The 55,108-nt window shown below is 74.6% G+C and carries 52 protein-coding genes and 1 pseudogene (2 of these 53 only partly in view); 16 read left to right on the top strand and 37 right to left on the bottom strand.

Features of this window, described 5'->3' with window-relative positions; genetic code table 11:
- Positions 1-269 carry the final stretch of a phosphodiester glycosidase family protein gene (locus VFG42_RS15250; protein ID WP_324909596.1) on the top strand. 478 nt of this gene lie to the left of the window's left edge, so only the last 269 of its 747 coding nucleotides appear in the window; the start codon falls outside the window, past its left edge; it ends in the stop codon at positions 267-269.
- A gap of 39 nt (positions 270-308) precedes the next feature.
- On the opposite strand, the gene VFG42_RS15245 is transcribed toward VFG42_RS15250, so the two are convergent.
- Positions 309-2,159 carry a methyl-accepting chemotaxis protein gene (locus tag VFG42_RS15245; protein ID WP_324909595.1) on the bottom strand — a complete coding sequence of 617 codons (1,851 nt, stop codon included), beginning with the start codon at positions 2,157-2,159 and terminating at the stop codon, positions 309-311.
- A gap of 109 nt (positions 2,160-2,268) precedes the next feature.
- A complete protein-coding gene (locus tag VFG42_RS15240) occupies positions 2,269-4,041 on the bottom strand; it encodes a hypothetical protein (protein ID WP_324909594.1) in 1,773 nt (590 codons plus the stop codon).
- 131 nt (positions 4,042-4,172) lie between these two features.
- Between VFG42_RS15240 and VFG42_RS15235 the strand changes: the two genes are divergently transcribed.
- A complete protein-coding gene (locus tag VFG42_RS15235) occupies positions 4,173-4,847 on the top strand; it encodes a class II aldolase/adducin family protein (RefSeq protein WP_324909593.1) in 675 nt (224 codons plus the stop codon).
- Here VFG42_RS15235 and VFG42_RS15230 read toward each other — a convergent pair.
- The 9 genes from VFG42_RS15230 to VFG42_RS15190 form a co-directional block, all read right to left on the bottom strand.
- Positions 4,817-5,647, bottom strand: coding sequence for an SDR family oxidoreductase (locus tag VFG42_RS15230; RefSeq protein WP_324909592.1), 831 nt, complete (start codon positions 5,645-5,647; stop codon positions 4,817-4,819). The two genes, VFG42_RS15235 and VFG42_RS15230, sit on opposite strands and share 31 nt — an antisense overlap.
- 4 nt (positions 5,648-5,651) lie before the next feature.
- Positions 5,652-6,272, bottom strand: coding sequence for a carboxymuconolactone decarboxylase family protein (locus tag VFG42_RS15225; RefSeq protein WP_324909591.1), 621 nt, complete (start codon positions 6,270-6,272; stop codon positions 5,652-5,654).
- Positions 6,269-7,234: an LLM class F420-dependent oxidoreductase gene (locus tag VFG42_RS15220; protein ID WP_324909590.1), complete on the bottom strand. Its 966-nt coding sequence runs from the start codon at positions 7,232-7,234 to the stop codon at positions 6,269-6,271. Before VFG42_RS15220 ends, VFG42_RS15225 begins: the two co-directional genes overlap by 4 nt.
- A 20-nt stretch (positions 7,235-7,254) precedes the next feature.
- On the bottom strand, positions 7,255-8,448 hold the full coding sequence (locus VFG42_RS15215) for an ABC transporter permease (RefSeq protein ID WP_324909589.1): 1,194 nt from the start codon (positions 8,446-8,448) through the stop codon (positions 7,255-7,257).
- Positions 8,445-9,107: an ABC transporter ATP-binding protein gene (locus VFG42_RS15210; RefSeq protein WP_324909588.1), complete on the bottom strand. Its 663-nt coding sequence runs from the start codon at positions 9,105-9,107 to the stop codon at positions 8,445-8,447. Before VFG42_RS15210 ends, VFG42_RS15215 begins: the two co-directional genes overlap by 4 nt.
- Positions 9,104-10,150: an efflux RND transporter periplasmic adaptor subunit gene (locus VFG42_RS15205; RefSeq protein ID WP_324909587.1), complete on the bottom strand. Its 1,047-nt coding sequence runs from the start codon at positions 10,148-10,150 to the stop codon at positions 9,104-9,106. Before VFG42_RS15205 ends, VFG42_RS15210 begins: the two co-directional genes overlap by 4 nt.
- Positions 10,147-10,722: a hypothetical protein gene (locus VFG42_RS15200; protein WP_324909586.1), complete on the bottom strand. Its 576-nt coding sequence runs from the start codon at positions 10,720-10,722 to the stop codon at positions 10,147-10,149. Before VFG42_RS15200 ends, VFG42_RS15205 begins: the two co-directional genes overlap by 4 nt.
- A gap of 69 nt (positions 10,723-10,791) precedes the next feature.
- A complete protein-coding gene (locus VFG42_RS15195; protein ID WP_324909585.1) occupies positions 10,792-12,138 on the bottom strand; it encodes a HAMP domain-containing sensor histidine kinase in 1,347 nt (448 codons plus the stop codon).
- Positions 12,135-12,815 carry a response regulator transcription factor gene (locus VFG42_RS15190; RefSeq protein WP_324909584.1) on the bottom strand — a complete coding sequence of 227 codons (681 nt, stop codon included), beginning with the start codon at positions 12,813-12,815 and terminating at the stop codon, positions 12,135-12,137. The genes VFG42_RS15195 and VFG42_RS15190 overlap by 4 nt, the downstream gene beginning before the upstream one ends.
- Before the next feature lie 68 nt (positions 12,816-12,883).
- On the opposite strand from VFG42_RS15190, the gene VFG42_RS15185 reads away from it, so the two are divergent.
- A complete protein-coding gene (locus VFG42_RS15185; protein WP_324909583.1) occupies positions 12,884-13,735 on the top strand; it encodes a DUF5069 domain-containing protein in 852 nt (283 codons plus the stop codon).
- On the opposite strand, the gene VFG42_RS15180 is transcribed toward VFG42_RS15185, so the two are convergent.
- From VFG42_RS15180 to VFG42_RS15165, 4 genes are all read right to left on the bottom strand, one after another.
- A complete protein-coding gene (locus VFG42_RS15180; RefSeq protein ID WP_324909582.1) occupies positions 13,716-14,453 on the bottom strand; it encodes an acylphosphatase in 738 nt (245 codons plus the stop codon). The genes VFG42_RS15185 and VFG42_RS15180 overlap by 20 nt on opposite strands.
- Positions 14,450-14,938 (bottom strand): SRPBCC family protein, encoded by a 489-nt coding sequence (locus tag VFG42_RS15175; protein WP_324909581.1) that lies wholly within the window; start codon positions 14,936-14,938, stop codon positions 14,450-14,452. The genes VFG42_RS15180 and VFG42_RS15175 overlap by 4 nt, the downstream gene beginning before the upstream one ends.
- Positions 14,922-15,272 (bottom strand): metalloregulator ArsR/SmtB family transcription factor, encoded by a 351-nt coding sequence (locus tag VFG42_RS15170; RefSeq protein WP_349260426.1) that lies wholly within the window; start codon positions 15,270-15,272, stop codon positions 14,922-14,924. Before VFG42_RS15170 ends, VFG42_RS15175 begins: the two co-directional genes overlap by 17 nt.
- A gap of 121 nt (positions 15,273-15,393) precedes the next feature.
- The gene (locus tag VFG42_RS15165) at positions 15,394-16,905 is read right to left on the bottom strand and encodes an NAD(P)/FAD-dependent oxidoreductase (protein WP_324909579.1); all 1,512 of its coding nucleotides are present in this window, start codon (positions 16,903-16,905) and stop codon (positions 15,394-15,396) included.
- Between the two features lie 110 nt (positions 16,906-17,015).
- On the opposite strand from VFG42_RS15165, the gene VFG42_RS15160 reads away from it, so the two are divergent.
- Together VFG42_RS15160 and VFG42_RS15155 are read left to right on the top strand one after the other, a co-directional pair.
- Complete coding sequence (locus tag VFG42_RS15160; RefSeq protein WP_324909578.1) at positions 17,016-18,239, top strand: PucR family transcriptional regulator; 1,224 nt, start codon at positions 17,016-17,018, stop codon at positions 18,237-18,239.
- Complete coding sequence (locus VFG42_RS15155) at positions 18,236-19,000, top strand: polysaccharide deacetylase family protein (protein ID WP_324909577.1); 765 nt, start codon at positions 18,236-18,238, stop codon at positions 18,998-19,000. The genes VFG42_RS15160 and VFG42_RS15155 overlap by 4 nt, the downstream gene beginning before the upstream one ends.
- 8 nt (positions 19,001-19,008) lie before the next feature.
- Here the strand turns inward: VFG42_RS15155 and VFG42_RS15150 are convergent, their stop codons facing one another.
- On the bottom strand, positions 19,009-19,341 hold the full coding sequence (locus VFG42_RS15150) for a dihydrofolate reductase family protein (RefSeq protein ID WP_324909576.1): 333 nt from the start codon (positions 19,339-19,341) through the stop codon (positions 19,009-19,011).
- Between VFG42_RS15150 and VFG42_RS15145 the strand changes: the two are divergent.
- Positions 19,294-19,770, top strand: a pseudogene (locus tag VFG42_RS15145) (ABC transporter ATP-binding protein); the annotation flags it as partial. The gene VFG42_RS15150 and the pseudogene VFG42_RS15145 overlap by 48 nt on opposite strands.
- A 105-nt stretch (positions 19,771-19,875) precedes the next feature.
- On the opposite strand, the gene VFG42_RS15140 reads toward VFG42_RS15145, so the two are convergent.
- Positions 19,876-21,246: an NAD-dependent succinate-semialdehyde dehydrogenase gene (locus VFG42_RS15140; protein WP_324909575.1), complete on the bottom strand. Its 1,371-nt coding sequence runs from the start codon at positions 21,244-21,246 to the stop codon at positions 19,876-19,878.
- Positions 21,247-21,454: 208 nt separating this feature from the next.
- Between VFG42_RS15140 and VFG42_RS15135 the strand changes: the two genes are divergently transcribed.
- From VFG42_RS15135 to VFG42_RS15125, 3 genes are all read left to right on the top strand, one after another.
- Complete coding sequence (locus tag VFG42_RS15135) at positions 21,455-22,594, top strand: hypothetical protein (protein ID WP_324909574.1); 1,140 nt, start codon at positions 21,455-21,457, stop codon at positions 22,592-22,594.
- The gene (locus VFG42_RS15130) at positions 22,591-23,214 is read left to right on the top strand and encodes a response regulator transcription factor (protein ID WP_324909573.1); all 624 of its coding nucleotides are present in this window, start codon (positions 22,591-22,593) and stop codon (positions 23,212-23,214) included. The genes VFG42_RS15135 and VFG42_RS15130 overlap by 4 nt, the downstream gene beginning before the upstream one ends.
- Before the next feature lie 85 nt (positions 23,215-23,299).
- Positions 23,300-24,355 carry an SDR family oxidoreductase gene (locus VFG42_RS15125; RefSeq protein ID WP_324909572.1) on the top strand — a complete coding sequence of 352 codons (1,056 nt, stop codon included), beginning with the start codon at positions 23,300-23,302 and terminating at the stop codon, positions 24,353-24,355.
- On the opposite strand, the gene pcaG is transcribed toward VFG42_RS15125, so the two are convergent.
- Both pcaG and pcaH read right to left on the bottom strand, forming a co-directional pair.
- Complete coding sequence (pcaG, locus tag VFG42_RS15120; protein WP_324909571.1) at positions 24,352-24,948, bottom strand: protocatechuate 3,4-dioxygenase subunit alpha; 597 nt, start codon at positions 24,946-24,948, stop codon at positions 24,352-24,354. The two genes, VFG42_RS15125 and pcaG, sit on opposite strands and share 4 nt — an antisense overlap.
- 3 nt (positions 24,949-24,951) lie before the next feature.
- The gene (pcaH, locus tag VFG42_RS15115; RefSeq protein ID WP_324909570.1) at positions 24,952-25,728 is read right to left on the bottom strand and encodes a protocatechuate 3,4-dioxygenase subunit beta; all 777 of its coding nucleotides are present in this window, start codon (positions 25,726-25,728) and stop codon (positions 24,952-24,954) included.
- Between the two features lie 43 nt (positions 25,729-25,771).
- Between pcaH and VFG42_RS15110 the strand changes: the two genes are divergently transcribed.
- Positions 25,772-26,740 (top strand): LysR substrate-binding domain-containing protein, encoded by a 969-nt coding sequence (locus VFG42_RS15110; RefSeq protein ID WP_324909569.1) that lies wholly within the window; start codon positions 25,772-25,774, stop codon positions 26,738-26,740.
- A 17-nt stretch (positions 26,741-26,757) separates the two neighbouring features.
- On the opposite strand, the gene VFG42_RS15105 is transcribed toward VFG42_RS15110, so the two are convergent.
- From VFG42_RS15105 to VFG42_RS15090, 4 genes are read right to left on the bottom strand one after another with little or no spacing between them, the layout of a single operon-like run.
- Positions 26,758-28,275, bottom strand: coding sequence for a carboxyl transferase domain-containing protein (locus VFG42_RS15105; protein ID WP_324909568.1), 1,518 nt, complete (start codon positions 28,273-28,275; stop codon positions 26,758-26,760).
- A complete protein-coding gene (locus VFG42_RS15100; RefSeq protein WP_324909567.1) occupies positions 28,272-30,125 on the bottom strand; it encodes an acetyl/propionyl/methylcrotonyl-CoA carboxylase subunit alpha in 1,854 nt (617 codons plus the stop codon). The genes VFG42_RS15105 and VFG42_RS15100 overlap by 4 nt, the downstream gene beginning before the upstream one ends.
- The gene (locus VFG42_RS15095) at positions 30,122-31,036 is read right to left on the bottom strand and encodes a hydroxymethylglutaryl-CoA lyase (RefSeq protein ID WP_324909566.1); all 915 of its coding nucleotides are present in this window, start codon (positions 31,034-31,036) and stop codon (positions 30,122-30,124) included. Before VFG42_RS15095 ends, VFG42_RS15100 begins: the two co-directional genes overlap by 4 nt.
- 3 nt (positions 31,037-31,039) lie before the next feature.
- Positions 31,040-32,173 carry an acyl-CoA dehydrogenase family protein gene (locus VFG42_RS15090; protein WP_324909565.1) on the bottom strand — a complete coding sequence of 378 codons (1,134 nt, stop codon included), beginning with the start codon at positions 32,171-32,173 and terminating at the stop codon, positions 31,040-31,042.
- Positions 32,174-32,237: 64 nt separating this feature from the next.
- Here VFG42_RS15090 and VFG42_RS15085 point away from each other — a divergent pair, with 64 nt between their 5' ends.
- Positions 32,238-32,840, top strand: coding sequence for a TetR/AcrR family transcriptional regulator (locus tag VFG42_RS15085; RefSeq protein WP_324909564.1), 603 nt, complete (start codon positions 32,238-32,240; stop codon positions 32,838-32,840).
- A gap of 15 nt (positions 32,841-32,855) precedes the next feature.
- Here the strand turns inward: VFG42_RS15085 and VFG42_RS15080 are convergent, their stop codons facing one another.
- On the bottom strand, positions 32,856-34,892 hold the full coding sequence (locus VFG42_RS15080; RefSeq protein ID WP_324909563.1) for an NAD(+) synthase: 2,037 nt from the start codon (positions 34,890-34,892) through the stop codon (positions 32,856-32,858).
- Positions 34,893-34,979: 87 nt separating this feature from the next.
- On the opposite strand from VFG42_RS15080, the gene VFG42_RS15075 reads away from it, so the two are divergent.
- Both VFG42_RS15075 and VFG42_RS15070 read left to right on the top strand, forming a co-directional pair.
- Positions 34,980-35,222, top strand: a complete 243-nt coding sequence (locus tag VFG42_RS15075; protein WP_324909562.1) for a hypothetical protein — start codon at positions 34,980-34,982, stop codon at positions 35,220-35,222.
- Positions 35,223-35,495: 273 nt separating this feature from the next.
- Positions 35,496-36,257: a response regulator transcription factor gene (locus VFG42_RS15070; RefSeq protein ID WP_324909561.1), complete on the top strand. Its 762-nt coding sequence runs from the start codon at positions 35,496-35,498 to the stop codon at positions 36,255-36,257.
- Here the strand turns inward: VFG42_RS15070 and VFG42_RS15065 are convergent.
- The 4 genes from VFG42_RS15065 to VFG42_RS15050 form a co-directional block, all read right to left on the bottom strand.
- Entirely contained in the window at positions 36,140-37,858 is a 1,719-nt protein-coding gene (locus VFG42_RS15065; protein ID WP_324909560.1) for a GAF domain-containing sensor histidine kinase, read from the bottom strand. The genes VFG42_RS15070 and VFG42_RS15065 overlap by 118 nt on opposite strands.
- Before the next feature lie 32 nt (positions 37,859-37,890).
- The gene (locus tag VFG42_RS15060) at positions 37,891-38,934 is read right to left on the bottom strand and encodes an FAD/NAD(P)-binding oxidoreductase (RefSeq protein WP_324909559.1); all 1,044 of its coding nucleotides are present in this window, start codon (positions 38,932-38,934) and stop codon (positions 37,891-37,893) included.
- Between the two features lie 93 nt (positions 38,935-39,027).
- A complete protein-coding gene (locus tag VFG42_RS15055; RefSeq protein WP_324909558.1) occupies positions 39,028-40,620 on the bottom strand; it encodes an ABC transporter permease in 1,593 nt (530 codons plus the stop codon).
- Positions 40,617-41,504, bottom strand: coding sequence for an ABC transporter ATP-binding protein (locus VFG42_RS15050; RefSeq protein ID WP_324909557.1), 888 nt, complete (start codon positions 41,502-41,504; stop codon positions 40,617-40,619). The genes VFG42_RS15055 and VFG42_RS15050 overlap by 4 nt, the downstream gene beginning before the upstream one ends.
- A gap of 219 nt (positions 41,505-41,723) precedes the next feature.
- Here VFG42_RS15050 and pdxY point away from each other — a divergent pair, with 219 nt between their 5' ends.
- Positions 41,724-42,590, top strand: a complete 867-nt coding sequence (gene pdxY, locus VFG42_RS15045) for a pyridoxal kinase PdxY (RefSeq protein ID WP_324909556.1) — start codon at positions 41,724-41,726, stop codon at positions 42,588-42,590.
- Here pdxY and VFG42_RS15040 read toward each other — a convergent pair.
- The 7 genes from VFG42_RS15040 to VFG42_RS15010 all read right to left on the bottom strand — a co-directional run bounded on the left by VFG42_RS15040 (position 42,587) and on the right by VFG42_RS15010 (position 52,274).
- The gene (locus VFG42_RS15040; protein WP_324909555.1) at positions 42,587-43,636 is read right to left on the bottom strand and encodes a Dyp-type peroxidase; all 1,050 of its coding nucleotides are present in this window, start codon (positions 43,634-43,636) and stop codon (positions 42,587-42,589) included. The two genes, pdxY and VFG42_RS15040, sit on opposite strands and share 4 nt — an antisense overlap.
- Positions 43,637-43,641: 5 nt before the next feature.
- The gene (locus VFG42_RS15035) at positions 43,642-44,805 is read right to left on the bottom strand and encodes an FAD-dependent oxidoreductase (RefSeq protein ID WP_324909554.1); all 1,164 of its coding nucleotides are present in this window, start codon (positions 44,803-44,805) and stop codon (positions 43,642-43,644) included.
- 81 nt (positions 44,806-44,886) lie between these two features.
- Entirely contained in the window at positions 44,887-45,666 is a 780-nt protein-coding gene (locus VFG42_RS15030; RefSeq protein ID WP_324909553.1) for a cyclase family protein, read from the bottom strand.
- A gap of 33 nt (positions 45,667-45,699) precedes the next feature.
- Positions 45,700-47,340 (bottom strand): thiamine pyrophosphate-binding protein, encoded by a 1,641-nt coding sequence (locus VFG42_RS15025; protein ID WP_324909552.1) that lies wholly within the window; start codon positions 47,338-47,340, stop codon positions 45,700-45,702.
- A 21-nt stretch (positions 47,341-47,361) separates the two neighbouring features.
- Positions 47,362-49,716 (bottom strand): HAD-IC family P-type ATPase, encoded by a 2,355-nt coding sequence (locus VFG42_RS15020; protein ID WP_324909551.1) that lies wholly within the window; start codon positions 49,714-49,716, stop codon positions 47,362-47,364.
- A 9-nt stretch (positions 49,717-49,725) separates the two neighbouring features.
- A complete protein-coding gene (locus tag VFG42_RS15015) occupies positions 49,726-51,072 on the bottom strand; it encodes a M20/M25/M40 family metallo-hydrolase (protein ID WP_324909550.1) in 1,347 nt (448 codons plus the stop codon).
- 32 nt (positions 51,073-51,104) lie between these two features.
- A complete protein-coding gene (locus VFG42_RS15010; protein ID WP_324909549.1) occupies positions 51,105-52,274 on the bottom strand; it encodes a Xaa-Pro peptidase family protein in 1,170 nt (389 codons plus the stop codon).
- Positions 52,275-52,333: 59 nt separating this feature from the next.
- On the opposite strand from VFG42_RS15010, the gene VFG42_RS15005 reads away from it, so the two are divergent.
- Complete coding sequence (locus VFG42_RS15005) at positions 52,334-52,729, top strand: Rid family hydrolase (protein WP_324909548.1); 396 nt, start codon at positions 52,334-52,336, stop codon at positions 52,727-52,729.
- Positions 52,726-53,901: a cysteine desulfurase-like protein gene (locus VFG42_RS15000; RefSeq protein ID WP_324909547.1), complete on the top strand. Its 1,176-nt coding sequence runs from the start codon at positions 52,726-52,728 to the stop codon at positions 53,899-53,901. The genes VFG42_RS15005 and VFG42_RS15000 overlap by 4 nt, the downstream gene beginning before the upstream one ends.
- Here VFG42_RS15000 and VFG42_RS14995 read toward each other — a convergent pair.
- Entirely contained in the window at positions 53,898-54,920 is a 1,023-nt protein-coding gene (locus VFG42_RS14995) for an ABC transporter ATP-binding protein (protein WP_324909546.1), read from the bottom strand. The two genes, VFG42_RS15000 and VFG42_RS14995, sit on opposite strands and share 4 nt — an antisense overlap.
- A protein-coding gene (locus VFG42_RS14990; RefSeq protein WP_324909545.1) for an ABC transporter ATP-binding protein crosses the window boundary here: on the bottom strand, positions 54,917-55,108 show its final stretch. 795 nt of this gene lie beyond the right edge of the window; only the last 192 of its 987 coding nucleotides appear in the window; its start codon lies off the right edge, out of view; the stop codon is at positions 54,917-54,919. The genes VFG42_RS14995 and VFG42_RS14990 overlap by 4 nt, the downstream gene beginning before the upstream one ends.

The raw sequence follows: 55,108 nt of genomic DNA, 5'->3' as shown, positions 1-55,108 counted from the left end.
CGCGCGCGGCGCTGGGCCTGAGCGACGACCACGTCATCGCGGTCGCCTGCGACGGCCGCCGGTCCGGCGTCGACGCCGGCCTGACCATGGGCGAGCTGGCCGAGGTCCTGCGCGACCTCGGCGCGACCGACGCCATCAACCTGGACGGCGGCGGCTCGACCACGTTGGTGCACCAGGGGCACCTGCTGAACCGGCCCTACTCCGAGCAGGACCAGCCGGCGCCGAAGTCGCGCCCGATCGTCAGCGCGCTGCTGCTGCACGCGGTCTGAGGGCGGGCCGCGGGCCCGCCCTCAGCCATCGCGAGGGTGCTACTCGGCCGCGACCAGCGAGAACCGGCCGACGAGCGTGCGCAGCTCGGTGGCGGTCGCCGCCAGCGTCTGGGCGCTGGCCGCGATCTGCTCGGTCGAGGCGCTGGTCTCCTCCGTGGAGGCCGAGACCTGCTGCGTGGCGGCCGACGTCTGCTCGGCTACCGCGGCCACCGAGGCGACCTCCTCGCCGACCTGCGAGGACGTCGCCGAGAGCTGCTGGGCGGCGGCCGCGATCTGCGACACCCGGCCCGACATCTCCTGGACGTGCTCGTTGATGACGTCGAACGCCTCGCGGGCCTGCTCGACGACGGCGGCGCCCTCGTCGGTGCGCGATCCGCCCAGCTCGACGACCTCGACCGCGTGCTTGGTCTGGTGCTGGATCTCGCCGATCAGCGTCGAGATCGAGGCGGCCGCCTGCTGGGACTCCTCGGCCAGCTTGCGGACCTCCTCGGCGACCACGGCGAAGCCGCGGCCCTGCTCGCCGGCGCGGGCGGCCTCGATCGCCGCGTTCAATGCCAACAGGTTGGTCTGCTCGGCGATCGTCGTGATCGTGTCGACGATCCCGCCGATCTGCTCGCTCTTGGAGCCCAGGTCGCGGATCGCGTCGGTGGCCTCCGAGGACGCCTCGCGGACCTGCGCCATCGCCTGCGTGGCGGACGCGACCGACGCCGCGCCGGTCACGGCGACCTCACGGGCCGCCTCGGCGGCGCGCGCGGTCTCGGCGGCGGACTCGGCCGACGAGCGCGTGGCCTCGGCCATCTCGTCGGTCAGGCGACGCGCGCCCTCGACCGTGTTGACCTGCTTCTCGGCGCCGTGGGCGACCTCGCCGATCGCGTTGGCGATCTCGCCGACCGCGCGGCCGGCCTCGCCGGACGTGGCGGCCATCTGCTGCGAGGCGGACGACAGGACCGACGCGGACTCGCCGACGCGGCCGATCATCGAGGCCAAGGAGTCGAGCGACGTGTTGTAGGAGTCGATCGACGCGGCGGTGTCGGCGGTGATCTCGTCGACCATCACCGCGATGTCGCCGATCTCGTCGTTGGAGACGCGGCCACGCGGCTTGGTCACGACGGCGGCCCGGCGGGTCAGGTCGCCCTCGGCGATGCCCTCGATGCCGTGGCGCAGCGACGCCGTGTCGTTCTCGCGCAGCGCCTTCAGCTGCGAGCGGATGCGCGTCACGCCGCGCTTGATCTGGCCGGAGATGACCAACGCCGCGGCGAGGCCGATGACGATCGACAGGCCCAGCGCGCCGAGGAGCAGCGCGCGGCCCGACGCGAAGGCGTGGTCGATCGAGTGGCTGGCGGCCTTGGCCGTGTCGTTGCTCGTGCCGGCCATGGCGATCGCCGTGTCGTCGATGTTCTTGACCGCGGAGAGCAGCTGCTTCTCGAGCTTGGCGCTCTCGGCGGGCGCGATGCCCGGCTTGAGGATCGCCGTCAGCGTCGCGTTGTAGAGCTTGACGTTCTCGATGACCTTGTTGGCCTGCGGGCGGACCGAGGCCGGGGCCTGGGCCAGCGCCGGCAGCACGACGGTCTCCAGGGCCTTCTGGTCCTTCTTGATGTTCGGCAGGACCGACTTCTGGCGCGGATCGGCGTTGATCTTCTTCTGATCGCCGCCGGCCTGGGCGACCACGAGGTCGTAGGTCAGGCTCTGGTTGGACAGGTCCTTGGCCAGCGCGCTGCCGTAGAGGGCGGCGGTCGTCGGCGTGTAGGTGTTCTTGTAGAGGTTGTTGCCCTGGTCCTTGACGTCGGCCAGCCGGTTGATGGCCAGGAACGAGACGACGGCGGTCAGGACGACCAGCAGCAGGGAGCTCGCGAGGAGCTTGGTGCGAATGGAGAGACGCAGTGCGCCCATAAGTACGGACCTCGTTGGGGAAGAAGGTGCGACGGCCCCCACCGTGATCGACGGTCCCCACGAGCTTCTGAAGCGCCTCGACGGATGGCTTAGCGGTCGAGACGCCCCGTCAAGGTGACCGGCGCTCGCCCTTCTTGGCCTTGCCGAGCCGCACCGTCAGCGTCCGGCGAGACAGGGTCTTGGTCCGGCCGCCGTCGAGCTTCTGGCTGACGACGAAGTCGACCTTGAGCGCGTGCTTTCGCTTGAGGATGCGCTGCCCGAGCTTGTTGAGCTTGATCGTGATCCTGCGGGTCTCGCCGCCCTTGAGCGTCACGGCCTTGGTCGCCAGCGTGCGCGGCTTGGGCTTCTTCTTGGCCCCGCGCACCGACGACGGGAAGCCGGTGACGTACTCGCGCTCCCTGACGAGGTAGACCACCGAGCACCGGGACTCCGGCGGCCCGACGCAGATCTGGTTGGTGTTGATCTCGCCGTTGCCGGTCTGCGGCGGCTCGACGCGCGCGGTGCCCGTGCTCGTGGGCTTGAGGACGATCGGCGGGCCGACGGGCGTCGCGGGCGGCGTGGGCGGCACGATGGGCGGCGGCGAGCTGTCGGTCGTGGTGCCGCCTCCGCCGGGGTTCTCCCCGCCGCCGGGGTTCCCGCCGCCGTCGTCGCCGCCGCCGTCGCCGGGCGACCCCGCGCCGATCACGCCGGCCAGCCGGCCGACCATCTGCGTCGCGCCCTGGCCGATCGTCGAGAACCACAGGTCGCTGCCGCGAGCGGCCAGGCCGAGCGCGGTCGTCCCGGGCGTCGGGTAGATCTTGGCCACCGGCGGCTGCGCCGGGTCGGCGGACGGGACGATCTGCACGAGCGCGCTGCTCGTGCCGCCGTTGAACTGGTAGCTGGTCATCCAGATCGTGCCGTCGGGCGCCGCGGTCATCTGGCGCGGGTCGCCGCTCCCGAGCCCGATCGACGCCATCGTGTACTGCACCATCTGATGCGTGGCGGGGTCGAAGCGCCCGAACTTGCGGTTGATGACGTTGGTGAACCAGATCCCGCCGTCGGGCGCGATCGCCAGGTCGGTCAGCCCGGTGCCGGTGTAGGAGCCCGAGCACGGGGACACGGCCTCGCACGGCGCGACCGAGAACTCCTCGTAGCTGCTGCCGGTCCCGCCGTAGGTGCCGATCCGGTAGCCGGGGTTGCCCGGGTCCTCCTCGACGAACCACGGCTTGCCGGTCGCGTCGACCACGATCCCCGACGGCTTGGCGTCGTAGCGGAGGCTGTTGATCGCGGTGTTGCCGTTCTGGATGGCGATGTTGGGGCCCTCGGTCGGCGCGCCGCCGGACGAGAACGCGATGCGGCTGCCGTAGTAGCTCGGCGCCACGTTGGAGGCGCTCTTCTCGGTGAACCAGACGCCGGGCCCGTTCGGGACGGCCGCGACGTCCCACAGGTCCTGGTTGCCGGGCAGCCGATAGGTCGACATCCCGGTCGTGCTCCCGGCCACGAAGGCCGTCGGATCGCCCACGCCGAGGTGCCCGTCGCTGCGCACCCAGTAGAGCTTGCGCTCGAACGTGTTGTAGGCCAGCGACCGCAGCTGGTTGGCGCAGCAGTTGACGTCGATGTCGTCGGGCGTCGGGTAGAAGGTCAGCCCGTCGCTCGTGCCCGCGTGTGCCTGCGCCGGCACCAGCCGCGCGAGCGTCGGCGTCGGCTGCTGGCCTGCCGTCGTCGGGTTGGTGTGGTTGGGACCGGACGCGCCGAACCAGACGTTGCCCTGGGCGTCGACGGCGACGCCGAAGTTCGAGACGCCGTAGCCCGACGGGAACGGGAAGTACTCGGGGGCGGCGCCGGCCGCGGTGGGCAGCGCGGCCGCCAGCAGCAGGCCGAGGAGCGTCGCCGTTCGTCGCATGCCGGGCATCACTATCAGCCGCCCGCGCGGGTCGCCCTACCCAGAGGTTGAGCCCTACGCAGTTCTGCGTAGGTTTCACCCAGGGCCCCGGGACCACGGGCGACCGCCGGGTCGTGGCAGGATCCACCCCGATGGATCCGTTCACGCTTCAGGACCGCGTCGCGCTGTGCGACGCCGCGCGGGAGGTCTCGACGTCCGGGCTGGTGGTCGGCTCGGCGGGGAACGTCAGCGTGCGCTCCGGGGAGCACCTGCTGGTCACGCCGATGGGGTCGCGGCTGCCCGCGATCGAGCCGCGGGACTGCGTGTGCGTCGCGCTGGCCGACGGCGCCGTCGACCCCGGCCACGCGCGCCCCACGCGCCCGTCGTCGGAGACGCCGCTGCACCGCCTCGTGTACGCGGCCGCGCCGGACGCGGTCGCCATCGTCCACACGCACTCGCACTTCGCGACCGCGCTGTCGGCCCTCGTCGACGAGCTGCCCGCCGTCCACTACGTCGCCTCCGCCTTCGGCGGGCCGGTGCGCGTCGCGCCCTACGCGACCTACGGCTCCGACGCGCTGGCCGAGGCCGTCGCCGCGGCGCTGGACGGCCGCACCGCCGCGCTGATGGCCAACCACGGCGCGGTCGCGCTCGGCCGGAGCGCCGCGCACGCGGTCGAGCAGGCCCAGCAGCTGGAGTGGTGGGCGTCGGTCTACTGGCACGCGCGCGTCTTCGGCGAGCCGGCGATCCTCAGCGACGCCCAGCTCGACGAGGTCTCCGCGCAGCACCGCGCGCTGCGCTACTCCGAGGCGGCGACCGACACCAGGTAGTCGTTCAGCTTGCGCATCGCCCGCTCGTAGGGCCACGGGCACACGCGCTGGAAGAACGCCCCGACCGCGATGTCGGGGCTCGTGTAGACCATGTACGTGTCTCGCTCGACCGCCTTGAGGATGCGGGCGGCCACGTGCTCGGGCGACTTGGCGTGGCGCTCGAAGCGGCCGATGAGCTTGCGGACCCGCGGGCTGTCGCGGTCGACGCCGACGATCACCGCGCTGCCGACCAGCGGCGTGCGCACCGCGCCCGGGCAGACGAGGCTCACGCCGATCCCGTGGCGCGCGAGGTCGAAGCGCAGCACCTCCGAGACGCCGCGCAGCCCGAACTTCGACGCGCTGTAGGCCGCGTGCCACGGCAGCCCGAAGAGCGCGGCCGCCGACGCGACGTTGACGACGTGCCCGCCGCGGCCCGCCTCGATCATCGGCGGCACGAACGCCGACAGCACGTGGATCGGCCCCATCAGGTTGACCTCGACCTGCGCGCGCCAGTGCTCGCGCTCCAGCCGCTCGATCGCGCCCCAGGTCGAGATGCCCGCGACGTTCATGACGACGTCCACCGGCCCGTGCGCCTCGTGGACGTCGGCGGCCAGCGCGTCGACGTCGTCGGCGTCGCGGACGTCGGCGGGCGCGGCGTGCAGGACCGCGTCGCCCAGCTCGCGCGCCACCGCGTGCAGGCCGTCGGCGGCGACGTCGGTCAGGACCAGGCGGGCGCCGCGCGCGGCGGCGGCGTGGGCGGTCGCGCGGCCGATCCCGGAAGCGGCGCCGGTGATCAGGACGGCGCGGTGGCGGATCTCCATCCGCCTATCTTCTCCGAGCGGCGACCCGTTGCAAGAGCCGCGTGGCGCGAGAGGCCGGCGCGCCGGGCGTCGGCTCGGGCTCGACCTGCACCCCGAGCGAGTTGAGGGTCATGGCCAGCATGATGTAGTGGCCGGCCAGCAGGCAGATCTCGATCAGCTCGTGCTCGCGGTACTCGCGCGCCAGCTCGGACCACAGCGCGTCGCCGATCCGGTCGTGGTCGTGCAGCTCGTCCACGGCGCGCAGCAGCAGCGCCTGCCTGACGGTCCAGCCGGGCGCCTCGCCGCCCAGCCGGACGCGCTCGATCTCCGCGTCGCTCAGCCCGGCCTGACGGCCGAGCCTGACGTGCTGGGCCCACTCGTAGTCGCTGCCGGTCACGCGCGCGACGCGCAGGATCACCAGCTCGCTCTCGGCGCGCGGCAGCGTTCCGCCGGGCATCAGCCGCCCGGCGAAGCGCAGCCACGGCCGAAAGATCCGGCGATGCCGGGCCAGCGTGGTGAAGACGTGCGGCGGCGGGCCGCCGGTGGCGACCCCGAGGACGCGCGCGATCGTCCAGTTGACGGCGCCGATGTCGTCCTTGCCGCCCGGCGGGATCCGTGGCCCGCCGCCCGCGTCGCCGCCGCTCACGCCATCGCCGCGGACAGCGTCTTGCCCGCCAGCTCGACCTTCTCCAGGTCGCCGACCTGCGGCATGTTGACGATGATCCCGTCCAGCCCGGCCTCGCGGTGCGCGGCGCACTGCTCGGCGATGCCGTCGGGGTCGCCGAAGAGCACGACCTGCTCGAAGCGCTCGCCCATCGGCCCGCGCAGCGGCTCGGCGGCGGCCGCCGCCTCCTCGTGCGTGGCGCCGACGATCAGCGTCGCCAGCTTCGTGCGCGTGATCTCGCCCGGGTCGCGCCCGACGGTCTCGCAGTGGCCGTCGATGACCGACATGAGGTGCTTGATCCGCTCGACGTCGCCGAAGACGTTGGAGGCGTCGGCGTACTGGGCGACCATGCGCAGCGTCTTCTTCTCGCCGCTGCCGCCGATCAGGATCGGGATGTTCCCGCGCAGCGGCTGCGGGTTGTTGTAGGCGTCCTTGACGTGGTGGCGCTCGCCGTCGACCGTCGCGGTGCCGGGGCCGCTGGTGAACATCGCGCGGCAGATCCGCAGGCCGTCCTCGAGCATCTCGAAGCGCACGCCCAGCGGCGGGAACTCGTAGCCGTAGGCCAGGGACTCGACGTCGTTCCAGGCCGCGCCGATGCCGAGGATCGCGCGGCCGCCGCTGAGCACGTCGATCGTCGTGGTGGCCTTGGCCATCAGCGCCGGGTTGCGGTAGTGGATGCCGCCGACCATCAGCCCCAGCTGCGCCTTCTCGGTCACGGCCGCCAGCGCCCCGAGCGCGGTGTTGCCCTCCAGCATCCAGTTCTCCTGCGGGCCGACGCCGCGGATCTGGTGCAGGTGGTCCATCACGTAGATCGAGTCGAACCCGGCGTCCTCGGCCGTGGTGGCGACGGCGGCCAGACGACCCATCAGGTCGCCCGGCTCGCTCGCCACGCGGTTGAAGTCGGGGATCTGCAGCCCGGCGCGGATGATCGGAGCGGAAGCCATAGGCCCCACTCTGCCCGATCTCACGCCGAGCGCAACGCCTCCGTCGGCGACAGCCTCGCCGCCCGCGTCGCCGGGTAGAGGCCCGCGAGGGCGCCGATCAGCAGCGCCGCGCCGAAGCCGCCGGCGATCGCCTCGGGCGGGACGACCGACGTCCAACCGCGCACCCGCGCGTAGCCGCCGGTCACCAGCGCCCCGCCGAGGACCCCGGCCGCGCCGCCCGCGACGGCCAGCAGCAGCGACTCCACCAGGAACTGCGCGCGCACGTGGCCGCGCGTGGCGCCGAGCGCGCGACGCAGCCCGATCTCCGACCGGCGCTCCAGCACCGAGATCACCATCGTGTTGGCGATCCCGATCCCGCCGACCAGCAGCGCGACCGCGCCGAGGCCGAGGAACAGCCCGGTCAGCGCGGAGTCCGCGGCGGCGCGCGCGGCCAGCGCGTCGGACGGGCGCGACACCGTGACCTCCTCGGGGTTCCGCGGGTTGGCCGCGCTGGGGAGCAGGCCGCGGACGTGCGCGACGCGCTCCTCGTCGGCGCGCAGGTAGACGGTCGAGGCCGAGCGCTCGGCGCCCAGCCACCTCACGGCCGCCGCGTAGCCGACCAGCGCCGAGCGGTCGAGGTCGGGGGCCAGCGCGAACGGCCGCATGATCCCGAGGACGGTCCACCAGCGGCCGTTGATGTACACCTTGGTGCCCGGGCGGTCGATGCCCAGCGTCCGCGCCGCCTCGGCGCCGAGGACGACCGCCGGCGTCCGCGCGCTGCCCGCGTTGAGGAAGCGCCCGCGCGAGAGCGAGCCGCCGAGCGTCGCCAGCAGCCCCGGGTCGGCCGCGGCGACGGCGATCCCGCCGGTCTCGTTGGGGTCGATCCTGTCGGTGCGGCGCACGGTCGCGTCGGTGCCGCGGACGGTCGCGACCTGCTCCACGCCGCCCAGCCGCGACAGCGAGCGGCGCGCCGCGCGCGGCAGCGTCGCCTCGTCGCCGCCGAGGGTCTGGCCGGGCGCGACCGTGAGCAGGTTGGTGCCCAGGGCGTCGAGCTGGTCGAGCAGGCCCTGGCGCGAGGACGCCGACAGCCCGAGCACCGCGACCATCGACGCGATGCCGATCGCGATCCCCAGCGCCGACAGCGCGGCGCGCAGGCGCCGCGTGCGCAGGCCGACCGCGCCGACGCGCAGCAGGTCGGCGGGCAGCAGGCGCGAGCCGTCCACGTCGGCGCTCACGCGTCCTCCTCGATGCGGCCGTCGCGCAGCCGCACGCGCCGCGGCAGCTGCGCCGCGATGCCCGCGTCGTGCGTGATGACCACGAGCGTCGTGCCGTCGCGGTGCAGCTCGCCGAGCAGGTCCAGGATCCCGGCGCCCGCGCGCGAGTCGAGGTTGCCGGTCGGCTCGTCGGCGAAGACGATCGCCGGGCGGGCGACGACCGCGCGCGCGATCGCGACCCGCTGGCGCTCCCCGCCCGACAGCTGGTCGGGCCGGTGGTCGAGGCGGTGGCCGAGGCCGACGCGCCGAAGCGCCGCGCGCGCGGCGTCGGCGCGACGCGCCGCCGGCACCGCGCCGTAGAGCATGCCCTGCGCGACGTTCTCCACCGCGGTCAGCCCGTCCATCAGGAAGAACCGCTGGAAGACGAAGCCGATCCGGCGCGCGCGCAGGCCGGCCAGCGCGCGATCGTCGAGCGCGTCGACGTCGGCGCCCGCGATCGCCACGCGCCCGCTCGACGGCCGGTCCAGCGTGCCCATCACGTGCAGCAACGTGGACTTGCCCGAGCCCGACGGGCCGATCACGCCGACCAGCTCGCCGTCGGCGATGCGCAGGTCGACGCCGTCCAGCGCGCGCACGCCGCCCGCGTACTCCTTGGTGACGCGCTCCAGCACGAGGCTCATGCGGGCACCACCACGCGGTCGCCCTCGTGGAGCGCGTCCGCGTCGATCTGGACCCAGCCGTCGGCGAACGCGCCGAGCGTCACCGGCACCAGCCGCCGCGAGCCGCTGAGCTGGACGGCGTACTGCGCGGTCCCGGTCGCCACCAGCGCGGTCACCGGCACGGCGAGCGCGTCCTTGGTCGCGCCGGTCGCCAGCGAGACCGTGACCGGCGCGCCGTCCAGGCGCAGGCGCCGCTTGGCGCGCAGCCGGACCGAGACCGACACCTTGGGGCCCTCGCCCTGCCCGCCGGGCGTGGCGACCGCCCCGATCGCGCCGATCGCGCCTTTGACCTCGCGGCCGTCGGGCAGCGTGACCGTCACCGCGGCGCCCCGGCGCAGCGTCGCGGCGACCCCGGCGTCGGTGGACGCGGTGACGCGCGGCGTGCGCTCGGTCAGCTTCGTCACCGGCGTGCCCGGGCGGACCGCGTCGCCGACCTGCGCCGCGTGGGCGCCGATCCGCGCGGGGCCGTCGCTGACGATCAAGGTGGTGGCCTTGAGCGTGCCGGTCTCGTCGAGGTCGCGGTCGGCCTGGAAGGCCTTGACCGCCGCGGTCGTCGACGAGGTCCACGCGGTGTCGATCGTGCCGGGGTCGTAGCCCAAGGCCTTCAGGTTGCGCTCGAGCTGGCGGACGTCGGAGCCGTCGTCCATCCCCGGCGTCAGATCGCGGTAGAACGGGCGCTTGCCGTAGAGCACCCAGCCGGTGGCCCGCGCGTCGATCGACAGCATCGACCAGCCGCGCCGGACGGTCGTGCCCTCGGCGCGCAGCCGCGTGATCGTGCCCGGCACGGGCGCGGCGACGACCCGCGTGGTCGCGAAGCCGAGCGTGCCGTCGACGTCCTGGCGGTCGACGAGGTCCCGACGCCGCACGCTCGCGCTGCCGAGCGGGACGCGGTCGTTGACCTGCGACGGCGCGGTCTGCCCGTCGTCGGGCAGCAGCAGCCAGACGCCGCCGGCCGCCGCGGCGCCGACGATCGCCGCGGCCGCCGTGATCCGCACGGCGCTCACTTGCCCACCTGCTGGGGCGGGCCGGCATCCCCGGCCTGGGCGAGGTTGGGCTGGCAGGCCTTCTCGGCCGTCTTGAACGTCGTGCTCTGCGGGTCGATCCGCGGGCCGCCGTCCCCGGAGCCGCCGCCGATCGACATCTGGACCTTGTTGCCCGAGAACTTGGGGTCCTTCATCGGGACGCCGTGCGACCGCATGCACTTCGCGTAGGCCAGCAGCGCGTCGCGGTGCGCGGCCTCGGCCTGCGGGTCGCCGCCACCGACGTCCCCGCCGCCCGCGTCCATGAAGTGCTGGCACGTCTTCTGGGCGGCCTCCACCTTGGCCTGGTCCAGGCGCTCGCCCGGGCCGCCCATCTTCTGGATGATCCCCCCGTCGGGCTGCTTCTGCGGGTCGGGCATGTCGACGCCCTCGTCGCGCATGCACTTGGCGAACTTCAGCGCCCCCTCGAAGGCCTTGTCCTGTCCGCCCTGGCCGGACGCTCTGCCGCCGGAGCCGCCGGAGCCGCCGGAGCCGCAGGCGCCCAGGGCCAGGGCGGTCGCCGCCAGCGCCGCGATCATCATCGGGTTCTTGGTCATGGACGACATCAAGCCGTCGGGACCTGAGAGCCCGCTGAACGTTTCAGAGGAGCCGGCTAATGAACGCCGCTACGCCGGCAGCGCGAGGCGCAGCAGCGTGCCGCCGCCGGGCGCGCGCTCGGCGGCGACCGTGCCGCGGTGGTCGTCGGCGACGTGCTTGACGATCGCCAGGCCGAGGCCGGATCCGGGCAGCCCGCGGGCCGACGGCGCGCGGTAGAAGCGGTCGAAGACGTGCGGCAGGTCCCGCGGCGCGATGCCCGGCCCGTGGTCGCGGACCGTGACCTCGCCGTCGCGGACGGCGACCTCGATCGGCGCGTCGGGCGGGCTCCACTTCACCGCGTTGTCCAACAGGTTCCCGACCGCGCGCGCCAGGCCCGGCCGGCGGCCGCGCACGACGCACGGCTCGGCCGCCAGCTCGAACGACGTGCCGGGCGCGTGGCGGCGCGCGCGTCGCACGGCCGCGGCGACCAGCTCGTCCAGCCGCAGGTCCTCGGGCGGCTCCAGCGCCCGCTCGCCGCCGGGGCGGGCGAGGTCCACGAGGTCGCCGACGAGCACGGTCAGGTCCTCCAACTGCCCGCGCGCGGACCCGAGCGCCGCCGAGCGCTCGGCGTCCGGCAGCTCGGGCGCGCGCTCCAGCAGCTCGATGTTGGCGCGGATCGCGGTCAGCGGCGTGCGCAGCTCGTGCGAGGCGTCGGCGACGAGCTGTCGCTGCTGGTCGCGCGAGGACTCCAGCGCGGCGAGCATCGCGTTGAACGACGCGGCCAGGCGACCGGGCTCGTCGTCTGCGCGCCCGCCGCGCGTCGGCAGGCGGTGGTGGAGGTCGCCGGTCGCGGTCACGCGCTCGGCGGTCGCGGTCAGCCGGGCCAGCGGGCGCGTGGCGATCCGCGAGACGCCGAAGCCCAGCGCGGCGGCCAGGCCGAAGCCGCCGAGCGTGACGGCGGCGAGGATCAGGCGCAGCCGGCCGAGCGTGGAGTCGATCTCGTCCAGCGGGCGCGCGACCTGGAGCGCGAAGCCGTCGGGCCCGGACCGCGTGAGCACGCGCAGGCGGTGGCCCGCGACGGTCACGTCGCGCAGGAACGGGCCGCGCCGGCCCGCCGCCACCTCGAGGACGGCGTCGTCGACCGGCAGCGTCGTGTCCGGCTCGGCCGACGGGATCGTCTTGCCGTCGTCGAACGTGGCCTGGGCGACGCCGGTCGTGCCGCCGAACTGGTCCTGGCGGATCAGGACGCGGACGTCGGTGGCGCCGCCCTCGGCGCCCGGCTGCGGCGCGAGCTCCGGATGGGTCTGCGCGAGCCGGCCGTCGAGCTCGTCGCGCAGGTCGCCGCGGACCAACACGTAGGTCAACACGGCGCCCAGCGCGATCGCGGCCGCGACGGCCGCGGCGCTGACCAGGACGATGCGGCGGCGGAACGTCACGGCTTGGGCGCCCGCAGGACGTAGCCGAAGCCGCGCACGGTGTGCAGCAGGCGCGGCTCGCCGCCCGCCTCGGTCTTGCGGCGCAGGTAGCCGACGTAGACCTCCAGCGAGTTGGACGCCGGGCCGAAGTCGTAGCCCCAGACGCCGTCGAAGATCTGCTCGCGCGTGAGCACCTGGCGCGGGTGCTTCAGGAACAGCTCCAACAACAGGAACTCGGTCCGCGTCAGCTCGATCGCGCGTCCGCCGCGATGGACCTCGTGGCCGACCGGGTCCAGCTCGAGGTCGTCGAAGCGCAGCGTGGCGCGGTCGTCCTCCCAGCCGCTGCGGCGCAGCAGCGCGCGCAGGCGGGCCAGCAGCTCCTCCAGCGCGAACGGCTTGGGCAGGTAGTCGTCGGCGCCCGCCTCCAGCCCGGCGACGCGGTCGCCGACGCCCTCGCGCGCGGTGAGCATCAGCACCGGCGTGCGGTCGCCGACGTCGCGCAGCCGGCGGCAGACCTCCAGGCCGTCGAGGCCGGGCATCAGCACGTCGAGCAGCACCGCGTCGGCGGGCGTCCGCGCCTGGCTGCGCACGGCGGCGTGGCCGTCCTCGGCGAGCGCGACGTCGAAGCCCTCCACGCGCAGGATGCGCTCCAGGACCTCGCGCACCGCGGGCTCGTCGTCGACCACCAGCACCTTCATGGCGGCGGATTCTCTGGGAGGAACCTGAAGGTCAGGTGAGGAGCGCGCCACGCGCTAGGTTCGCTCCCATGGCCCTCTCCTCCCCGTTGCGCCCGATGGACGCCACGCTGGACGGCTACGTCTGGCTGCCGCGGATGATCGACAAGGCCCGCGCGAAGCGAGCGGGGACGCTGGGCGACGCGGTGCATCCGTGTCCGGTCGACCGGCGCACGTTGAAGCACTTGGGCGTGAAGTACGAGGACTTCGCGGCGATCGTCGCGCGGACGAAGGCCGACGAGGAGGTGCTCGTCGAGCTGCGCGCGCTCGGGATCCCGTCGGCCCAGGAGGCGTGGTTCGACGTGCTCGCCTGGGAGGACGCGCTGCGGGAGATGGTGTGGCGGTCGGGCGGCGAGACGATCAGCGACCGCGCCGAGCGCAACGTGATGATCTTGAGCGCGACCGACGAGCTGACCGTGACGTGGTCGCGGTACGCGACGGGCCAGCGCGGGCCCGACCTGCACCTGCACCACGAGCACGCCGACGCGTTCTACATCTTGACCGGGTCGATGCGCTACGAGCGCGGCGCGCACGGCGAGCACGTGCTCGACGCGCCGGCCGGGACGCTCGTGGTCGTGCCGGCGCTGGTCGGCCACTCGTTCGCCAACGTCGAGGCCGAGGACGTGACGTGGCTGAACTTCCACGCGCCGGACGCGGGCTTCGCGCGCTTCCTGCGCACCGACGAGCCGTTCGACAGCGACGACGTGCCGCTGCAGGGCGACGGCGGGCGCGGGCTGGGCGCCGCGCTCGTGTCGGTCGTCGCGGGCGAGGCGTTCGCGTTCGCGGGCGCGGGCCTGCGCTTCCGCACCGACGGCTTCCGCGCCGAGGTGCGCGCCGCGGGGGCGGCGGGCGACGGCGCGCCGGTCAGCTACTGCCTGGTGTAGGCAGGGGCTTCCCGGTCATCACCGACTCGGGCCGCTCGACGACCACGTCGCTGCCGGGGCGCGCGTCGTCGTCCTTGCGCTTGACCAGCAGCCACTGCGGCTTCTTGGCGTCGCCGCGCCCGGTGCGCTGCAGCGCGAAGCCGCCGTTGAGCTTCTCGCCGTGCAGGACGAAGACCGCGTGGCCGCGCTCGTCGATGGCCTTCGGCCACGGCACGCGGCCGCCCTGCTCGTAGGTGCCGCGATCCCAGACGATGACGGTGTCGCCCTCGTAGGCGTTGTGCGACATGTCGTGGTCCTCGACCTGGACCGCGAGCCGCTTGACGGCCGGATCGAGCGACGGGCCCTTGGGCACCGCCCACGAGCGCATGACGCCGTCGACCTCCAGGCGGAAGTCCCAGTGGTGGGCGGTCGCCCGGTGCTCCTGGACGACGAAGACGCCGGCGGGCACGCCGCGCGGCGCGAACTGCTCGTGGCCCTCGCGCTTGGCGGCGTCGAGCGCGACCGCGTCGGGGCCGACCCGCTCGCCGAGGAACGCGGTCAGCCGCGCGAGCGCGTCCGGGTCGCCCTCCGCGTGCACGCGCACGACGCCGTCGTCGTCGGCGCGCGCCCAGCCGAGCAGCTCCAGCGCGCGGGCGCGCGCGATGACGGCGTCGCGCAGCGCGGCCGGATCGGGCGATCCGGCCGCCGCGGCTCGGAAGGCGCTGCCGCTGGGGCTCACGCCAGGGACTTTGCCACGTCCTCCAGCGCGTCGAAGGACTCCTGCAGGCCGCCCTCCATGCCCGAGTCGACGTGGCCGTCGCGGTGCTCCTTGGACGAGTGCTGGACGAGCGTGCGCAGCGTCGTGCGGCCGTCGCGCTCGACCAAGGTCATGGTGTTGACCGACGCCGCGTCCGGGAAGCCCTCGAAGACCTCGGTCGAGACGATCCTCTCGCCCGGCACGATCTCGCGGTACTCGCCGTGGAAGGCGACCTCGAACGCGCCGCCGTGCGCCGACATCACGTAGCGCCACGCGCCGCCGACGCGCAGGTCGATCTCGACGCTCGTCACCTCGCCGCGCCGGCCCGCCCACCAGCGCTTGACCAGCTCCGGCTCGGTCAGCGCGCGCCACACCAGCGCCGCGGGCGCGTCGAACTCGCGCTCGATCAGGATCTGGTCGTCCGCGGGCAGCGTCACGACCGCCTTGCCACTATTGGTCACCGGCATCTCCTGTCTCCTTCTTGAGGTCCTCCAACACGGCGTCCAGCGCCTCGTACCGCTCGGCCCACAGCGCCGCGAAGCCCGCGACCCAGTCGTGGATCGGCTTCAGCGCCGGGCCGTGGAGCGAGTAGAGCCGCCGTCGCCCTTCCTCCCGCACACCGACCACCCCAACTTCCCGCAGCACCCGCAGGTGCTTGGACACCTGCGGCTGCGCGAGCCCCGTCGCCTCGACGAGGTCGTTCACCGACCGCTCCCCGTCCGCCAGCAGATCGACGATCTGCCGGCGCCGGGGCTCGGCCAACGCTCCGAACACGTCCGCGGTGGTCGCCGTGGGAGCCATGGCGAACATCATATACCGATATCAGCATATGTCAAGGCGAACGAAGACGCGGGTCACTCCGAACGCCTATACGACGCTCGGAGTGACCCGGACCTCGAGCCGGGCCCGCGGCGGCGAGCCGCTAGGCGGCGGCGACGGCGAGCGCGGCGTCGTCGGACGCGGCGCCCGCGCGGCGCTCGAAGCGCAGCTCGGGGTCCTGGATCGGGCCCTTGCGGAGGTTCTTGACGTCGGTCGCGTAGCTCATCGCGAGCTTCCACGGGCCGGTGGTGCCCTGGCGCGGGAAGAGGTGCACCGAGCGCTGGACGTAGCCGGCGCCGAAGTCCAGCAGCGGCCGCGACTCCATCGCCGGGTCGCTGGGGTGCGCGACGCAGGTGTCGGCCTGGGTGCGGTCCATCTCGCCGAGCAGGCGGCCGAGGAACTCGCAGACGATGTCGACCTTCAGCGTCCACGACGAGTTGGTGTAGCCGATGGCGAACGCGTAGTTGGGGACGTCGCTCAACATCATGGCCTTGTAGACCAGCTTGTCGGGCAGGCTGACCGGCGTGCCGTCGACGGTCAGCTCGATGCCACCGAAGGCCAGCAGGTCCAGGCCCGTGGCGGTGACGACGACGTCGGCCTCCAGCACGGCGCCGGACCGCAGGCGGATGCCGGTCGGCGTGAACGACTCGACCTGGTCGGTGACGATCGAGGCGTCGCCCTTCTTGATGGCCTTGAAGAGGTCGCCGTTGGGCACCGCGCAGAGGCGCTGGTCCCACGGGTCGTAGCTCGGGTTGAAGTGGACGTCGACCGGATAGCCCTCGGGCAGCTGCTTCTTGACGCCGAGCGTCAGCAGCTTGCGCAGCGCCTTGGGGTAGCGGCGGCTGATCGCGTAGACCGCGCGCTGCTGGAAGATGTTCTTGCGCCGCGTCAGCTTGTAGGCCAACTGCGGCGACAGGCGCCGCTTGAGCAGCATGCCGATCGGGTCCTTCTTGGGCACCGAGGCGATGTAGGACGGCGAGCGCTGGAGCATCGTGACGTGCGCGGCGTCGGGCGCCATCGCGGGGACGAGCGTCACGGCCGTCGCGCCCGAGCCGATGACCACGACGCGCTTGCCCGCGTAGTCGAGGTCCTCGGGCCAGTGCTGCGGGTGGATGACGTCGCCCGCGAAGTCGGCGATGCCGGGGAAGTCCGGCGTGAAGCCCGCCTCGTAGTTGTAGTAGCCGCTGGCCGAGAACAGCCAGCCGCAGGTGATCGTCAGCGGCTCGCCGTCGGCCTCGGCGCTGACCGTCCAGCGCGCGGTCGCGCTGTCCCACGCGGCGCCCAGCACGCGGTGGCCGAGGCGGATGTGGCGGTCGATGCCGTTCTCGCCGGCCGTCTCGCGGATGTACTCGAGGATCGCGGGGCCGTCGGCGATCGACTCGTCGGCGCGCCAGGGCTTGAACTCGTAGCCGAACGTGTGCAGGTCCGAGTCCGAGCGGATGCCCGGGTAGCGGAACAGGTCCCAGGTGCCGCCGGTGGCCTCGCGCGCCTCGAAGATCGCGTAGGTCTTGCCGGGCTGCTCGGTCTGCAGGTGGTAGGCGCAGCCGATGCCGGAGACGCCGGCGCCGACGATCAGGACGTCGACGTGCTCGACAGCGGGGACGGTGGCGGTCATGGTCCTGGAGGATGCTCGACGGTACACCTTTGTACCAGGGCATAACGCACCGGATTGCGCGCACGAGGTGGGCAGATCGCCCACGGTCCGGTACCGTCGGCGCGACGCCCATGTCGACGACCGCCATTTGGCCCGCGCCCTCCCCCACCGTCGCCGCGCTGATCCGCACCGGCGCGACCGCGTTCCTGGAGGACCCGGGCGGCCTGTTCGAGGAGGTCGACGCCGCCGTGCTGGCCGCCACGCCGAGCCGGCTCAGCGGCGACCCGGCGATCACCGCCGCGACGGTCGCGACCAACCACGCCAACATCGTCCACTGGGCCAACGCCAACGTGCGCCGCCCCGGCGAGCCGGTGCCCGCGAACCTCAGCCCCGCGGTCGTCGACATCGCGCGCGACATCGTCCGCCGCGGCCTCGACGACGCGACGTCGCTCAACACGTACAGGATCGGCCAGAACGTGGCCTGGCGGTTCTGGATGGCGCGCGCGTTCGCGCTGACCGACGACCCCGAGGTCCTGCGCGAGCTGCTGGACGTCACCGCGCGCTCGATCTTCTCGTTCGTGGACGAGACCGTGGAGGGCATCCAGGACCTCATCGACGCCGAGCGCGAGCAGCTCCTGCACGGCACGCACGCCGAGCGGCTGGAGACCGTGACGCTGATCCTGGAGGGCGCGCCGATCACCGTCGAGCGCGCGAGCGCGCGGCTGCGCTACGAGCTGGCCGCGCGGCACACCGCGGCGGTCGTGTGGAGCGACGCCGACGGCCCGCTGGAGCCGGCGGCCGAGGCGCTGGCCGCGGCGGCCGGCGCGAGCCGCCCGTTCATGGTCAGCGCGACGGCGCGCACGCTGTGGGTGTGGTGGTCGGGCGGCGACGGCGCGCCCGACGCCGACGCGCTCGGCGCCGCGCTGCCCGAGCACGTCCGCGCCGCGATCGGCACGACCGCGAGCGGGATCGACGGCTTCCGCCGCGCCCACCACGACGCGCTCGCCACCCAGCGGCTGATGCAGCGGATGCCCGCCGACCGGCGCGTCGCCCGCTACGAGGACGTGCAGCTGGTGGCCTTGACCGACGCCGACGAGGCCCGCACCGCCGACTTCGTCGCGCGCACGCTCGGCGAGCTGGCGACCGCGCCCGAGGAGCTGCGCGAGACGCTGCGCGTCTACCTGCGGGAGGGCTCCAGCGCCTCGCGCGCGGCGCGCGCGCTGTTCACCCACCGCAACACGGTGCTCAACCGGCTGACCCGCGCGCGCGAGCTGCTGCCCGCGCCGCTGGAGGGCCGCGGGCTGCCGGTCGCGCTGGCGCTGGAGATCGTCCACTGGCTGGGACTGCGGACGTGAGGCGCGGCCGGATCCTGGCGGTCGCGTCGGCGGTGGCCCTGCTCGTCGGCTGCGGCGCGGGCGACGAGCGCCACACCGCGCACGCCTCCGCGAGGGCCGTGCCGATCCTCGTTTACCACCACCTCGGCGATCCACCCCAGGGCGAGCGCAACCCGTCGCTGTGGGTGACGCCGCGGCGCTTCGCGCAGCAGCTCGACGCGCTCCGGCGCGCGGGGTTCCGGGCGGTCACGCTCGCGAAGGTGTGGGCGGCGTGGCACGGCGGCGGCACGCTGCCGTCCAAGCCGATCGTCCTCACCTTCGACGACGGCTACGCGCCGCAGGACACGATCGCCCGTCCCGCGCTGGCGCGCCGGGGCTGGCCGGGCGTGCTGAACCTCCAGCTCGGCCGCGTCGGCGTGGCCGGCGGGCTCTCGCGCGCGGCCGTCCGGCGGATGGTCGCCGCCGGCTGGGAGGTCGACGACCACACGATCACGCACCCCGACCTCACCAAGGTCTCCCCCGCCGTGCTCCGCGCCGAGGTCGCCGGCTCCCGCGCGACGCTGAAGCGCGAGTACGGCATCGACACCCGCTTCTTCTGCTACCCCTTCGGCCGCGTCGACGCCCGCGTCCGCGCGGCCGTGCGCGACGCCGGCTTCGTCGCCGCGACGACGATCGTCCGCGGCCTGGCGACGCCCGGCGACGACCCGTTGGAGCTGCCGCGGATCATCGCCGGCCGCGCCACCACGCCGGCCGAGCTGGTCCGGCGCGCCACCGACGGCTAGATCACCCTCTAGGCCGCGGGCCGGTAGGACTGCAACACGACGCCGCCGTCGAGCGCGCACGAGGAGGCGAGCGTCAGCCCGATCGTGTCGGTCGTGTCGGGGAAGACCCGAAAGCCCGAGCCGAGGATGACCGGGAAGACCTGGAGGTTGAGCTGGTCGACCAGCCCGCGGGTCAGCAGGAAGTGCGCGAGCGTCCGGGAGCCCGCGGCGACGAGCACCGGGCCGTCGGCGCCGTCCTTGACCGCGCGGACGCGGTCGGCGAGGCGGTCGTCGCCCGGGATCACCGTGGTGTTCTGCCAGGGCGACGAACCCAGCGACGACGACACCACGACCTTCTTCATGGTGTTGATCTTGCTCTACGGCGCCTGGCCGGGACGCCCGGGGCCTCCATGACGCCGTCGAGGGAGTCCGGCCGCGGCAAGTCCACCGCCCTGCGGATGCTCGCCGGGCTGGAGGAGGTCAGCGACGGCGACGACGTGACCAGGCGCTCGCCGAGCGACCGCGACATCGCGATGGTGTACCCGCACATGACGGTCGCGCAGAACATGTCCTTCGCGCTGCGGCTGCGCAAGATGTCCAAGGCCGAGGTGCGCGCCAAGGTCGCCGAGACGGCGCGGGCGCTGGAGCAGGAGCCGCTGCTGGACCGCAAGCCCGGCCAGCTCTCCGGCGGCCAGCGCCAGCGCGTGGCGATGGCGCGCGCGATCGTGCGCGACCCGAAGGCGTTCCTGGTGGACGAGCCGCTCTCGAACCTCGACGCCAAGCTGCGCGTCGACCCGGACGCGCTGCACGTCTTCGACGCGACCGACGGGCAGCGGCTGGAGGGCTAGGCCGCCCGCCCCGCCGAGGCGGAGCGGGCGGTCCGAGGCGGCTCCGCGTCAGCCCGCGACGCGGATGAGCTTCTTGTTGACGAACTCGTCCGCGCCGTAGCGGCCGAGCTCGCGGCCGAAGCCGGACTGCTTGACGCCGCCGAAGGGCAGCTCGACGCCCTCGGCGCCGACGGCGTTGACGAACACCATGCCGGCCTCGATCTGGTCGGCGACGCGCAGCGCCTGGTCGGGGTCGTTGGTGAACACGTAGGAGCCCAGGCCGTAGGGCGTGTCGTTGGCGAGCTTGATCGCCTCGTCCTCGGAGCCGGCCTTGTAGACCTGCGCGACCGGGCCGAAGAACTCCTGGCCGTAGGCGGGGTTGTCGGGCGTGACGTCGGCGATGACCGCCGTCTTGAAGAAGTTGCCCTCACGCCCGCCGCCGGCGACGAGCTTGGCGCCGCCGTCCAGCGCGGCCTGCACCTGCTGCTCCAGGCGGTCGGACGCCAGCGCCGACGACAGCGGGCCCATCGCGGTGCCCTCGGCCTTCGGGTCGCCCGGCTCGACGGCCGTCAGCGCCGCGGAGAACTTCTCCAGGAACGAGTCGTACAGGTCGTCGGCCACGATGAAGCGCTTGGCCGCGTTGCAGGCCTGGCCGCCGTTCTCCAGCCGGCCGCCGACCGCGGACTCGACGACCGCGTCGAGGTCGTCGGTCTTGAGCACGATGAACGGGTCGCTGCCGCCCAGCTCGAGGACGACCTTCTTGAGGTGGCGCCCGGCCTGCTCGGCGACCGCCGCGCCCGCCCGGCCCGAGCCGGTCAGCGAGATGCCCTGCACGCGCGGGTCGGCGATGACCGTCGAGATCTGGTCGTTGGTCGCGTAGATGTTGATGTAGGCGTCGGCCGGGACGCCGGCCTCGTGGAAGATCTGCTCCATCGCCGCCGCCGACTCCGGGCACTGCGGCGCGTGCTTGAGCAGGATCGTGTTGCCGATCACCAGGTTCGGGCCGGCGAAGCGGGCCACCTGGTAGTACGGATAGTTCCACGGCATGATCCCCAGCAGGACGCCGATCGAGGAGCGGCGGACCAGCGCCGAGCCCTCGCCGTCGAGCAGGTCGATCGGCTCGTCGGCCAGCAGCTTGGGGCCGTTGTCGGCGTAGTACTGGTAGATCGCGGCGCTGAACTCGACCTCGCCGACCGCCTGCTCGATGGGCTTGCCCATCTCGCGGGTGATGATCTCGCCCAGCTCCTGCTTGCGCTCCTCGTGCAGCTCGCCGACGCGCCGGACGATCGCCGCGCGCTCCTCGACGGTCATGCCCTTGCTCCACGACGGGTGCGCGGCATGAGCGCGACCGATCGCGCCCTGCAGCTCGTCGTCGGTGATCGTCGGATAGGTCTTGAGGGTCTCGCCCGTAGCGGGATCGACCACCGCGTAATCGCTCATGGCCCTATTGCATCACGCCCGCCGCATGCCGGAGCGTCGGCCCGCCGAATCGACCGTGCGCCATTCCGGCGTACGCCCGGCCGATGTCGCGCTCCGGACGCCGGTCCGAGGCAACGGCGCCCCGACGCCTGGGCCCGCGCGATCTCGGCCCACCCGGTCGGGGGGTCTGACCCCGCCCGACCCGCCCCCTGCGCGAGGATGAGAGGCGATGGATGCCGGGACGGAGCGGTCGCACGCCCACGTGGCGATCCCGGCGCTCGAGCTGCTGGTGGAAGTTCTCGCGCGCCCGGTCGACGCCGAGGGCGACAGCGAGGAGCGGTTCTACTCGCACCTCGCCGGCGCGGTCTGCCGGATGGCGTCGATGCGCCGCGCGCTGATCTTCCGCTACGACGACGCCACGCGGCGCGTGCGCGTCGCGGGCACCCACGGCGTCGACCCCGCCGCGTTCAAGGACGTCCACATCTCGGTCGAGCTGGCGCCGCTGGCCGCCACCGCGCTGGCCGAGGACCGCGTGGTCGAGGCGCTGGCCGGCGACGAGCACCCGATCGCGCCGGAGTTCGCCGAGCTCGCCGGTCCGGGGCCGCTGATCTACGTGCCGATCACCGCCGCCTCGCGCTGGCCGGGCGTGATGCTGCTGGAGCCCGAGCCCGAGGTCGTCCCGTTGAACGGCGCGCTGCGCGACTTCCTCTGGGCCCTGGGCAAGACCTTGGCCTTGATCTCCTTCGCGCGCATCGCGACGTTCCACGGCGAGCGCGCCCGTCAGCTCGAGGACCGCCTCGACCTCGCGCGCGACATCCACGACCGCGTCATCCAGCGGCTCTTCGGCGTCTCGCTGGCGCTCACCCGCCCGCTGGACGACGAGGCGCGCCGCCGCTGCGGCGAGGAGATCCAGATCGCGCTGGCCGACCTGCGCAGCGCGCTGCAGCGCCCGCTCGGGCGGCCGTCGCGCGAGACCGGCACGACGCTGGCCGCCGAGCTGAAGCGGTTGAGCGCACGCCATCCGGACCTCCACCTCGACGTGGTCACGCCGGTCCCCGACGTGCCGCCGGCGCTGGAGCCGCTGGCGCAGTCGGTCCTGGCCGAGGCGGTGCGCAACGTGCGCAAGCACGCCACCGCGTCGGAGACCACGATCCGCGTCAAGCGCGAGAACGGCGTCTTCGTCCTGGAGGTCTCCAACGACGGCGCGCGCGACGCGCCGCAGCGCGCGGCCGGCCCGCCCGGCATGGGGCTGCGCCTGGCGGCGCTGGAGGCGATCCAGGTCGGCGGGGTCGTGGAGTTCGGCGCGCAGCCCGGCGGCCGCTGGCAGGTGCGGCTGGCGGTCCCGACCGACATGGAGGACCTGACATGAGCGCGACCGCTTCGAGCGGGTTGAAGGTCTTGGTCGTCGACGATCACGACGTGGTCCACTGGGGCTTTCGCGTGATGCTGTCGGAGCTGTCGTGGGTCGAGCGCTGCCTGTCGGCGCGCAACGGCGAGGAGGCGGTCGCGCTGACGCGCCGCCACGCGCCCGACGTCGCGCTGGTCGACCTGTTCGTCGGCGAGGAGTCCGGCCCGCAGATCTGCGAGCAGCTGCACCTCGCCCACCGCGGCGTGAAGGTGCTGCTGATCTCCGGCGCCGGGCGGATCTCGGCCGAGGCCGCGGCGGCCTGCGGCGCGGCGGGCTTCGTCCCCAAGGACTGGCCGGCGGCCGACATCGCCCGCGCGGTGCGGATGGTCGGGCTGGGCATGTCGATGTTCGAGCCCGACACCGCCGCCACGGCCGGCGCGACGCGCCCGCCGCTGACGCCGCGCGAGCGCGAGGTGCTCGAGCTGGTGGCGACCGGCGCGACCAACCGCGAGATCGCCGAGCGCCTGCACCTCTCGCCGCACACGGTCAAGGAGCACACCTCCTCGCTGTACCGGAAGTTGGAGGCGCGCAACCGCGCCGACGCCGTGCTGCGCGGGCAGCGCATGGGCCTGCTGACCTGACACACCCACCCGCTGGGCGCGGGTCCCCCCGGGCGGGGGGTTCTCCCGCGCGCGGGCGGACGCGGGCGTCAGGCTCGACGATCTGATGGCCATCGTCTTGACCGGCGCGACCGGGTTCCTCGGCGGCGAGCTGCTCGTCCGCCTGCTGGAGCACAGCGATCACGACGTGATCGCGTTGGTCCGCGCGCCGGACGACGAGGCCGCGGCCGCCCGTCTGGACGCCACGCTGGCGGTCCTCCTCCCGCCCGGATCGGTGCCGGACGGGCGCGTGCGCGCGGTCGCGGCGCATCTCGATCGGCCCGGGCTGGGACTCCCGGACGCCGCGCGAGACGCGCTCGCGGCCGACGCGCAGGCGATCGTCCACTGCGCCGCGTCGGTGTCCTTCACGCTGCCGCTGGACGAGGCGCGGGAGATCAACGTGGGCGGGACGCGCGCGATGCTCGACCTCGCGAACGCCGCCCCCGACCTGGAGCGCTTCGTCCACGTCTCGACCGCCTACGTCGCGGGCGACCGCCCCGGGCCCTACCGGGCGTCCGAGGGCGATGTCGGCCAGACGCCGCGCAACACCTACGAGCAGACCAAGCTCGAGGCCGAGTCCTGCGTGCTGGACGCCGGGCTGCCCAACACCTCCATCTTGCGGCCGTCGATCGTCGTCGGCGACTCGCGCACCGGCTGGACCCCCGCGTTCAACGTCATCTACTGGCCGCTGCGCGCGTTCGCGCGCGGGCTGCTGCCGGTCGTCCCCGGCGACCCGGCCGCGCCGGTCGACGTCGTGCCGGTCGACACGGTCGCCGACGCGTTGTTGGAGCTGTCGGTCGGCCCTCCGCGGCGCGGCACGTTCCACGCGGTGGCGGGCGACGACGCGCCGACCGCCGGCCGCCTGAGCGAGCTGGCCGCACGCCTGTTCGGCGCCGCGCCGCCCGAGTTCGTCGGGCCGGGCGCCGCCCCGGAGATCGAGCGCCGCGCGGGCGCGTTCTTGCCGTACTTCCGCGTCCGCGGGCGGTTCGCGTCCTCGGCGGGCGAGGACGCGCTGGCCCCGGCGGCGCCGCCGCTGGAGCGCTACCTGCCGACGCTGCTGCGCTACGCCGACGCCGCGGCCTGGGGCCGCCAGGCGCGGCCCCGCTGGGCGGCGTCGACCTAGACCGCGAAGAACACGGTCTCGCCCTCGCCCTGGAGGCGGAGGTCGAGCACGTAGCCGCCGTCGCCGTCGGGCTGGGCGATGAGCGTGTCGCGTCGATCGGCCGGGACCGACCGCAGCACCGGGTCGGTCGCGTTGGCTTCCGCCTCGTCGGCGAAGTAGATCCGCGTGACGACGCGGTCCAGCAGCCCGCGGCAGAAGAGCGACACGTCGACATGGGGCGCTTGCAGCACCTCGCCGCCGCCCGCCACCGCGACCGGCACGCGGCCGGGCTTGACCGTGAGGATCGCGTAGGTGCCGTCGCCGCGCTCCTCCCCGTGGCGGCCGAAGCCGCGGAAGCCCGCCAGCGTCGACGTGAGACGGTCCCCACCCACCCCCGCCCCGTGCAGATCCGGGAAGCGGCCGTCGGGATCGCACTGCCAGGTCTCGATCATGTGGTCGGGGATCGGCGCGCCGCGGCCGTCGTAGATCGTGCCGTGCAGGCGGATCGCGCCGGGCGTGCCCTCGGGCACGACGTGCGGCCCGTCGCCCCACGGCAGGCCGATCGCGTAGTACGGGCCGACGGTCTGCGACGGCGTGGTCGGGAAGATCGCCATGGCCTAGAACGCCTCCTCGAACGGCGTGGCCGCCGGGCCGCGCAGGTAGATGTCGAACTCGTAGCACTGCGCCCAGTTGGCCTGGGTGCCGTGGACCGAGAACGACGCGATCATCCGCTGCCGGGCGGCCTCGTCGCGGACCGAGTTGTAGATCGGGTCGTAGGCGAAGAACGGGTCGCTCGGGAAGTACATCTGGGTGACCAGCCGCTGGGTGAACGCGCGGCCGAGCAGGCTGAAGTGGATGTGCGCCGGGCGCCACGCGTTGTGGTGGTTGCCCCACGGGTACGGGCCGGGCTTGACGGTGGTGAACTCGTAGCGGCCCTCGTCGTCGGTGACGCAGCGGCCGGCGCCGGAGAAGTTGGGGTCCAACGGCGCGTCGTAGCGGTCGACGCGGTGGCGGTAGCGCCCGGCGGAGTTGGCCTGCCAGATCTCCACCAGCGTGCCGCGCAGCGGCTTGCCCTCGGTGTCGAAGACGCGGCCGCGGACGATCAGGCGCTCGCCGATCGGCGCGCCGTCGTGCTGGCGCGTGAGGTCGTGGTCGAGCGGGCTCATCCGCGCGGCGTCGCCCAGCGCGGGGCCGGTCAGCTCGGTCAGCGACTGCGGCAGGTAGAGCAGCGGCTGCTTGGGGTGGCGCAGGTGCGTGGACTTGTACCCGGGCGAGTCCAGCGGCGGGTCGGCCGCGTCCGGCCGGATGTAGCTGCGCGGGGTCTCGCCGTCGTCGATCCAGGGGACCTCCGTCGGCTCGGCGTCGCGCGTCCTCTCCTCCTGCGGGGCGCTCATGCGCCCAGGCTACGCCGCCCAGGAGCAGAAGTAGAATTCGGGAATGACGGGAAGTTCCCGCGAATCGCTCATGTACCCGCCGCTGGACCTGCGCCAGGTCCAGTGCTTCGTCGCGGCGGCCGCCGGCGGGACGATGACCGCGGCGGCCGGCGAGCTGCACCTGTCGCAGTCGGCGGTGTCGCTGGCCGTCGCGGGCCTGGAGCGGCGGCTGGGCGTCCAGCTGCTGGTCCGCCGCCGCGCGCGGCCGCTGCTGCTGACGCCCGCCGGCCGGCGGCTGCTGCCGACCGCGCGCGAGCTGCTGACCTCCGCGGAGGACCTGCGGCGCGAGGCCGCCGCGACGTCCGGCGTCGCCGGCCCGCTGACCGTCGGCTGCTTCACGACGCTCGCGCCGCTCGTGCTGCCCGAGCTGTTGGACGCCTTCCTCGCGGACCACCCCGAGGTCGACCTGGGGTTCTTGGACGGCCCCGTGCCCGAGCTGGAGGCGGCGATGCGCGCGGGCGCCTGCGACCTGGCGATCGTCGACGTGCTCGACGCGTCGCCCGACGTGGAGTTGGAGGCGCTGATGGGCGTGCGCCCCTACGCGCTGTTCGCGGCCGACGACCCGATGGCGCGGCGTCGCTCGGTGCGTCTGGAGGACCTGGCGCGCCGCGACGACCTGATCCTCTTCTCGCTGCCGCCCAGCGCGGCGTTCCTGATGGGGCTGTTCGCCGCGCGCGAGCTGGAGCCGCGGGTGCGGCACCGCACGTCGTCGCACGAGCTGGTCCGCGGCCTGGTCGGCCGCGGCCTGGGCTACGCGCTGCTGGCCACGCGCCCGGCGCACGACCTCACGCACGAGGGCCGCGAGGTCGTGGCGGTCCGGATCGCCGGCGACGTGGCCGACGCGCGCTTCGCGCTGGCGCGCGTGCGCGGCAGCCGCCTGACGCGGCAGGCGGCTGCCTTCGCGCGCCTGTGCCGCGAGCGGCTCAGCGCCCCAAGCGATCCGGGTCGGTCTATGACGAATAGTTCGTCATAGACCGACCCGGATCGGGCCTACATGCGGAAGACGCCGTAGCCGACCGGCTCCAGCGGCGCGTTGGCGCACGCGGCGAGCGCGCGGGCCAGGACCGTGCGGGTGTCGCGCGGGTCGATGACGCCGTCGTCCCACAGGCGCGCGGTGGCGTAGTAGGGCCGGCCCTGGCGGTCGTACTGCTCCTTGAGCTGCGCCCCGACCTCGGGCTGGCCGACCTCGGTCATGACCGTCGCGGCCTGCTCGCCGCCCATCACGCTGATCCGCGCGTTGGGCCACATGAACAGGAAGCGCGGCGAGTAGGCGCGGCCGCACATGCCGTAGTTGCCGGCGCCGAACGAGCCGCCGACGATCATGGTGATCTTGGGCACGCGCGCGGTCGCGACCGCGGTGACGAGCTTGGCCCCGTCCTTGGCGATCCCGCCCGCCTCGTAGTCCTTGCCCACCATGAACCCGGAGATGTTCTGGAAGAACAGCAGCGGGATGCCGCGGCGGTCGCACAGCTCGATGAAGTGCGCGGCCTTCAGCGAGGACTCGCTGAACAGGATCCCGTTGTTGGCGATGATCCCGACCGGGTGGCCGTCGAGGTGCGCGAACGCGGTGACGACCGTCGTGCCGTACAGCTCCTTGAACTCCTGCAGCGCGCCGCCGTCGACCACGCGGCGCAGCAGGTCGCGCGCGTCGTAGGGCGTGCGGGTGTCGACCGGGACGAGGTCGAGGATGTCCTCCACGTTGCCCTGGGGCGGGCGGGGCGTCTGGCGCGCCCACGGCGCCGGCGCGTCGGGCGGCAGCGTCGCCACGATGTCGCGGACGATCTCCAGGGCATGGTCATCGTCTTGGGCGAGGTGGTCGGCGACGCCGGAGGTGCGGGCGTGGACGTCCCCGCCGCCCAGCTCCTCGGCGGTGACCTCCTCGCCGGTGGCGGCCTTCACCAGCGGCGGGCCGCCGAGGAAGATCGTGCCCTGGTGGCGGACGATGACGGTCTCGTCGCTCATCGCCGGGACGTAGGCGCCGCCCGCCGTGCAGGAGCCCATCACGCACGCGATCTGCGGCACGCCGAGCTTGGACAGGTTGGCCTGGTTGTAGAAGATCCGGCCGAAGTGCTCGCGGTCGGGGAAGACGTCGTCCTGCATCGGCAGGAACGCGCCGCCCGAGTCCACCAGGTAGACGCACGGCAGCCGGTTGTGCAGCGCGATCTCCTGCGCGCGCAGGTGCTTCTTGACCGTCATGGGGTAGTAGGTCCCGCCCTTGACGGTCGCGTCGTTGGCGACCACGACGACCTGGCGGCCGCGCACGACGCCGATGCCCGCGACGACGCCCGCGCCCGGCGCGGCCCCGTCGTACAGGTCCTCGGCGGCGAGCGCGCTCAGCTCCAGGAACGGCGCGCCCGGGTCGCAGAGGCGCTGCACGCGGTCGCGCGGCAGCAGCTTGCCGCGCTCGACGTGCCGGGCGCGGGCCCGCTCGCCGCCGCCCGCGCGGGCGCGGGCGAGGCGCTCGTCGAGGTCGGCGATCAGGGCCAGGTGGTCGTCTCGGTGGCTCATGCCGTCTCCTCCTCCACGACCGCCACCAGCGGCTGCTTGAGCGCCACGCGGTCACCGGGGCTGAGCGCGAGGCCCTCGATCACGCCGTCGCGCGGCGCGGTGATCGACAGCTCCATCTTCATCGACTCCAACACGATCAGGACGTCGCCCTCGCGGACGGCGTCGCCGTTGGCCACGTTGACGGCCCAGACCGTGCCGGGCATCGGCGCCTCCAGCGAGCCCTCGGGCAGCGCCGCGCCGGAGCGGTCGGGCCGAGCGGTGCGGACCGTGGCGTGGTGGCCGTCGCGGGCGACGTGGACGGCGTCCTCGCCGTCGAGCGCGATCGCGTAGCGGCGGGTGACGCCGTCGAGCGTGACGGCGAAGCGGCCGTCGCCCGTCGCGCGCACCGCCGCCCCCTCCCACCGCCGCTCGCCGACCGCCACCGTGCCGTCGGCGACGCGCGCCTCGCCGAGGCCGTCGGCCAGCGCGCGGCGCCAGGGGCCGGCGGGCGTGGCGGTGCCGGCGGCGGCGAGCATCGCGGCGGCGAGGAGGTCGTCCGGCGGCGGTGGCGCCAGCTCCTCCAGCACGCGCTCGAGCAGGTTGGTGTCCATCTCGCCGGCGCGGACGTCGTCGCGGGCGATGAGCGCGCGGGTGAACGCGGCGTTGGTGGTGACGCCGGCAATGGCCAGCGTCGCCAGCGCGCGGTCGAGGCGGTCCAGCGCGGTCGCGCGGTCGTCGGCGTGGGCGACGACCTTGGCCAACATGGGGTCGTACGACGTGCCGACGACGCTGCCGGCGCGGATGCCCGAGTCGACGCGGACGCCTCGGTCGGTCGGCTCGTCGTAGACGCGCACGGTGCCGGTGGCGGGCAGGAAGCCGTTGACGGGGTCCTCGGCGTAGAGGCGCGCCTCGACGGCGTGTCCGCGCGGGACGAGGTCGTCCTGGGCGAGCGCCAGCGGCTCGCCCGCGGCCACGCGCAGCTGCTGCTCGACGAGGTCGACGCCGTAGACCAGCTCGGTCACCGGGTGCTCGACCTGCAACCTGGTGTTCATCTCCAGGAAGAAGAACTCGGACGCGTCGCCGGGCGCGATGAACTCCACCGTGCCCGCGCCGACGTAGCCGCACGCGGACGCCAGCGCGACCGCGGCGTCCCCCATCCGGGCGCGCAGGTCGGCCCCGACCACGGGCGACGGCGCCTCCTCCACCACCTTCTGATGGCGGCGCTGCAGCGAGCACTCGCGCTCGCCGAGGTGCAGCACGGTGCCGCGGGCGTCGGCCAGGACCTGGATCTCGATGTGGCGTGGGCGCTCCAGGTAGCGCTCGACGATGACGCGGTCGTCGCCGAACGCGGCGCGAGCCTCGCGCTGGGCGGCGGCGGTCGCCTCCTCCAGCTCCTCGGCGGCGCGCACGACGCGCATGCCCTTGCCGCCGCCGCCCGCGACCGCCTTGACGACGACGGGATAGCCGCCATCGTCGCCGGACGGGACGACCGGCACGCCCGCGGCCGACGCCGCGTCCTTGGCCGCGCCCTTGTCCCCCATCAGCTCGATCGCGCTCGGCGGCGGGCCGATCCACGTCAGCCCGGCGTCGGCGACCACGCGCGCGAACGCCGCGTTCTCGCTCAGGAAGCCGTAGCCGGGATGGACGCTGCGCGCACCGGCGGCGCGCGCGGCGCGCAGCAGCTCGTCGGCGTCGAGGTAGGAGGCGATCGACACGGTGGTGTCGGTCGCGTCGGCGTGGGCGGCGCCGGCGTCGGCCTCCGTGACCACGCCGACCGTGCGCAGCCCGAGCGCGTGCGCGGTGCGCGCGACGCGGATCGCGATCTCGCCGCGGTTGGCGATCAGGACCGGGCCGAGGTCGCGCAGGCTCATCGCCACTCCACCGGCCCGGCGACCAGCGTGTGCGAGCCCAGCGGCCGGCCGAGCACGTCGCGGACCGCGCGCGCCGCGTCCAGCAGCTTGTCGAGGTCGATCCCGGTGTCGACGCCCATCTCGTGCAGCATCGAGACGAGGTCCTCGGTGGCGATGTTGCCCGTGGCGCCCGCGGGGACCGGGCAGCCGCCCAGCTCGCCGAACGAGGACTCGAACGACGTGCAGCCCGCCTCCAGCGCGGCGTACACGTTGGCCAGGCCCTGGCCGCGCGTGTTGTGGAAGTGGGCGGTCAGCTCGACGTCCGGCCCGAGCGCCTCGCGCGCGGCGCGGAAGAACTCGCCGACCTGCAGCGGGTTCGCCATCCCGGTGGTGTCGCCGAAGCCGATCTCGCTCACGCCCGCCGCCATCAGGCGCGCCGCGATCGCGAAGACGCGCTCGGGCGGCACGTGGCCCTCGTAGGGGCAGCCGAAGGACACGCTGATGACCCCTTCGGCGCGCAGGCCCTCGTCGACCGCGCGGCCGATCACGCGCTCCAGGCCGGTCAGCGACTCCTCGACGGAGCGGTTGACGTTGGCCTTGTTGTGGGACTCGCTCGCCGACATGAAGCAGTTGATCTCGGAGAACCGGTCCCGGTGGGCGAGCGCGTTGTCGAAGCCGCGCTCGTTGGGGATCAGGACCGTGACCGCGACGTCGTCGGGAACCGCGATGCGCTCCAGCACCTCGGGGCCGTCGGCCAGCTGCGGGATGACGTCGGCGCGGACGAACGAGGTGACCTCCAGCCGCTTGACGCCGGTGGCGCCGAGCAGGTCGACGAGCTTGACCTTGTCGTCGGTCGCGATGACCTCGGGCTCGTTCTGGAACCCGTCGCGCGGGCCGACCTCCCGCACGCGCACCGCGGACGGCAACACCATCGCCTACGCCCCCAGCGCGCGGGCGATGACCATCTGCTGGACCTCGTCGGTGCCCTCGCCGATCGTGAGGATCTTGGCGTCGCGGTAGAAGCGGCAGACCGGGTACTCCTCGATGAAGCCGTAGCCGCCGTGGATCTGCACGGCCTCCTCGGTGCAGCGCACGGCCAGCCGGCCGGTCTTCAGCTTGGCCTGCGCGGCGGTCAGCGTGAAGTTGCGGCCCTGGTCCTTCAGCCACGCGGCCTTGTAGGTCAGCAGGCGCGCGGCCTCGATCTCGGTCGCCATGTCCGACAACTTGCCCTGGATGGCCTGGAACTTGGAGATCGACCGCCCGAAGGCCTGGCGCTCCTTGGCGTACTTCAACGCCTCGTCCAGCGCGCCCTGGGCCAGGCCGACGCCCATCGCGGCCACGCCGATGCGGCCGATGTCGAGGATGTGCAGGAACTGCTTGAAGCCGCTGCCGCGCGGGCCGAGCAGGTTCTCCTCGGGGACGCGGCAGCCGTCGAAGGACAGCGGGCGCGTGTCGGACGCGTTCCACCCCATCTTGCGGTACGGCTCGCCCTGGTCGTAGCCCGGCGTTCCGTTCTCGACGATGAGGTTGGAGATCTCCCCGTCGCCGGTCCGCGCGGTGATCGCGACGTGGCCGGAGATCGACGTGCCGGCGTTGGTGATGAACTGCTTGGCGCCGTCGACGACCCAGCCGTCGCCGTCGAGCGCCGCGCGGGTCTTGACGTTGCCCGCGTCGCTGCCGGCCTCCGGCTCGGTCAGTCCGAAGGCGCCGAGCTTGCGGCCCGCGCAGAGGTCCGGCAGGTACTGCTCCTTCTGGGCCTCGGAGCCGAAGAGGTAGATCGGCTGCGTGCCCAGCGACGTGTGCGCGCACATCGTGATCGCCACCGACGAGTCGACGCGCGTCAGCTCCTCGACGGCGATCGCGTACTGCAGCGCCGTGCCGCCCGCGCCGCCGACGGACTCGGGGAACGGGATCCCCATCCACCCCAGCTGCCCCATCTTGGCGACCAGGTCGTAGGGGAAGGACTTGGTGCGGTCCAGCTCCTCGGCGACCGGGGCGACCTCGCCGGTGGCGAAGTCCCGCACGGTCTCCTGCAGCAGCCGGGTGTCGTCGTCGAGGTCGAAGAGCATGCGCGGAGCGTACCGAATGATCGTTCGAAGTTCGAATGCTCGTTCGGTACGCTGGGTGGTCGAGATGCCCGCTCGCCCCGAACGCGCCGCGCTGCGCGACCGCTACGACCGCCGCCGGGCCGAGGTCGTCCTGGACGCCGCGCGCGTCTTCGCCGCCCGGGGCTACGACCAGACCTCGGTGCCGCAGCTCGCGTCGGAGCTGGGCCTCGCCGCCGGCAGCCTGTACCACTACTTCGGCGGCAAGGAGCAGCTGCTGATCGCGATCTGCAACGAGATCATGGATCCGCTGCTGGAGCGCGCCGCCGAGCTGGAGGCCTCCGGCCTGCCGCCCGTCGAGCACCTCCGCGCGTTGGCCCGGATCTGGGTCGCCCACGTGATCGCCCACCGCGACCACATGCTCGTCTTCCAGCAGGAGCGCCACGTCATCGACCACGGCGACCAGTGGCGCCAGGTCCGCGCCGACCGCAAGCGCTTCGAGACGCTGGCCGACGCCGCGCTGGCCGACGTGGAGCGCGCCGGCGCCGCGCGGTTCGACGACCGCCGGCTGGCGCTGTCGGCGCTGCTGGGCATGGTCAACCACACCGCCCAGTGGTACCGGCCGCGCGGCCGGCTGTCGCCGGAGGCGATCGCCGACGGCTACACCGACCTGCTCGTCGCGGCGGCCTAGCCGCCCGCCGCGGCGTCAGGGCAGGTCGTCGAAGCGCGCCAGGTCGGCGAGCCAGGCGGCGGCGGTGGAGTCCGACGGCGCGCGCCAGTCGCCGCGGGGCGACAGCGAGCCGCCGGCGACGACCTTGGGGCCGTTGGGCAGCGCCGAGCGCTTGAACTGGGCGAAGGCGAAGAAGCGCCGGCAGAAGACCTCCAGCCAGCGGTGGATCTCGGCCAGGTCGTAGTCGTCGCGCTTGGCGTCGGGGAAGTTCGGCGGCCAGGTCCCCTCCCCCGCGTCGCGCCACGCGTGCCAGGCCAGGAACAGGATCTTGGACGGCCGGAAGCCGTAGCGCAGGACGTGGAACAGGGTGAAGTCCTGCAGCGCGTAGGGCCCCACCTTGCTCTCGGTCGACTGCAGCTCCTCGCCGGGCACCAGCTCGGGGCTGATCTCGGTCTCGAGGATCCTGCCGAGCGTCTCGCCGACGTGCGCGTCGAACTGGCCGGAGCCGATCACCCAGCGGATCAGGTGCTGGATCAACGTCTTGGGCACGCCGGCGTTGACGTTGTAGTGGCTCATCTGGTCGCCGACGCCGTACGTCGCCCAGCCCAGCGCCAGCTCGGAGAGGTCGCCGGTGCCGAGGACGATCCCGCCGCGCTGGTTGGCCGCGCGGAACAGGTAGTCGGTCCGCAGGCCGGCCTGGACGTTCTCGAACGTGACGTCGTAGACCGGCTCGCCCCTGCCGTAGGGGTGGTCCAGCTCCCGCAACATCAGCTCGGCGGTCGGGCGGATGTCCAACTCCTGCCAGGTCACCTCCAAGGCCTCCATCAACGCGATGGCGTTGGCCTTGGTCTCGTCGCTGGTCGCGAAGCCCGGCAGCGTGAAGGCCAGGATGTCGCTCCGGGGTCGGCCCGCGCGGTCCATCGCGCGCGCGGCGACGATCAGCGCGTGCGTGGAGTCCAGGCCTCCGGAGACGCCGATGACGACCTTCGGCTCGCCGATCGCGCCCAGGCGCTGCCGCAGCCCGGCGACCTGGATGTTGTAGGCCTCGTAGCAGTCCTGCTCCAGGCGGGCGGGATCGCTGGGCACGAACGGGAAGCGCTCCAGCCTGCGGCGCAGGCCGAGGTCGCCCTCGCGCGGCAGCGCCAGCGTGAACGGCACGCGCCGGAACGCGTCGCCGCCGCCCACGACGGCGCGGCGGTTGTCGTCGAAGGTCCCCATCCGCGCGCGCTCCTGGCGCAGCAGGTCGAGGTCGACGTCGGCGATCGACGCGCGCGGGCCGTCGGGGAAGCGCTCGGTCTCGTCCAGCAGCACGCCGTTCTCGTAGATCATGGTCTGGCCGTCCCACGAGAGGTCGGTCGTCGACTCGCCCTGCCCCGCCGCCGCGTAGGCGTAGGCGGCCAGGCAGCGCGACGAGGCGCTGCGCACCATCAGCCGGCGGTCCTCGGCGCGGCCGACGGTGATCGGGCTGCCCGACATGTTCACCAACACGGTCGCGCCCGCCAGCGCGGCCTCGGCGCTGGGCGGCACCGGCACCCACATGTCCTCGCAGACCTCGGCGTGCACGACCAGGCCGGGCACGTCGTCGGCCTCGAACAGCAGGTCGCGCCCGAACGGGACGTCCTCGCCGCCGACGCGGATCGTCCCCCGCTCCTCCTCGCCGGAGGCCAGCTGCCGGCCCTCGTAGAACTCGCGGTAGGTCGGGATGTAGGACTTGGGCGCGACGCCCAGGACCCGGCCGCGGTGCACAACGACCGCGCAGTTGTACACGCGGTGGCGGTGGCGCAGCGGCGCGCCGACGACGAGCACCGGCAGCAGGTCCGCCGACCCGTCCACGACCGTCCCCAGCGCGGCCTCGACGCCGTCCAGGACCGCGTCCTGCAGCAGCAGGTCCTCGATCGAGTAGCCGGTCAGCCCCAGCTCGGGGAACAGCGCCACCGACACGCCCTCCTGCCCGCACGCGCGGGCCTGCGCGAGGATCGCCTCGGCGTTGGCCGGCGGATCGGCGATGGCGGTCGGCGTCGTGCACGCCGCGACGCGGACGAAGCCGTGCTGATGGAGGTTGCGGAAGCTCATTCATCGGGGAGCGTACCCGTACATGAAGGCTTCCACGGGTCACGGCTCGGCGCGCAGGACCAGCGATCGCCTCCGCCCGACCGGCAGGTGGACGCCGACGAGCGCCCCCACCGCCGTCGCGCCGGCGAACGCGACGCCTGCCTCCTCCAGCAGGTCGGCGACCGCCTGGCGCCCCTCGCGATCGAAGGCCGCCAGCGGCTCGGGCTCGGGCGTGAGCAGCCGGTCGTGGTCGACCGCCGCGACGCGCCCGGAGCGGACGGGCGCCCCGGTGCGCGCCGCGGTCTGGCGGATCGTGGACCGGTGATGGTCTGGCGGGCCCGGAACGGCTGAGGTCCCTCCGAGCGCGCGGCGATCGCCTCCTGCGGTCGTGGCGCCACCAACGTCATCCGGACGCGACCGCGCGCGTGCTCGTGCAGCGCGAGCGCGGTCTCGGCGGCGGCCGGGCCGCCGCCGGCCACGACGACGTGAGCAGGACGGTGGACCACGGCCTCACACCGTGCCGGACGCCGTCCGGCGCGTCTGCCGTGGATCGCCGCCGACCCGCCTGTGGACTCTCCGCGTTCAGGTGCGGGATGACCGCATCCGGTCTGCGATCCTGATGGCGTGTCACCGACCGCGATCGTGCTCGCCGACGACCACGAGATGGTCCGCGCCGGCCTGCGGCACGTCCTCGACGCGCACGAGGACCTGTCGGTCGTGGCCGAGGCCGGAACGCTCGCGGAGGCGGTCGCGGCCGCCGCGTCGCGGCGCCCGGACGTCGTCGTGCTCGACCTCGCGATGCCGGGCCACCGCCCCGGCGAGACGATCGACGCGCTGCCGGCGATCGCCCACGAGGTCGCGCCCGCGCGCGTGGTGGTCCTGACGATGCAGGACGACCCCGAGTTCGCGCGTCGGGCGCTGCGCTCGGGCGCGATCGGCTACGTGCTCAAGGAGGCCGCGCCGACCGAGCTGGTCGAGGCCGTGCGCCGCGCGGCCGCCGGGAGGCCGTTCCTCAGCCCGGGCCTGGGCGCGCAGCTGGCCACCGACGACGGCGGCGGCGGCGGCGCGGCGGCGGCCCAGGCGAGCGACCCGGCGGCGCCGCCCGACGGGCTGACCGCGCGCGAGGCCGAGATCCTGCGGCTGATCGCGCTCGGCCACACCAACGCCGAGGTCGGCAGGCTGCTGCACCTGTCGGTGCGCACGGTCGAGGCGCGCCGCGCCCACGTGCAGCAGAAGACCGGCCGCACCGGCCGTCCGGAGCTCGTCCGCTACGCGCTGGAGCGCGGGCTGCTGGACGGCGTCGCCGGCGGCGGCGGCAAGACGGCGGGCGACGGGTCCGCGAACGCCGCCCGCAGGATCGTGCCGTCGGGCGACGGCTCGATCTGAAGCGTCCCGCCGACCAGGCCGACGCGCTCGCGCATCCCGGCCACGCCGAAGCCCGGCGACGGCGCGGTCGGGTCGAAGCCGTTGCCGTCGTCGGCGATCGTCAGCACGAGCTCGCCGTCGTCGGAGGCCAGGCGCACCGACACCCGCGACGCGTGCGCGTGCTTGGCGACGTTCGTCAGCGCCTCCTGGGCGACGCGGTAGACCGCGGTCTCCAGCTCGGGCGCCGGCCGCGTGTCCTCGTCCAGCGCGATGTACGTGGCGGCCTCCAGCCCCGCGCCGCCCGCCGCGCGCCGCACGAGCGCGCGCAGCGCCGGGGCCAGCCCCAGCTCGTCGAGCGCCGCGGGCCGCAGCTCGGCGATGATCGAGCGCAGGCCCGCGATCTCGTCGGCCAGGTGCTCGACGGCCTGCTCGGTCGTCGCGCGCAGCTGCGCCTCGTCGCCGTCGTGCGCCGAGGCCAGCAGCACCAGCAGCCCGCCGAGCGACTGCAGCGTCTCGTCGTGCAGCTCGCGCGCCCAGCGGCCGCGTTCGGCCTCGGCCGCCTCGATCGCGGTGCGCAGCCGCGACTTCTCGACGGTCTCGGCGGTGACGACCGCGATCGCCGCGCTGCTGGCGAAGGCGCGCAGCAGGTCCGCGTCGCGCGACCCGAACCCGTCCTCGGACGCGTCGCCCCGCGCGTCGCGGCGGTCGAAGGCGACCAGCACGCCGAGCGTCCGGCGCCGGTAGGACAGCGGGACCAGCAGCGCGGTCGCCGCGTCGGGCGCGCCGAGTGGCGCCGGGTCCAGCCGGCCGTCGGCGGCGACGTCGTCGATCCGCTGGGCCTCGCCGCGCGCCAGGACCTCGCCCCAGCGCGTGCCCTCGATCGGCAGGACGTGGCCGGGCCCGGGCGGCTCGGTGACCTCGCCCGCGCACGCCCCGACGACCAGGCCGCCGGGCGCCTCGAGCAGCACCGCCACGCCGCGGGCGTCGACCAGCGCGCGGGCGCGCTTGACCACGAGCTCCAGGATCGGCTCGCGGTCGACCTCGGCGCCGAGCGCGATCGCGATCTCGGTGCTGGCGCGCAGCCGCGCGACCGCGCGCTCGAGGTCGTGCCGGCGCTGGTCGATCCCCTCGTAGAGCCGGGCGTTCTCGATCGCGACCGCCGCCCAGCGCGCGAGCACGATCGCCGTCCACTCGTCCTCGTCGGTGAAGCCGCCGGGCTTGTTGGACAGGTACAGGTTCCCCCACGCCTCGTCGCCGACCGTGATCGGGACGCCGAGGAACGTCGTGATCACCGGATGCTCGGACGGCGTCCCGAAGGCCAGCGGATGGCCGCGGACGTCGTCGAGGCGCAGCGGGCGCGGGTCGTCGATCAGCAGGCCGAGCACGCCGCGGCCGCGCGGCGGGTCGCCGATCAGCGCGCGGCGCTCATCGCTGATCCCGCGCTCCACGAAGCGCTCCAGACCGTCGCGCGCCGCGTTCAGGACGCCGAGCGCGGCGAACGGCGAACCGGTGAGCTCTCGCGCGGTCTCCAGGAGCCGCTCCAGGACCTCCTCAAGGTCCAACTCGCTGACCAGCTCGCGGGCCACCACGGCGAGACGGTCCAGCCGGCCGGCGTCGGGCATCGTCCGACGATACGGTCGCTCACCGGCCGCCGTCAACGGCAGCTGGCCGCGCCGAGCCGGTCGTGGCGCAGCGGACCGAGCCCGTGCTCGTCCAGCTGGTGCTCGAGGATGTCGGCCGACCACGGCCCCGGCAGGATCTCCTCGACGCCCGCGCGGGCGGCGATCACGTCGGCGATCGTCGAGGCCTGCGAGCAGGCGACGTCGACGTGCTTGACCGGGCACGTCGTCCCGTCCCCGGCGGCGAACACGTCCTCCAGGCCGCAGACCGCGCCGTGGTCGTCGATCGGGATGAAGCCGTCGGGCGTCGTCGGCACGCCGGGCAGCGCCGGGCCCTCGAGCACCGGCAGCGCGACGAGGTGGTCGTCGCCCAGGAGCGTGCGGACCGCGCCGACCCGGGCGCGGCCGTCGAGCGCCTCGAAGACCGACGCCGACGGCACGACGGCCACGCCCGCCTCCTCCAGCAGGTCCGCGATGCCCGTCCGCGCGCCGCGCTCGAAGGTGCTCAGCGGCGCGGGCTCGGGCGTGAACAGCCGCAGCCGGGCGCCGGGGGCGCGGGCGCGCGCCTCCAGGCCGGCGAGCACGGCCAGCTCGTAGAGCGACGGCGCCCGCGTCACGCCGGGCGGGACGACGAACGACAGCGGGCGGCGGTGGTCGCCGTGCAGCTCGGCGATGACGCGGTCGGCGGCCATCGGCCCGGCGTCGCCGTAGAGCGTCAGCGCGGCCGAGTCGAGGACCCGGCGGGCGCGGGCGCCGGGCGCGAGCACGAGCAGGTCGTAGGGGACGACGCCGCCGTCGGCGAGCTGGACGCGGTGACGGTCGCCGTCGACCGAGACGACGCGGCCCGAGCGCAGCCGCGCGCCGAGCGCGGAGACGACCGTCGGCAGGTCGTGGGCGCGGCGGCGCGCCTCGGAGAACGCCTCGACGCCGGGCATCGGCCGCGCGCTGGCGCCGGGCGGCGGGACGACGTACGTCAGCGCGACCGCCCCGGGGGCGTGCTCGCGCAGCACGAAGCCCAGCTCGGTCGCGGCGGGGCCGCCGCCGACGACGACCACGCTCGGAGGACGGACGGAGGGCATGCTCCCCCAGCGTGGCCGCCGGCCCGCGGGCTGTCTGCCGTGAAGCGCCGCAGATCGCGGTGCGGCGATCCCGCAGGCCCCGTGCCGGGGCGGTCAGCCGGTCGCGACGTCGCGCCGGGCCAGCGCGGCGAGCCCGGCGGCCGACAGCGCCAGCGCGATCGCGGTCAGCCACAACAGCGGCACGACGTCGAGGTCGGCGGCGGGCAGCAGCGGGACGTGCTGGAACGGCGAGAGGTCCAGCACCCAGCCGGGGACGTCGAGGATCGGGCCGACGACGAAGACGACGTAGCAGGCGACGATCGCGCCCCAGGCCAGGCCGACGGCGCGCGGCGCGGCGCCGAGCAGCAGCGTCGCCAGCCCGGCCAGGACCCAGACCGCGGGCGCGTGGGCCAGCGCGGCGCCGGCGTCGCGCGCGAGGTCGTCGAGGCCGCGGCCGGCGAGCACGTCGCCGACGCCGAGGCCGATCCCGGTGGCCAGCAGGACGAGCGCGGTGCCGGCGAACGCGAGCGCGAGATGGGATCCGGCCCAGCCGCGGCGCCCGAGCGCGGTCGACAGCAGCGGCTCGGCGCGGCCGGTCGTCTCGTCGCCGTGCGGGCGCAGCGCGGACTGGACCGCGAAGCCGGAGGCGATCAGCGCCAGCAGCGTGGCCAGCGTGGCGACGAACGCGTCGCGCGGGTCGGCGGCGTGGCCGCGCAGGACGACCTGGCCGAGCTTGCCCTCCCCTCCGCGCGCGAGGTCGTCGACGCTCTTGGTCACGGCGCCGAAACCGATCCCGGCGACGAGCAGGCCGAGCGTCCAGCCGATCAGGCTCGCGCGCTGCAGGCGCAGCGCGAGGCCCAGCGGGCGCGGCAGGCCGGCGGCGGCCCGCGCGGGGCCGCGGCGGGCGGCGACGATCCCCGAGCCGAGGTCGCGCCGTCGCCGCAGCGCGCGCGTGGCCAGCAGGACCAGGGGCGTGGCGATCGCGTACAACGACAGCGGCGCCCAGCGCTCGCCCGCGAACGCGTGCAGCTCCTCGCCCCAGCCCAGCGGCGACAGCCACGTCAGCGCGCCGCCGCCGGTGTCGCCCAGCGCGCGCAGCGCGAACGCCACGCCGATCGTCGCGGCGGCGAGCCCGTTGGCCGCGCGCGCGGTCGAGACCAGCTGGCCGGCCAGCGCGCCGAGCGCGCCGAAGACCAGGCCCGCCCCGGCGATCCACAGCGCCAGCGCGACCGCCCCGGCCGCGTCGGTGCCGACCGCGATCAGCCCCAGCGCGGTCAGCACGGCGGCGGCCACGTTCAGCAGCGCGACGAGCGTCAGCCCGGCGGCGGTCGGCGCCAGCCGGCCGGTCGCGGTCGACAGCAGCAGCTCGGTCTGCCCGCGCTCCTCCTCCCCGCGCGTGTGGCGCACGGCCAGCAGCGCGCAGACCAAGGCCATGGCCATCGCCGCCCACAGCCCGGACTTCCACGCGGTCAGCCCGCCGATCGAGTCCAGCGCGCGCGGCGGCCCGGCGACCGCGATCAGCGCGGCGTTGTCGGTGATCGCCAGCGCGGCGCGGGCGCGGTCGGCCTGGGTCGGGTAGAGGCCCTGGTAGCTGAGCGCGGTGACGACCAGCAGCGCGGCGATGCCCAGCGCCGACAGGACCACGACGAGCCGGTCGCGGCGCAGCGCGAGGCCCAGCAGCGGCCGGGTCCCGGCCAGGTCGCTCACGCGGCGGCCTCGTCGTAGTGGCGCAGGAACAGCTCCTCCAGCGTCGGCGGCCGCGACTCCAGCGTGCGCACGCCGAGCGCGGCGAGCCGCCGCATCACGGCCTCCAGCGCGGGCGCGTCGACCGACAGCCGCACCCGGTGGCCGTCGACGTGGGCGTCGTGGACGCCGGGCAGCGCGACGAGGTCGTCGGGCGCCGCGGTCGTCTCGGCGACGATCGTCGTGCGGCGCAGGTGGCGCAGGTCGTCCAGCGAGCCGCCGTCGACGACGCGCCCGTCGCGGACGATGCTGACCTGGTCGCAGAGCGCCTCGACCTCGGCGAGGATGTGGCTGGAGAGCAGCACGGTCCGGCCCGCGGCGCGCAGCTCGCGCACGCACTCCTGGAAGGCCGCCTCCATCAGCGGGTCGAGGCCCGTGGTCGGCTCGTCGAACAGGTACAGCTCGACGTCGCAGGCCAGCGCGGCGATCAGCGCGACCTTCTGCCGGTTGCCCTTGGAGTAGGCCCGGCCCTTCTTGGTGGGGTCGAGCCCGAAGCGGTCGACCAGCTCCGCGCGGCGGCGCTCGTCCAGCCCGCCGCGCAGGCCACCGAGCACGTCGATGATCTCGCCGCCGCTGAGGTTCGGCCACAGGTTGACGTCGCCCGGCACGTAGGCCAGGCGGCGGTGCAGCGCGACCGCGTCCCGCCACGGGTCGCCGCCCAGGAGCCGGACCGTGCCGGCGTCAGCGGTCAGCAGCCCGAGCAGGACGCGCAAGGTGGTGGACTTGCCCGCGCCGTTGGGGCCGAGGAAGCCGTGCACGGCGCCGTCGGCCACGGCGAGGCTCAGCCCGTCGAGCGCCGTCGCATGGCCGAAGCGCTTGACGAGCCCGTCGATCTCGATCGCCGCCATGGCGCGATCATGGCATGACGGCGCTCAGCGGTCGCGCGAACGGAAGCGGGACGTCCGCGGTCCGCGTCGGGACACCGGACGGATGACCGTCGCGTTCTCCGGTGATGCCAAAGGTCAGCTAGGCGACCCACTCAGTGACGATCGCAGAGCTCGCGCGAGCGGTCCCGGCTGCGATGCCGGGACCGAGCGCGTCGCTCCGATCGGCCATCATGTCGCTCCATGTCGGCGCCGCTGAACGTCCTGTCGATCCAGTCTCACGTGGCCTTCGGGCACGTCGGCAACGCGTCCGCGGTCTTCACGATGCAGCGCCTCGGAGTGGAGGCCTGGCCGATCCACACCGTGCAGTTCTCCAACCACACGGGCTACGGCGAGTGGACGGGCCGGGTCTTCGACGGCCAGTTCGTCGACGAGCTGCTGGACGGCATCGAGGCGCGCGGCGTGCTCGGGCGCTGCGACGGCGTGTTGTCGGGGTACATGGGCTCGGCCGACGTCGGCTCCGCGATCCTCGCCGCCGTCGATCGCGTGCGCGGCGCCAACCCGGACGCGACCTACTGCTGCGACCCGGTCATCGGCGACGTCGGGCGCGGCGTCTTCGTGCGGCCCGGCATCCCGGAGCTGATGCGCGACCAGGCGGTGCCCAAGGCCGACGTCGTCACGCCCAACCACTTCGAGCTGGACTACCTGTCGGGGATCGTCAGCCGGACGCCGCGCGACCTGGCCGCGGCGGTCGCGGCCGTCCAGGCGCTCGGGCCGAGGACCGTGCTGGTGACGTCGGTGCACCTGGAGGACACGCCGGAGGACGCGGTCGACCTCGTCGCGGGCGAGGGCGGGCGCCTGTGGCGCGTGCGCACGCCGCGGCTGGACCTGTCGCTCAACGGCGCGGGCGACGCGATCGCCGCGCTGTTCTACGTGCACCGCACGCGGACCGGGTCGGTGGCCGAGGCGCTCAGCCGCGCGGCGTCGGCGACCTACGCGGTGCTGGAGGCCACCGCGGCGGCCGGCTCGCGCGAGCTGGTGCTCGTCGCGGCGCAGGACCAGCTGGTCGAGCCGGCGCGCGTGTTCGCGGCCGAGCCGCTGGACGCCTAAGACGCGGGCGCGTCGCGCAGCGAGCCGATGCCGAGCGAGGGCTCCGCGGGCTCCGGCTCCGGCGCGGCCTCCTCCGCGTCCTCCGGCGCCTGCGCCAAGTCCTCCAACATGCTCGCCGTCGGCACGAAGAACGTCGCGCCGGTGACCGCCGTGGAGAAGTCCAGCAGCTGGTCGTAGGCGCCGGGCGGGGCGCCGACGAACATCCGCTCGATCATGCGCTCGGTGACCCACAGGCGGCCCGAGTAGCCGATGAAGTAGGTGCCGAACTCCCCCGCGCCGGGGCGGCCGAACGGCATGTTGTCGCGCAGGATGTCGAGCTCGCCGCCCGCGCCGTCGTCGATCGTCGCCAGCGACTTGTGCGACAACCGCGGCGCGCCGTCGTCGTCGATCTCGATGTTGTCGCTCTTGGTGCGGCCCATGATCGCCTCCTGGCGCTCGGTGCTCAGCGCGCCCCAGGCGTCGAGGTCGTGGAGGTACTTCTGCACGACGACGTAGCTCCCGCCCGCGAAGTCCGGGTCGTCGCCGTCGCCGATCAGCGCGGCGCCGGGCAGGTCGGCGCCGGTCGGGTTGGCGGTGCCGTCCACGAAGCCGAGCAGGTCGCGCGCGTCGAAGTAGCGGAAGCCGACGGTCTCGTCGACCACCGTGGTCACGTCGCCGAGCAGGTCCAGCAGCTGGCGCTCCAGCTCGAAGGTCATGTCCTCGCGCTCGGCGCGCAGGTGGAAGAGCAGGTCGCCGGGCGTCGAGGGCGCGGTGTGGACCGGGCCGCGGACCTCCGGGAACGGCCGCAGGTCGGCGGGGCGCCGCCGCGGCGAGAGGCGGTCCCACAGCGCCGAGCCGATCCCGACGACGCAGGACAGCCGCCCGTTGAGGTCGCGGAAGCCCACGTTCTTGACGAGGTCGCCGACCGCGCCGAGCACGTCGCGGACGGTCGCGAGGTCCTCGTCGCCCGCGCCGACCGACAACACCAGGAACACCGCCGAGCGCGACAGCGGCGCGTCCACGCTCTGCGCGTCGATCGGAACGCGATCCCAGGCTCCCTTGTCCATGACCATCATGTTCTCATGGCCACCGCCCCGGGCCCGCGCCCCTCGGCCTCCAGCCGCGCCAGGTAGGGCGCGAGGCGACGCGAGGCGATCTTCGTCGGCGGCCACCACAGCGGCTGGGCCGACAGCTCCGACGTGCCGTCCGGATCGCCCAGCTCGGCGCGCAGGAAGCGCGGGCCGTGCTCGGTCAGCAGGACGCCGCGCAGCACGCGCGGGCTCGGGACCTGGGCGACCAGCGCGCCGGCGCGGCGCGCGAGGTCGACCGCGACCGCCTCGGCCTGCTGGGCGGCGAGGCCGCCCTGCTTGACCGCGAACGTCCCGGCGTCGCCCGCGACGTGGACGTCGTCCACGCCCGCCACGCGCCCGCGCGCGTCGGACGGGATGAAGCCGTGCTCGTCGCACGGCAGCCCGGCGATCCGCGGGCCGGCCTGCAGCGGCAGGCTGACGATCCGGTCGGCGTCCATCCACGAGCCGCCGGCGCGCAGGGAGCTCGCGGTGACGACGTCGGCGTGTACGCCCGGGAACAGCGCGACGCCCGCCGCGTCCAGGAGCGCGCCGACCTCGCGCGAGGCCGCCGCGCCGAAGGCCTCCAGCGGCGCGCGCTCCGGCGTCAGCAGCGTCACGCGGTGCTCGTCGGCGTGGTGGCGCGCGCCCCACGCGGCGGTCAGCAGCGCCAGCTCGTAGGCGGGCAGCGTCCAGCCGACGCCGGTCGGGACGACGATCGCGACGTGCGGCGCCAGGCCGTGGGCGAGGTCGGCCAGGGCCTCGTCGAACTCCTCGCCCGACAGGTCGCGGTCGAACGTCACGCCGTCCTCGAAGGCCGGGTAGGGCCGTGCGCCGGTGGCGACGATCAGCTCGTCGTAGTCCACGGGCGCGCGGCCGGCGATCGCCACTTGGTGGTCGCCGGGCGCGACCGCGGTGACCCGGCCGGCGATCAGCTCGGCGCCGTGGTCGGCGCACAGGTCGGCGAGCCGGTGGCGCCGCGGACGGCCGAGCCCGAACGGCTCGCCGACCAGCAGCGGGCGGTACAGGAAGTCCTCCTGGTCGGCGATCAGCACCGGCGCGACGCGGCCGGGCGCCAGGTCGCGCAGGGCGAGCAGCGCCTCCAGGGCCGCGACGCCACCGCCGGCGATCACGACGCGGAGAGGGTCGTGGCGGTGCTCGAAGATCATGCGACCACCGTCCCACCGGCGCGCCGCGGGGCCATCGGCACGGCCCCGCGGATCGCGTCCGTAGTTTCCCGGGACCGGCGCTCAGCGCGGCACGAAGGCGAGCACGCGCGACGGGCTGCCGGTGCCGCCGACGAGCTTCAGCGGCGCGACGACGATCAGCGCGCCGCGGGCGGGCAGGCGGTCGACGTTGGCCAGCTGGGTCAGGCCGTAGCGGCCGGCGCCCAGCAGGAAGTTGTGCAGCGGGAACGCCGGGTCGAAGCCGCCGGCCGCGCCGGCGTCGATGCCGACGGTCTCCACGCCGAAGCCGACCACGTTGGGATGCTCGGCCAGCCACTTCGACGCCGCGACGTCGGGGCCGGGCGTGACCGGGCCCTCGGGGCCGGCGTTCAGGAACGCGGCCTCGTCCTGCGCCCGCGCGCCCCAGCCGGTGCGCAGGACGACCCACGTCCCGGGCTCCAGCGGCCCGTGCTGGGCCTCGTGGGCCTCGAGGTGCTCGACGGTCAGCAGGTCGCCGGCGTCCCGCGCGACCGCGGCGCTGCGGTCGATCACCGCGACCGGCCCGACGAGCCGCGACGGCGCGACCGAGGCGACGTCGTCGCCGTCCTGGCCGGTGATCCAGTGCACGGGCGCGTCGAAGTGCGTGCCGGTGTGCTCGCCCAGCTCCAGGACGTCCCACGCCCACGCGGGGCCGTCGTCGTCGTAGCGGCTCAGGCGTCGCCGCGAGAGGTGCGGCGTGTTGGCGAACGGCTCGGGCAGGACCAGCACCGGCGTGGTCTCGCTGAGCGGCTGGGTGAGGTCGACGACCTCGACCGCGCCGTCGGCGAGGGCGGCCAACAGGTCGGTCACGGCGGTGCTGGACACGGGCGTTCAGGCTCCTTGTTGATGGTGTTCGTGCTACCCCGCGCGGAAGGCCTCTTCGAGCCACGCGGCGCAGATGGTGGGGTCGACCTTGGCGTCGACGACGAGCGGGCCGGCTCCGGCCCGCAGCCACGTCGCGACCGGCGCCAGGTCGGCGACGCCGCGCACCGTGATCCCCTCCGCGCCCATGCCGCGCGCGATCGCGGCGAGGTCGGCGTCGGGGAACCGGGCGGACGACACGTCGCGGCCCAGCGGCTCGAAGTGGTGGACCTCGGCGCCGTAGGCGGCGTCGTCGTAGACGACCACCAGCAGCCGGAGGCCGAGCCGGACGGCGGTCTCGATCTCGGCGATCGACAGGAACGCGCCGCCGTCGCCCAGCGCGGCGACCGTGACGCGGTCCGGCCGCGCGACCGCGGCGCCGATCGCGCAGCCGAGGCCGAGGCCCACGGCCTGGAAGGCGTTGGCGAAGAGCCACGCGCGCGGGTCGGCGACGTCGAGGTACATCGCCGGGTAGCCGGTGAAGTGGCCGGAGTCGACGGCGATCGCGACGTCCTCGGGCAGCAGGTCGGCGAGCGCGATGCTCAGCGTGCGCGGGTCGACGTGGGCGTCGCCCGAGACGTCCTCGTAGGGCTCGTCGCGCCAGCGGCGGGACGCGATCGTCGCCGCGAGGTCCGGCGTGCCGCGCCAGCCCGGAGCCTCCGGCACCGCGTCGGCCAGCGCCCGCGCGGCGGCCGCGACGTCGCCGACGATCGCCACGTCGGCCGGGCGGTGGGCGCCGAGCGCGGACGGGTCGAGGTCGACCTGGATCACGCGCGCGCCGTCGCCGATCAGCGCGCCGTGGCGCGTGGTCCAGTGGTTGAGCGTCGCGCCGAAGGCGAGGATCACGTCGGCCTCGGGCAGCAGCTCGGCGGCCAACGGCGAGGCGAAGCCGCCGGAGATGCCCAGGTTGTAGGGGTCGCCCGCGAACAGCCCGTGCGCCACGGCCGACGTGGCCAGCAGCGCGCCGACGCGGTCGCCCAGCGCCCGCAGCGCCTCGCCCGCGCCGGCCAGGACCGCGCCGCGGCCGCCGACGATCGCCGGGCGCCGCGCGCCCGCCAGCAGCGCGGCGGCCTCCGCGATGGCGGCGGCGGTGGGCGCGGGCGGCGCGGGGACCGGCGCGGGCTCCGCGGCCGCCCCGGCCTCCCCCGCCCCCTGGGCCTGCAGGTCGATCGGCAGCATCAGCACGACCGGCCGGCGCTCGACCGCGGCCCGGCGCAGCGCCCGCGCGGCGTCGGCCGCCGCCGAGGACGGCGCGTGCAGCCGCTCGGCGACCGCGCCCACCGACTCCACGAGGCCGTGCTGATCGATCCGGAAGTTCGAGCGTAGCGCCCAGGCCGGGGTCTCCCCCGACAACACCAACAACGGCGTCCGCGCCTTCGCCGCCTCGGCCAGCGCGGTCAAGGTGTTGGTCAACCCCGGCCCCTGGTGCACCGACGCGACGCCGACCCGGCCGGTCACGCGCGCCCAGCCGTCGGCCATCCCGACCGCGCCGCCCTCGTGGCGCGCGGCGTGCAGCGTGGCGCCGCCGGCCACCAGCGCGTTGGTCGCGACGAGGTTGCCGCTGCCCATCAGCCCGAACGCCGTGTCGACGCCCAGGCGCGCCAGCGTGCTCCCGACGACGTCGGCGGCGGTCTCCATCGGCGGCAACCTACCTCATCGTCAGCGGCCGCCCGACCCCGGCGCGAAGTCGCTCAGCCAGAGGGCGAAGATCGAGAAGGCGCTGCCGCACAGCGCGGTGAGGACGATGCCGACGTTGGGCGTGGCGAGGTCGAAGAAGTCGCGCGTCGGCCCCAGCGCCAGCGCCGCCACGTAGAGCCCGGCGAGCGCGGCGACCGCCACCGAGACGATCGTCCGGCGCTTGAGGCCGGTCGCCTCCAGGACCAGGATGAGGTACAGCCCGAGCACGATCAGCACGGTGATCGCCACCGTGCGCGACTCGGTCAGCCCCATCGCCAGCGGGTGGATGGCGAACAGGTAGCTGGCCAGCACGCCGACGCCGACCAGCGTCCCGGACGGGACCGCGAAGCGCGCGACGTCGTGCACGAACGACGGCGAGCGCCACGGCCCGCTGCTGGGCGCCAAGGCCAGGAAGAACGTCGGGATGCCGATCGTGATCGTCGCCGCCAGCGTGAAGTGCCGCGGCAGCAGCGGGTAGGCGGTCGACGTCGTCCCGATCAGCAGGATCAGGAAGGCCGCGAAGGCCGACTTCGTCACGTACAGCTTGGCCACGCGCTGGAGGTTGCGCAGCGACTGGCGGCCTTGGTCGACCATCGGCGGCACGACCGCGAAGCTGTCGCGGACGAGCACGAGGTCGGCGACGCTGCGCGCCATCTGGGCGCCGCTGCCCTGGGCGATCGCCAGCCGCGAGGCCTTCAGCGCGGGCACGTCGTTGACGCCGTCGCCGACCATCGCGACATAATGGCCTTGGTCCTTCAGCGCCTGGACGAAGCGCCGCTTGTCCTCGGGCGAGACGCGCCCGACGACGCCGGTGCGCTCCGCCACCTCGCGCAGCCGCACCGGGTCGGACGGCAGCTCGGCGCCGCTCAGCGGCGCGTCGCCGACCTCGATGCCCGCGTCGCGCGCGATCGCCGCGACCGTCCGCGGCGCGTCGCCCGACAGCACCTTCACGGCGACGCCCTCGGCCCGCAGGAACGCGATCATCTCGCGCGTCTCGGGGCGCAGCTGCTCGCCGAGGACCACCAACCCCAACAACGACAGGTCCGACGGCGGCCCGGCGTCGTCGGCCACGGCGTCCGGCAGCGACGCGGTGCCCGCCGCGATCGCCAGCACCCGCCGCCCCTCGGCCGCCGTCCGCTCGGCGACGTCGGCCAGCGCGCCCAGCGCGAACCGCTCCGGCGCGCCGAAGGCCAGCGTCTCGCCGTCGTCCACCGTGATCGCGCTCCAGCGCCGCCGCGAGGAGAACGGCACGCGCGCGGTCGTCACCAGCGGCTCGGCCGGATAGGCCTGCGCGACCGCCTCCAGCGTCCCGTTGCGCTCGGGCGTGCCCGCGCCGTAGCGGGCCAGCGCCGCCTCCACCGCCGAGCGCTCCACGCCCTCGGCCGGGATCACGTCGACCACGCGCAGCGCCGCCTCGGTCAGCGTCCCGGTCTTGTCGGTGCAGATCACGTCGACCGCGGCCAGCGACTCGATCGCGTTGAGCTGCTGGGCCAGCGCGCCCTGGCGCGCCATCCGCAGCGAGGCCACCGCGTAGGTCAGGCTGACGAGCAGGACCAGGCCCTCGGGGACCATCGAGAGCACGGCGGCCGTCGAGGTCGAGACCGCGTCCGACGCCGACGCGTCGCGCTGGGCCAGCGCGTAGCCGAGCACCGCGCCCAGGACCACCATCAACCCGACCAGCCAGAACAGCAGGCGGTTGACCGCGCGCTCCAGCGGCGAGCGCGGGTGGCGGAACTGGCGCGCCTCGCCGGTCACGCGGCCCGCGTAGCTGTCGGCGCCGACCGCGTCGACGACGTAGGCGCCCGCTCCGTCGGCCACGAACGACCCGGACCGCACCTCGTCGCCGGCCTCGACGACCTCGGGCTCGGACTCGCCGGTGAGCACCGACGCGTCGACGGTCAGCCCGTGCGCCTCGGCCAGCCGGCCGTCGGCGACGATCTGGTCGCCGGCCTTGACGCGCACGAGGTCGCCGACGACGACCTCGGCCACCGCCGCCTCGCGCGCGGTGCCGTCGCGGACGACCAGCGCGCTCGGCGCGACCAGCGCGGCCAGGCGGTCCAGCGCGCGCTTGGCGCGCACCTCCTGGACGATCCCGATGCCGGTGTTGGCGACCAGCGTCCCCAGGAACAGCGCGTCGCGCGGGTCCCCGAAGGCCAGCGTCAGCACGCCGAAGACCGCGAGGATCAGGTTGAAGATCGTCAGCGTGTTGGCGCGGACGATGCTCGCGTAGGAGCGGCTCGTCGCCTGCGGCTCGTGCCGCCCGCCCTCCTCCAGCCGTCGCCGCGCCTCCTGCTCGGTGAGCCCGACGGCGGGGGCGACGGCGGCGGGGGCGGCCATGCCCCGATCCTAAGCGGGACCGCCCTCCTCGGCCAGGCGCTCCAGCACGCGGATCGAGAAGCGGACATGGTCGAGGTAGTCCTCGACCGCCCCGTGCTCGTCGGGACCGTGCATGTTGCCGTCCGGCCGCAGCGTGCCCGCGGGCGAGATGACGGGCGCGCCGAGGTGGTCGAGGACCATGCGGCCGGGGCCGGCGCCGATCAGCACCGGGTAGACGACGGGCTCGCCGAACGCGTCGGCGGCCGCGGCGATCGTCGCGCGCGCGAAGGCCGTGTCCATCGGCGAGGCCGCGGGCCAGATCATGCGGCCCGGCGTGACCTCGACCTCGCCGAAGCCGTGGCGCTCCAGGTGCGCGCGGATCGCGGCCAGCGCCCGCTCGGGGTCCTGGTCGGGCACGAGGCTGAAGCGCAGCGTCACGCTCGCCTGGGCCGGCACCGAGCCCACGCCGTCGGCGCCCACGAGCATCTGGGCGATCGACATCGAGGGCTCGAAGACGAGGCGCAGCGCGAGGCCGACGTCGTCGCCGTCGGTCACGTAGGGGCGTACGCCGTCGACGCTGACCGCCGCGGTCGGCAGAGGGATTGCCGCGGCGGCGGCCAGCTGCTCCTCGGTCGGCGCGAGCGCGCCGTCCCGGAAGCCGTCGACGACGATCGTCCCGTCGGCGTCGACCAGCGACGTCACCGCGCGCATCAGCTCGATCGGCGCGGAGCGCAGGACCGAGGCGAACGCGGTGTGCTGGTCGGCGCGCAACGTGCGCAGCGCGAGGGTCACCTGGAGGTTGCCGCGGCAGCCGAAGCCGATCCCGGGGCGCCCGTCCTCGTCGCGCAGGAAGCTCTCCCACAGGCAGGCGTCGGCGTGCAGGAGGTCCGCGTTGGCCTCCAGCGCCTCGGCCAGCCCGGGGCTGCCGATCTCCTCGGCGGGGTCGGCCAGGAAGATGACCGTGTAGGGCGGCGGCGCGCCGTCGCGCGCCTCGCGCCAGGCCTCCAGCGCCGCCAGGCGCGCGGTCACGTCGGCCTTGTCGTCGCAGGCGCCGCGGGCGTACATCTTGCCGTCGCGGACCTCGGCGCCGAAGGGGTCCGACGTCCACAGCGCCGGGTCGCCGGCGGGCTGGACGTCGTAGTGCGTGTACAGCAGCAGCCGGCCGGGGCCGGTGCCGTTCAGGACGCCGACCAGCAGCGGGCCCTGGTCGGGGATGTCGATCCGGCGGACGTCGTCGAAGAGCCCGTCCATGCGCGCCTCGATCCAGTCGGCGCACGCGGCGATCGCGTCGCGCGCGCCGGAGACCGACGGGATCCGGCAGATCGCGCGCCACTCCTCGACGAGGCGGTCCCGCTCGCGGTCGACGAACGCGCTCACGCCGCGGCCGGTTTGCGAGCGCTCAGCGCGAGTCATACCGCGACCCCGCGCGACACCGGCGCCGGCGTCAGCTCGTACGGGTAGTCGGTCAGCAGCTCGCCGCCGTCCTCGGTGACCAGCACGAGGTCCTCCAGGCGCACGCCGCCGAAGCCCTGGCGGTAGCAGCCGGGCTCGACCGCGATCACGTCGCCGGCGACGAGCACGTCGTCGTTCTGGTCCAGGTGCGGCGCCTCGTGGATCTCCAGGCCGACGCCGTGGCCGAGCGAGTGGAAGAAGCCCTCGTTCAGGACGGTCCCGGGCTGCTTGGACAGGCGCGTCGGCTGCCCGGCCTCCTCGAACGGCGCGCACGAGATGCGGTGCAGCTCGCGGACCGGCAGGCCCGGGCGGATCGCCGCGTGGACGCGCTCGATCGAGTCCTTGACCAACCCGTAGTACAACCGCAGCTCGTCGCTCACCTCGCCGTGCACGAACGTCCGCGTGATGTCCGTGTAGCAGCCGGTCTCCGGGTCGCGCGGGCAGAGGTCGACGGTGACGGGCTCGCCGGTGCGGACCTGGCCGGAGCCCGAGTGGTGGCCGATGCAGGTCTGCGGCCCGTGGGCGACGATGACGTCGTCGCCGCCGCAGCCGTTGCGCAGGAACGCCAGCGCGACGCCCTCCTTCAGGCGCTCGCAGGTCAGCGGCGAGCCGTCGAGGAGCAGGCCGCCGTCGGCGTCGACCTCGGCCGCGTGCAGCGCCGCGCCGACCGACGCCACCGCCGCCTCGGCGGCGGTCTGGGCGCGCTTGACGCCCGCCAGCTGCGCGGGGCTCTTGACGCGGCGGCGTTCGGTGAAGCCCTCGGCGTCGACCGTCAGCTCGATGCCGCCCGCGCGCAGGTGGTCGGCGTGGCGGACCGGGAAGGCGGAGGGGACGATCGCGCTCCGCACGCCGAGGCTGCGGCACGCGCGCAGCGCGATCTCCAGCGCGGCGTCCTCGCCGGAGAGCCCGGAGGCGACCAGCTCGTCGAGCCCGAAGTCCTCCAGCGGCAGGGCGGTCATGCCCGGGACCTCGGACATCCGCGCGACCTCCAGCGAGCGCAACACGGTGTACTTGCGCCCCTCGTGCTCGATGTACAGGAACGAGTCGTGCACGGTGTGCGGGACCTCGTTGCGCAGCTCGGCGGAGCGCGTCGTGTCGGCGTACATGAGGACGGAGGGCGTGGCCATGTCCGCAGAATAGTGCACGCGGCGTCCAAGATATTGAAGCGACCGCTAGGCTGGCCCGTATGCACACGCTCAGAAGCGGCAGCCCGTTCGAGGAGCTGGCCTCCTACTCGCGCGCGACGCGCGCGGGCGACCTCGTCTCGGTGGCCGGCACCGCCGCCACCGACGCCACCGGCGCGTGCGTCCCCGCCGACGACGTGGGCGAGCAGACGCGCGAGTGCCTGCGCCGCGCCCTCGACGCCGCCGCGCAGCTCGGCGCGACCCGCGAGGACGTCTTCCGCACGCGCGTCTACCTCCTGGCCGGCGCCGACTGGCGCGCCGCCGTCGAGGCCCACGGCGAGGCGTTCGACGGCGTCAACCCCGCCAACACCACGCTCTTCGTCGCCGACCTGATCCCCAAGGACTGCCTGGTCGAGGTCGAGATCGACGCGCTGGCCTCCGGCCCGGTCGCCGCATGAGCGGCTACGACGTCGCCGCCGTCCGCGCCCGCTTCGCCGCGTTGCAGCGCGGCGACCTGACGTTCTTCGACACGCCCGGCGGCAGCCAGGTGCCCGACAGCGTCCGCGCCGCCGTGGCGACCGCGATGCGCGACGCCGCCGCCAACCTCGGCGGCACGTTCGCGACCAGCGAGCGCGTCGCGCAGATCGTCGCCGACGCCCGCGCCGCCGCCGGCCGCTTCCTGAACGCCGACCGCGGCGCGGTCGTCTTCGGCCAGAACATGACGTCGCTGAACTTCGCGCTGTCGCGCGCGCTGGCCCGCGACCTGAAGGCCGGCGACGAGATCGTCGTCACCCGCCTGGACCACGACGCCTCGGTCTCCCCGTGGCTGGAGGTCGCCCACGACACCGGCGCGGTCGTCCGGACCGCGGGCATCGACGAGGCGACCGGCACGCTCGACCTCGCCGACCTCGAGGCCCAGCTCAACGACCGCACGCGCGTGGTCGCGTTCACGTGGGCGGCCAACTCGATCGGCACGCTGGTCGACGCCGCCCAGGTCTGCGCGCTGGCCCACTCCCACGGCGCCCTGGCCTGGATCGACGCCACGCACGCGGCCGCGCACGTCCCGGTCGACGTCGAGGCGCTCGGCGCCGACGTCCTGACCTGCTCGCCCTACAAGTTCTGCGGCCCGCACCTCGGCCTCGCCTACGGGCGCCCCGAGGTCCTGGAGGCGTGGCGGCCCTACAAGGTCCGCCCCGCGCCCGACGCGCCGGTCGGCAGCCGCTTCGAGACCGGCACCCAGCCCTACGAGCAGCTCGCCGGCTTCACCGCCGCCGTCGACTACTGGCACGAGGTCGACGCCGCGGGCGCCGGCCACGCCCACGCGATGGCGCTCGGGCAGCGGCTGCTCGACGGCCTGCGGGAGCTGGACGGCGCGCGCCTGATCGGCCGCCCCACGATGGAGGGCCGCGTCCCGACGTTCCTGGTGGCCTTCGAGGACCGCGACGCGGCGACGGTCGCCGACGCGCTGGTGGCGCGCGGCATCGCCGCCTCGGCCAGCGACAGCTTCTACTGCCTGGGCCTGAAGGACCTCTACGCCCGGCGCGGCGCGCTGCGCCTCGGCGTGTTCCACTACACCACGGCCGACGAGATCGACGCCGTGCTGGCCGGGCTGACCGCCGCGCTCGCCTAGGCGACGCGCGCGGCCAGCGCGGCGGCCGCCTCCGCGGGACGGCGCGGCGTCTGGGCGCCCTCCTGCAGCCAGCAGGCGGCGGTGCGCCCGCCGCCGACGTCCAACGCGGGCGGCTCCTCCACGCGGCAGCGGTCCATCGCGTACGGGCAGCGCGGGTGGAAGCGGCAGCCCGCCGGCGGCGCGCTGGGGTCCGGGACCTCGCCCTCCAGCGCGACCGGCAGCGTCCGCTCGCCGTCGGCGCGCGGGATCGAGCCGATCAAGGCCTCCGTGTACGGGTGCGCCGGGCGCTCCCACAGCTCGCCGCTGGGGACCGTCTCCACCAACTTGCCCAGGTACATGACCGCGACCTCGTCGACGATGTGCTGGACGATCGCCAGGTCGTGGGAGATCAGCACGAGCGCCAGGTCCAGCTCGCGCGACAGCCGCACGAGCAGGTTGGCGATCTGCGCCTGGGCCGAGGCGTCCAGCGACGACAGCGGCTCGTCGAGCACGATCACCGACGGGCCCGCCGCCAGCGCGCGGGCGATGGCGATCCGCTGGCGCTGGCCGCCGCTGAACTGGTGCGGGTAGCGCTCGGCGGCGCTCGCGGGCATGCCGACCTGCTCCAGCAGCTCGGTCACGCGCGCGTCGGACACCCGCCCGCTCTCGGCGCCGACGGCCATCGCCAGCGCCTCGCGCAGCTGCGCGCCGATCTTGCGCCGCGGGTTCAGCGACGAGAACGGGTTCTGGAAGACCATCTGCAGCCGCGTCTGCTGCGCGGGCCGCGCGCGACGCGTCAGCGGCGCGACCTCGGCGCCCTCGAAGCGCACCTGGCCGGCGGCCCGCTGCTCCAGGCCGACGACCGCGCGCGCCAGCGTCGACTTGCCGCAGCCGCTCTCGCCGACCAGGCCGAGGATCTGGCCGCGGCGCACCGACAGCGACACGCCGGCGACGGCGCGCACCGGGTCGCGGCCGCGGCGCTCGTAGACGACCTCGAGGTCCTCGATCTCCAGGACGGGGGCATCGACGGCGACGCTCACGCGACGGCCTCCTTCTCGGTCATCGTCACCGGGCAGGCGACCGCGTGGTCGCCGTCGGCGATCAGCGCGGGCACGTCGACCCGGCAGGAGTCGACGGCCAACGGGCAGCGCGGGTGGAACGCGCAGCCGGGCGGCGGGTCCAGCGGGCTGGCCGGGATGCCGGGGATCGACCGCAGCTCGGTCTGCGC

Source organism: Baekduia sp., from assembly GCF_035685985.1.
Classification (GTDB): domain Bacteria; phylum Actinomycetota; class Thermoleophilia; order Solirubrobacterales; family Solirubrobacteraceae; genus Baekduia.
Note: the sequence above shows the minus strand (reverse complement) of the source record. Positions and strands in the feature narration are given on the sequence as shown.

Excerpts from the sequence above, each read along its gene's own strand:
- VFG42_RS15125 (WP_324909572.1), top strand. The coding sequence starts at position 23,300 with ATGGCCATCGTCTTGACCGGCGCGACCGGGTTCCTCGGCGGCGAGCTG.
- VFG42_RS15005 (WP_324909548.1), top strand. The coding sequence starts at position 52,334 with ATGCACACGCTCAGAAGCGGCAGCCCGTTCGAGGAGCTGGCCTCCTAC.
- VFG42_RS15040 (WP_324909555.1), bottom strand. The coding sequence starts at position 43,636 with ATGGACAAGGGAGCCTGGGATCGCGTTCCGATCGACGCGCAGAGCGTG.
- VFG42_RS15085 (WP_324909564.1), top strand. The coding sequence starts at position 32,238 with ATGCCCGCTCGCCCCGAACGCGCCGCGCTGCGCGACCGCTACGACCGC.
- VFG42_RS15210 (WP_324909588.1), bottom strand. The coding sequence starts at position 9,107 with ATGAGCCTCGTGCTGGAGCGCGTCACCAAGGAGTACGCGGGCGGCGTG.
- VFG42_RS15190 (WP_324909584.1), bottom strand. The coding sequence starts at position 12,815 with ATGAAGGTGCTGGTGGTCGACGACGAGCCCGCGGTGCGCGAGGTCCTG.
- VFG42_RS15165 (WP_324909579.1), bottom strand. The coding sequence starts at position 16,905 with ATGACCGCCACCGTCCCCGCTGTCGAGCACGTCGACGTCCTGATCGTC.
- VFG42_RS15135 (WP_324909574.1), top strand. The coding sequence starts at position 21,455 with ATGGATGCCGGGACGGAGCGGTCGCACGCCCACGTGGCGATCCCGGCG.
- VFG42_RS15240 (WP_324909594.1), bottom strand. The coding sequence starts at position 4,041 with ATGCGACGAACGGCGACGCTCCTCGGCCTGCTGCTGGCGGCCGCGCTG.
- VFG42_RS15035 (WP_324909554.1), bottom strand. The coding sequence starts at position 44,805 with ATGATCTTCGAGCACCGCCACGACCCTCTCCGCGTCGTGATCGCCGGC.
- VFG42_RS15105 (WP_324909568.1), bottom strand. The coding sequence starts at position 28,275 with ATGAGCCACCGAGACGACCACCTGGCCCTGATCGCCGACCTCGACGAG.
- VFG42_RS15010 (WP_324909549.1), bottom strand. The coding sequence starts at position 52,274 with ATGGCCACGCCCTCCGTCCTCATGTACGCCGACACGACGCGCTCCGCC.
- VFG42_RS15185 (WP_324909583.1), top strand. The coding sequence starts at position 12,884 with ATGGCCCTCTCCTCCCCGTTGCGCCCGATGGACGCCACGCTGGACGGC.
- VFG42_RS15170 (WP_349260426.1), bottom strand. The coding sequence starts at position 15,272 with ATGGCTCCCACGGCGACCACCGCGGACGTGTTCGGAGCGTTGGCCGAG.
- VFG42_RS15200 (WP_324909586.1), bottom strand. The coding sequence starts at position 10,722 with ATGACCAAGAACCCGATGATGATCGCGGCGCTGGCGGCGACCGCCCTG.
- VFG42_RS15130 (WP_324909573.1), top strand. The coding sequence starts at position 22,591 with ATGAGCGCGACCGCTTCGAGCGGGTTGAAGGTCTTGGTCGTCGACGAT.
- VFG42_RS15175 (WP_324909581.1), bottom strand. The coding sequence starts at position 14,938 with ATGCCGGTGACCAATAGTGGCAAGGCGGTCGTGACGCTGCCCGCGGAC.
- VFG42_RS15220 (WP_324909590.1), bottom strand. The coding sequence starts at position 7,234 with ATGGCTTCCGCTCCGATCATCCGCGCCGGGCTGCAGATCCCCGACTTC.
- VFG42_RS15025 (WP_324909552.1), bottom strand. The coding sequence starts at position 47,340 with ATGGAGACCGCCGCCGACGTCGTCGGGAGCACGCTGGCGCGCCTGGGC.
- pcaH (WP_324909570.1), bottom strand. The coding sequence starts at position 25,728 with ATGAGCGCCCCGCAGGAGGAGAGGACGCGCGACGCCGAGCCGACGGAG.
- VFG42_RS15160 (WP_324909578.1), top strand. The coding sequence starts at position 17,016 with ATGTCGACGACCGCCATTTGGCCCGCGCCCTCCCCCACCGTCGCCGCG.
- VFG42_RS15090 (WP_324909565.1), bottom strand. The coding sequence starts at position 32,173 with ATGCTCTTCGACCTCGACGACGACACCCGGCTGCTGCAGGAGACCGTG.
- VFG42_RS15050 (WP_324909557.1), bottom strand. The coding sequence starts at position 41,504 with ATGGCGGCGATCGAGATCGACGGGCTCGTCAAGCGCTTCGGCCATGCG.
- VFG42_RS15100 (WP_324909567.1), bottom strand. The coding sequence starts at position 30,125 with ATGAGCCTGCGCGACCTCGGCCCGGTCCTGATCGCCAACCGCGGCGAG.
- pdxY (WP_324909556.1), top strand. The coding sequence starts at position 41,724 with ATGTCGGCGCCGCTGAACGTCCTGTCGATCCAGTCTCACGTGGCCTTC.
- pcaG (WP_324909571.1), bottom strand. The coding sequence starts at position 24,948 with ATGGCGATCTTCCCGACCACGCCGTCGCAGACCGTCGGCCCGTACTAC.
- VFG42_RS15235 (WP_324909593.1), top strand. The coding sequence starts at position 4,173 with ATGGATCCGTTCACGCTTCAGGACCGCGTCGCGCTGTGCGACGCCGCG.
- VFG42_RS15000 (WP_324909547.1), top strand. The coding sequence starts at position 52,726 with ATGAGCGGCTACGACGTCGCCGCCGTCCGCGCCCGCTTCGCCGCGTTG.
- VFG42_RS15245 (WP_324909595.1), bottom strand. The coding sequence starts at position 2,159 with ATGGGCGCACTGCGTCTCTCCATTCGCACCAAGCTCCTCGCGAGCTCC.
- VFG42_RS15020 (WP_324909551.1), bottom strand. The coding sequence starts at position 49,716 with ATGGCCGCCCCCGCCGCCGTCGCCCCCGCCGTCGGGCTCACCGAGCAG.
- VFG42_RS15110 (WP_324909569.1), top strand. The coding sequence starts at position 25,772 with ATGACGGGAAGTTCCCGCGAATCGCTCATGTACCCGCCGCTGGACCTG.
- VFG42_RS15065 (WP_324909560.1), bottom strand. The coding sequence starts at position 37,858 with ATGCCCGACGCCGGCCGGCTGGACCGTCTCGCCGTGGTGGCCCGCGAG.
- VFG42_RS15230 (WP_324909592.1), bottom strand. The coding sequence starts at position 5,647 with ATGGAGATCCGCCACCGCGCCGTCCTGATCACCGGCGCCGCTTCCGGG.
- VFG42_RS15095 (WP_324909566.1), bottom strand. The coding sequence starts at position 31,036 with ATGGTGTTGCCGTCCGCGGTGCGCGTGCGGGAGGTCGGCCCGCGCGAC.
- VFG42_RS15150 (WP_324909576.1), bottom strand. The coding sequence starts at position 19,341 with ATGAAGAAGGTCGTGGTGTCGTCGTCGCTGGGTTCGTCGCCCTGGCAG.
- VFG42_RS15080 (WP_324909563.1), bottom strand. The coding sequence starts at position 34,892 with ATGAGCTTCCGCAACCTCCATCAGCACGGCTTCGTCCGCGTCGCGGCG.
- VFG42_RS15140 (WP_324909575.1), bottom strand. The coding sequence starts at position 21,246 with ATGAGCGATTACGCGGTGGTCGATCCCGCTACGGGCGAGACCCTCAAG.
- VFG42_RS15060 (WP_324909559.1), bottom strand. The coding sequence starts at position 38,934 with ATGCCCTCCGTCCGTCCTCCGAGCGTGGTCGTCGTCGGCGGCGGCCCC.